Source organism: Nocardia sp. NPDC004340 (genome assembly GCF_053602575.1).
On sequence record NZ_JBSGDW010000012.1, the window covers coordinates 1 to 56,846 of the forward strand.

The 56,846-nt window shown below is 68.6% G+C and carries 53 protein-coding genes and 1 other RNA gene; 23 read left to right on the plus strand and 31 right to left on the minus strand.

All coding sequences use genetic code 11. From position 1 onward, the window contains the following. The first annotated feature begins 203 nt into the window (after positions 1-203). Positions 204-1,667, plus strand: a complete 1,464-nt coding sequence (locus tag ACWEOI_RS31190) for a glyceraldehyde-3-phosphate dehydrogenase (protein WP_433667027.1) — start codon at positions 204-206, stop codon at positions 1,665-1,667. 61 nt (positions 1,668-1,728) lie between these two features. On the opposite strand, the gene ACWEOI_RS31195 is transcribed toward ACWEOI_RS31190, so the two are convergent. The 3 genes from ACWEOI_RS31195 to ACWEOI_RS31205 form a co-directional block, all read right to left on the minus strand. After that, complete coding sequence (locus tag ACWEOI_RS31195; protein ID WP_433667026.1) at positions 1,729-2,466, minus strand: hypothetical protein; 738 nt, start codon at positions 2,464-2,466, stop codon at positions 1,729-1,731. Between the two features lie 155 nt (positions 2,467-2,621). Then, a complete protein-coding gene (locus ACWEOI_RS31200; RefSeq protein ID WP_433667025.1) occupies positions 2,622-3,362 on the minus strand; it encodes a hypothetical protein in 741 nt (246 codons plus the stop codon). A gap of 78 nt (positions 3,363-3,440) precedes the next feature. Then, positions 3,441-4,037, minus strand: coding sequence for a maleylpyruvate isomerase family mycothiol-dependent enzyme (locus ACWEOI_RS31205; RefSeq protein WP_452361909.1), 597 nt, complete (start codon positions 4,035-4,037; stop codon positions 3,441-3,443). A gap of 26 nt (positions 4,038-4,063) precedes the next feature. Here ACWEOI_RS31205 and ACWEOI_RS31210 point away from each other — a divergent pair, with 26 nt between their 5' ends. Continuing rightward, positions 4,064-4,711: a hypothetical protein gene (locus tag ACWEOI_RS31210; RefSeq protein WP_452361910.1), complete on the plus strand. Its 648-nt coding sequence runs from the start codon at positions 4,064-4,066 to the stop codon at positions 4,709-4,711. Positions 4,712-4,740: 29 nt separating this feature from the next. On the opposite strand, the gene ACWEOI_RS31215 is transcribed toward ACWEOI_RS31210, so the two are convergent. After that, positions 4,741-5,670 carry a cutinase family protein gene (locus ACWEOI_RS31215; protein WP_433673436.1) on the minus strand — a complete coding sequence of 310 codons (930 nt, stop codon included), beginning with the start codon at positions 5,668-5,670 and terminating at the stop codon, positions 4,741-4,743. A gap of 405 nt (positions 5,671-6,075) precedes the next feature. Between ACWEOI_RS31215 and ACWEOI_RS31220 the strand changes: the two genes are divergently transcribed. Next, on the plus strand, positions 6,076-6,867 hold the full coding sequence (locus ACWEOI_RS31220) for an MmyB family transcriptional regulator (protein WP_452361911.1): 792 nt from the start codon (positions 6,076-6,078) through the stop codon (positions 6,865-6,867). Between the two features lie 10 nt (positions 6,868-6,877). Here ACWEOI_RS31220 and ACWEOI_RS31225 read toward each other — a convergent pair whose 3' ends face one another. Continuing rightward, complete coding sequence (locus tag ACWEOI_RS31225) at positions 6,878-7,363, minus strand: nitroreductase family deazaflavin-dependent oxidoreductase (protein WP_433667021.1); 486 nt, start codon at positions 7,361-7,363, stop codon at positions 6,878-6,880. Between the two features lie 56 nt (positions 7,364-7,419). On the opposite strand from ACWEOI_RS31225, the gene ACWEOI_RS31230 reads away from it, so the two are divergent. Further along, positions 7,420-8,016 (plus strand): TetR/AcrR family transcriptional regulator, encoded by a 597-nt coding sequence (locus ACWEOI_RS31230; protein WP_452361912.1) that lies wholly within the window; start codon positions 7,420-7,422, stop codon positions 8,014-8,016. A 337-nt stretch (positions 8,017-8,353) separates the two neighbouring features. On the opposite strand, the gene ACWEOI_RS31235 is transcribed toward ACWEOI_RS31230, so the two are convergent. Continuing rightward, positions 8,354-9,085, minus strand: coding sequence for a DUF7873 family protein (locus ACWEOI_RS31235; RefSeq protein ID WP_433667019.1), 732 nt, complete (start codon positions 9,083-9,085; stop codon positions 8,354-8,356). 260 nt (positions 9,086-9,345) lie between these two features. On the opposite strand from ACWEOI_RS31235, the gene gndA reads away from it, so the two are divergent. After that, entirely contained in the window at positions 9,346-10,788 is a 1,443-nt protein-coding gene (gndA, locus tag ACWEOI_RS31240) for an NADP-dependent phosphogluconate dehydrogenase (RefSeq protein ID WP_452361913.1), read from the plus strand. 195 nt (positions 10,789-10,983) lie between these two features. Here gndA and ACWEOI_RS31245 read toward each other — a convergent pair whose 3' ends face one another. From ACWEOI_RS31245 to ACWEOI_RS31270, 6 genes are all read right to left on the minus strand, one after another. Further along, positions 10,984-11,760, minus strand: a complete 777-nt coding sequence (locus ACWEOI_RS31245; protein WP_452361914.1) for a helix-turn-helix domain-containing protein — start codon at positions 11,758-11,760, stop codon at positions 10,984-10,986. Between the two features lie 425 nt (positions 11,761-12,185). Next, the gene (locus tag ACWEOI_RS31250; protein WP_452361915.1) at positions 12,186-12,902 is read right to left on the minus strand and encodes a SanA/YdcF family protein; all 717 of its coding nucleotides are present in this window, start codon (positions 12,900-12,902) and stop codon (positions 12,186-12,188) included. Positions 12,903-12,966: 64 nt separating this feature from the next. Then, the gene (locus tag ACWEOI_RS31255; protein ID WP_379276425.1) at positions 12,967-13,596 is read right to left on the minus strand and encodes a TetR/AcrR family transcriptional regulator; all 630 of its coding nucleotides are present in this window, start codon (positions 13,594-13,596) and stop codon (positions 12,967-12,969) included. Between the two features lie 144 nt (positions 13,597-13,740). Beyond that, positions 13,741-13,914, minus strand: coding sequence for a hypothetical protein (locus tag ACWEOI_RS31260; RefSeq protein ID WP_213560258.1), 174 nt, complete (start codon positions 13,912-13,914; stop codon positions 13,741-13,743). Positions 13,915-14,054: 140 nt separating this feature from the next. Next, positions 14,055-14,570 carry a gamma carbonic anhydrase family protein gene (locus ACWEOI_RS31265; RefSeq protein ID WP_357096816.1) on the minus strand — a complete coding sequence of 172 codons (516 nt, stop codon included), beginning with the start codon at positions 14,568-14,570 and terminating at the stop codon, positions 14,055-14,057. Positions 14,571-14,579: 9 nt separating this feature from the next. Then, positions 14,580-15,536 (minus strand): helix-turn-helix domain-containing protein, encoded by a 957-nt coding sequence (locus ACWEOI_RS31270; RefSeq protein WP_433667015.1) that lies wholly within the window; start codon positions 15,534-15,536, stop codon positions 14,580-14,582. 71 nt (positions 15,537-15,607) lie between these two features. On the opposite strand from ACWEOI_RS31270, the gene ACWEOI_RS31275 reads away from it, so the two are divergent. Together ACWEOI_RS31275 and ald are read left to right on the plus strand one after the other, a co-directional pair. Next, positions 15,608-16,402 carry an MBL fold metallo-hydrolase gene (locus ACWEOI_RS31275; protein ID WP_452361916.1) on the plus strand — a complete coding sequence of 265 codons (795 nt, stop codon included), beginning with the start codon at positions 15,608-15,610 and terminating at the stop codon, positions 16,400-16,402. Positions 16,403-16,469: 67 nt separating this feature from the next. Continuing rightward, on the plus strand, positions 16,470-17,579 hold the full coding sequence (gene ald, locus ACWEOI_RS31280) for an alanine dehydrogenase (RefSeq protein ID WP_433667013.1): 1,110 nt from the start codon (positions 16,470-16,472) through the stop codon (positions 17,577-17,579). Positions 17,580-17,638: 59 nt separating this feature from the next. Here ald and sigJ read toward each other — a convergent pair whose 3' ends face one another. From sigJ to ACWEOI_RS31300, 4 genes are all read right to left on the minus strand, one after another. Then, positions 17,639-18,592 carry an RNA polymerase sigma factor SigJ gene (gene sigJ / locus ACWEOI_RS31285; RefSeq protein WP_433667012.1) on the minus strand — a complete coding sequence of 318 codons (954 nt, stop codon included), beginning with the start codon at positions 18,590-18,592 and terminating at the stop codon, positions 17,639-17,641. Positions 18,593-18,731: 139 nt separating this feature from the next. Continuing rightward, positions 18,732-19,721: a cobalamin biosynthesis protein gene (locus tag ACWEOI_RS31290; RefSeq protein WP_433667011.1), complete on the minus strand. Its 990-nt coding sequence runs from the start codon at positions 19,719-19,721 to the stop codon at positions 18,732-18,734. Next, positions 19,718-20,644, minus strand: a complete 927-nt coding sequence (locus ACWEOI_RS31295; RefSeq protein ID WP_433673435.1) for an SURF1 family cytochrome oxidase biogenesis protein — start codon at positions 20,642-20,644, stop codon at positions 19,718-19,720. The genes ACWEOI_RS31290 and ACWEOI_RS31295 overlap by 4 nt, the downstream gene beginning before the upstream one ends. An 8-nt stretch (positions 20,645-20,652) precedes the next feature. Next, the gene (locus tag ACWEOI_RS31300; RefSeq protein ID WP_452361917.1) at positions 20,653-21,159 is read right to left on the minus strand and encodes a low molecular weight protein-tyrosine-phosphatase; all 507 of its coding nucleotides are present in this window, start codon (positions 21,157-21,159) and stop codon (positions 20,653-20,655) included. 44 nt (positions 21,160-21,203) lie between these two features. On the opposite strand from ACWEOI_RS31300, the gene cobC reads away from it, so the two are divergent. The 4 genes from cobC (at position 21,204) to ACWEOI_RS31320 (ending at position 25,780) form a co-directional block, all read left to right on the plus strand. Continuing rightward, positions 21,204-22,253: an Rv2231c family pyridoxal phosphate-dependent protein CobC gene (gene cobC, locus ACWEOI_RS31305; RefSeq protein WP_452361918.1), complete on the plus strand. Its 1,050-nt coding sequence runs from the start codon at positions 21,204-21,206 to the stop codon at positions 22,251-22,253. A gap of 34 nt (positions 22,254-22,287) precedes the next feature. Next, entirely contained in the window at positions 22,288-23,418 is a 1,131-nt protein-coding gene (locus ACWEOI_RS31310; RefSeq protein WP_433667008.1) for a Nif3-like dinuclear metal center hexameric protein, read from the plus strand. Between the two features lie 194 nt (positions 23,419-23,612). Continuing rightward, the gene (locus tag ACWEOI_RS31315) at positions 23,613-24,350 is read left to right on the plus strand and encodes a zinc ribbon domain-containing protein (protein ID WP_357096844.1); all 738 of its coding nucleotides are present in this window, start codon (positions 23,613-23,615) and stop codon (positions 24,348-24,350) included. A gap of 197 nt (positions 24,351-24,547) precedes the next feature. Then, positions 24,548-25,780: a bifunctional RNase H/acid phosphatase gene (locus tag ACWEOI_RS31320; RefSeq protein WP_452361989.1), complete on the plus strand. Its 1,233-nt coding sequence runs from the start codon at positions 24,548-24,550 to the stop codon at positions 25,778-25,780. Positions 25,781-25,817: 37 nt separating this feature from the next. Here the strand turns inward: ACWEOI_RS31320 and ACWEOI_RS31325 are convergent, their stop codons facing one another. Continuing rightward, the gene (locus ACWEOI_RS31325) at positions 25,818-26,705 is read right to left on the minus strand and encodes an alpha/beta fold hydrolase (protein WP_433667007.1); all 888 of its coding nucleotides are present in this window, start codon (positions 26,703-26,705) and stop codon (positions 25,818-25,820) included. A gap of 30 nt (positions 26,706-26,735) precedes the next feature. Here ACWEOI_RS31325 and rnpB point away from each other — a divergent pair. The 4 genes from rnpB (at position 26,736) to ACWEOI_RS31345 (ending at position 30,296) form a co-directional block, all read left to right on the plus strand. After that, positions 26,736-27,167, plus strand: an RNA gene (rnpB, locus tag ACWEOI_RS31330) — RNase P RNA component class A. A gap of 93 nt (positions 27,168-27,260) precedes the next feature. Further along, on the plus strand, positions 27,261-28,079 hold the full coding sequence (locus ACWEOI_RS31335; protein ID WP_433667006.1) for an SPFH domain-containing protein: 819 nt from the start codon (positions 27,261-27,263) through the stop codon (positions 28,077-28,079). Between the two features lie 388 nt (positions 28,080-28,467). Then, positions 28,468-28,794 (plus strand): hypothetical protein, encoded by a 327-nt coding sequence (locus tag ACWEOI_RS31340; RefSeq protein WP_357096850.1) that lies wholly within the window; start codon positions 28,468-28,470, stop codon positions 28,792-28,794. 14 nt (positions 28,795-28,808) lie between these two features. Continuing rightward, entirely contained in the window at positions 28,809-30,296 is a 1,488-nt protein-coding gene (locus ACWEOI_RS31345; RefSeq protein ID WP_452361919.1) for an RNB domain-containing ribonuclease, read from the plus strand. Positions 30,297-30,329: 33 nt separating this feature from the next. Here ACWEOI_RS31345 and ACWEOI_RS31350 read toward each other — a convergent pair whose 3' ends face one another. From ACWEOI_RS31350 to ACWEOI_RS31370, 5 genes are all read right to left on the minus strand, one after another. After that, complete coding sequence (locus ACWEOI_RS31350) at positions 30,330-31,220, minus strand: CHAD domain-containing protein (RefSeq protein WP_452361920.1); 891 nt, start codon at positions 31,218-31,220, stop codon at positions 30,330-30,332. Beyond that, positions 31,221-32,177 carry a prolyl aminopeptidase gene (gene pip / locus ACWEOI_RS31355; protein WP_452361921.1) on the minus strand — a complete coding sequence of 319 codons (957 nt, stop codon included), beginning with the start codon at positions 32,175-32,177 and terminating at the stop codon, positions 31,221-31,223. Further along, positions 32,177-32,623: a hypothetical protein gene (locus tag ACWEOI_RS31360; protein WP_433666998.1), complete on the minus strand. Its 447-nt coding sequence runs from the start codon at positions 32,621-32,623 to the stop codon at positions 32,177-32,179. Before ACWEOI_RS31360 ends, pip begins: the two co-directional genes overlap by 1 nt. Positions 32,624-32,824: 201 nt before the next feature. After that, a complete protein-coding gene (gene panB / locus ACWEOI_RS31365) occupies positions 32,825-33,676 on the minus strand; it encodes a 3-methyl-2-oxobutanoate hydroxymethyltransferase (RefSeq protein ID WP_452361922.1) in 852 nt (283 codons plus the stop codon). Between the two features lie 109 nt (positions 33,677-33,785). Then, complete coding sequence (locus ACWEOI_RS31370) at positions 33,786-34,916, minus strand: S1C family serine protease (protein WP_452361923.1); 1,131 nt, start codon at positions 34,914-34,916, stop codon at positions 33,786-33,788. Between the two features lie 166 nt (positions 34,917-35,082). Here ACWEOI_RS31370 and ACWEOI_RS31375 point away from each other — a divergent pair, with 166 nt between their 5' ends. The 3 genes from ACWEOI_RS31375 to ACWEOI_RS31385 all read left to right on the plus strand — a co-directional run bounded on the left by ACWEOI_RS31375 (position 35,083) and on the right by ACWEOI_RS31385 (position 41,285). After that, positions 35,083-36,600: an alpha/beta fold hydrolase gene (locus ACWEOI_RS31375; protein ID WP_433673433.1), complete on the plus strand. Its 1,518-nt coding sequence runs from the start codon at positions 35,083-35,085 to the stop codon at positions 36,598-36,600. 128 nt (positions 36,601-36,728) lie between these two features. Continuing rightward, complete coding sequence (locus ACWEOI_RS31380; protein ID WP_213560277.1) at positions 36,729-38,069, plus strand: glutamine synthetase family protein; 1,341 nt, start codon at positions 36,729-36,731, stop codon at positions 38,067-38,069. A gap of 201 nt (positions 38,070-38,270) precedes the next feature. Next, a complete protein-coding gene (locus ACWEOI_RS31385) occupies positions 38,271-41,285 on the plus strand; it encodes a bifunctional [glutamine synthetase] adenylyltransferase/[glutamine synthetase]-adenylyl-L-tyrosine phosphorylase (RefSeq protein ID WP_433666995.1) in 3,015 nt (1,004 codons plus the stop codon). 4 nt (positions 41,286-41,289) lie between these two features. Here the strand turns inward: ACWEOI_RS31385 and ACWEOI_RS31390 are convergent, their stop codons facing one another. Beyond that, entirely contained in the window at positions 41,290-41,421 is a 132-nt protein-coding gene (locus tag ACWEOI_RS31390; protein WP_452361924.1) for a hypothetical protein, read from the minus strand. Positions 41,422-41,897: 476 nt separating this feature from the next. Here ACWEOI_RS31390 and ACWEOI_RS31395 point away from each other — a divergent pair, with 476 nt between their 5' ends. Next, a complete protein-coding gene (locus tag ACWEOI_RS31395; protein WP_452361925.1) occupies positions 41,898-42,845 on the plus strand; it encodes a helix-turn-helix domain-containing protein in 948 nt (315 codons plus the stop codon). After that, positions 42,842-43,033: a DUF397 domain-containing protein gene (locus ACWEOI_RS31400; protein ID WP_452361926.1), complete on the plus strand. Its 192-nt coding sequence runs from the start codon at positions 42,842-42,844 to the stop codon at positions 43,031-43,033. The genes ACWEOI_RS31395 and ACWEOI_RS31400 overlap by 4 nt, the downstream gene beginning before the upstream one ends. 16 nt (positions 43,034-43,049) lie before the next feature. Here ACWEOI_RS31400 and ACWEOI_RS31405 read toward each other — a convergent pair whose 3' ends face one another. From ACWEOI_RS31405 to speB, 6 genes are all read right to left on the minus strand, one after another. Continuing rightward, entirely contained in the window at positions 43,050-43,730 is a 681-nt protein-coding gene (locus ACWEOI_RS31405; RefSeq protein ID WP_452361927.1) for a maleylpyruvate isomerase N-terminal domain-containing protein, read from the minus strand. Between the two features lie 542 nt (positions 43,731-44,272). After that, positions 44,273-44,845, minus strand: a complete 573-nt coding sequence (locus ACWEOI_RS31410) for a hypothetical protein (RefSeq protein WP_452361928.1) — start codon at positions 44,843-44,845, stop codon at positions 44,273-44,275. 122 nt (positions 44,846-44,967) lie between these two features. Further along, positions 44,968-45,348 carry a cupin domain-containing protein gene (locus ACWEOI_RS31415; RefSeq protein WP_452361929.1) on the minus strand — a complete coding sequence of 127 codons (381 nt, stop codon included), beginning with the start codon at positions 45,346-45,348 and terminating at the stop codon, positions 44,968-44,970. Then, entirely contained in the window at positions 45,345-46,973 is a 1,629-nt protein-coding gene (locus ACWEOI_RS31420; RefSeq protein WP_452361930.1) for a N,N-dimethylformamidase beta subunit family domain-containing protein, read from the minus strand. The genes ACWEOI_RS31415 and ACWEOI_RS31420 overlap by 4 nt, the downstream gene beginning before the upstream one ends. Next, a complete protein-coding gene (locus ACWEOI_RS31425; protein ID WP_452361931.1) occupies positions 46,970-48,442 on the minus strand; it encodes an APC family permease in 1,473 nt (490 codons plus the stop codon). Before ACWEOI_RS31425 ends, ACWEOI_RS31420 begins: the two co-directional genes overlap by 4 nt. Continuing rightward, a complete protein-coding gene (speB, locus tag ACWEOI_RS31430) occupies positions 48,439-49,434 on the minus strand; it encodes an agmatinase (RefSeq protein ID WP_452361932.1) in 996 nt (331 codons plus the stop codon). Before speB ends, ACWEOI_RS31425 begins: the two co-directional genes overlap by 4 nt. A gap of 82 nt (positions 49,435-49,516) precedes the next feature. On the opposite strand from speB, the gene ACWEOI_RS31435 reads away from it, so the two are divergent. Then, the gene (locus ACWEOI_RS31435) at positions 49,517-51,031 is read left to right on the plus strand and encodes a PucR family transcriptional regulator (RefSeq protein WP_452361933.1); all 1,515 of its coding nucleotides are present in this window, start codon (positions 49,517-49,519) and stop codon (positions 51,029-51,031) included. On the opposite strand, the gene ACWEOI_RS31440 is transcribed toward ACWEOI_RS31435, so the two are convergent. Further along, positions 51,012-52,442: a gamma-aminobutyraldehyde dehydrogenase gene (locus ACWEOI_RS31440; RefSeq protein WP_452361934.1), complete on the minus strand. Its 1,431-nt coding sequence runs from the start codon at positions 52,440-52,442 to the stop codon at positions 51,012-51,014. The two genes, ACWEOI_RS31435 and ACWEOI_RS31440, sit on opposite strands and share 20 nt — an antisense overlap. Positions 52,443-53,075: 633 nt before the next feature. Here ACWEOI_RS31440 and ACWEOI_RS31445 point away from each other — a divergent pair. Next, positions 53,076-54,482 (plus strand): selenium-binding protein SBP56-related protein, encoded by a 1,407-nt coding sequence (locus ACWEOI_RS31445; RefSeq protein ID WP_452361935.1) that lies wholly within the window; start codon positions 53,076-53,078, stop codon positions 54,480-54,482. A gap of 445 nt (positions 54,483-54,927) precedes the next feature. Then, on the plus strand, positions 54,928-55,581 hold the full coding sequence (locus ACWEOI_RS31450) for a hypothetical protein (RefSeq protein WP_433666990.1): 654 nt from the start codon (positions 54,928-54,930) through the stop codon (positions 55,579-55,581). A 140-nt stretch (positions 55,582-55,721) separates the two neighbouring features. Here the strand turns inward: ACWEOI_RS31450 and ACWEOI_RS31455 are convergent, their stop codons facing one another. Beyond that, complete coding sequence (locus tag ACWEOI_RS31455) at positions 55,722-56,555, minus strand: hypothetical protein (protein WP_452361936.1); 834 nt, start codon at positions 56,553-56,555, stop codon at positions 55,722-55,724. Between the last annotated feature and the right edge of the window lie 291 nt (positions 56,556-56,846).

A 56,846-nucleotide genomic window follows, 5' to 3' on the forward strand; every position in this document is an offset into this window, starting at 1 on the left:
GTCACTCGCCCCGCACTCGCTGGGGTTTGTTGTCGGTCGGCCGGGGGGGGGTTTCGCCCGGCGACCGCCGTCGTGCGTGGTCGCGTTCCTTCCCCTCGCGAACGCGACGTGGATCTCACATGCGGGTAGCCGAGGATTGTGCGACTTCGGGGCTGGTTAGCATCGTCAGCACGTGCAGATCGAGGAAACCCCGAGGACTTGTGTTGACTACCGACCATCTTGACCGCTGGAACGCTCACGAGGCTGCGGCGGAGGCGATGATTCCGATCATCGGCAGCTTGTATCGGGACAAGGGGGTGACGATTCTGCTGCACAGCCGGTCACTGGTGAACAAGTCGGTGATCAGCATCCTGCGGACCCACCGGTTCGCGCGGCAGATCGAGGGCGAGGAACTGTCGATCGACGAGACGCTGCCCTTCCTGGAGGCGCTGCGCTCGCTCGACCTGGGCCCCAGCAAGATCGACCTGGGCCGTCTGGTGATGGCCTACCGCGCCGACGAGCGCGGCCTGTCGGTCCCTGAGTTCGCCGCCGACGTGCTCGCCGAGGTGACCGACGGCAACAAGGCCGAGGCGCAGGGCCCCCGCGATGTCGTGCTGTACGGCTTCGGTCGCATCGGCCGTCTGGTGTCGCGCCTGCTCATCGAGAAGGTCGGCTCCGGCAACGGCCTGGTCCTGCGGGCCGTCGTGGTCCGCAAGGGTGGCGAGGACGACCTGGTCAAGCGCGCGTCTCTGCTGCGCCGCGACTCGGTGCACGGCCAGTTCAACGGCACCATCAAGGTCGATGCCGAGAACAGCACGATCATCGCCAACGGCAACGCGATCAAGTTCATCTACAGCAACGACCCGACCTCGATCGACTACACCGAGTACGGGATCGACAACGCGATCCTGATCGACAACACCGGCAAGTGGCGTGACCGCGCGGGCCTGGAACAGCACCTGCGCCCGGGCATCTCGAAGGTCGTGCTGACCGCGCCCGGCAAGGGCGACGTCCCGAACATCGTGCACGGCGTCAACCACCGTGAGCTGGACCTGTCGCAGACCATCTACTCCTGCGCGTCCTGCACCACCAATGCGATCGTCCCGCCGCTGAAGGCGATGGAGGACGAGTTCGGCATCGTGCGCGGCCACGTGGAGACGGTGCACTCGTTCACCAATGACCAGAACCTGCTGGACAACTACCACAGCTCCGACCGTCGCGGCCGGTCCGCGCCGTTCAACCTGGTGCTGACCGAGACCGGCGCGCAGTCCGCGGTCAAGAAGGCCATGCCGGACTTCCAGGCCAAGATCACCGGCAGCTCGATTCGCGTTCCCACCCCGGATGTCTCGGTGGCGATCCTGAACCTGCAGCTCGAGCGCGCGACCTCCAAGGACGAGGTGCTCGAGTACCTGCGCGAGATGTCGCTGTCGGGTCCGTTGAGCCGCAACCTCGATTTCACCGCGGCCACCGACGTGGTCTCGAGTGACTTCATCGGCTCGCGCGCGGCCTCGATCGTGGACGCCAACGCCACCATCGTGGACGGCGACACCGCGATCCTCTACCTCTGGTACGACAACGAGTTCGGTTACTCGTGCCAGGTCGTGCGGACCGTGCAGTACATCTCGGGTATCGAGTACCCGACCTACCCGCGCGTGGGCGCGGAGAGCGTCGCGGTCGCGGCGGGCTAGTCCCCGGACGTGACGAAGGGCCCCGGCGGTGTGACCGCCGGGGCCCTTCGCTGTGTGTCGACTAGCTGACCGGTGTGACCGGCTGCCAGCACACCACGCGGGCGGGCTGCGGGGTCACGGTCGCGCCGGCGGGGATGGCGCACTGGTTGGTGTCGGTGGTGCCGTCGAAGCGGCCGCCGATCTGGACGGTGATGGCGGTGCCGTTCTTCGTCGCGCAGTCGATGGGCGCGATCTGGTTGACGTCGGGCTGCATGCTGTAGCAGCTGCCCACCTTGACGTTGGGGGCGAAGCACAGCGAGTTGTTGCCGTTGGTGAGCACGAAGTAGCCGGCGTCGCGCAGCTTGCCGTCGGGGCAGGTGGCGCCGTTCTTCACCGAGGCGGCCAGTTCGTAGACCGCGGAGTTGTCCTCGCAGGCGGTCGGCTTGATCTTGCCGATCTGGGCGCCGCGGTAGTCGGTGGCGGTGACGCAGTTGCCCACGGCCAGTTCGGGATCCTTGGCCGAGATGGCACCGGACTTGGTGAGGCCCGCGACGAGGCCGAGCGCCAGGATCAGGATGCCGGCGACGGCGACGATGGTGCCCGTGTGCTTGGGCAGGCCGGATGACGCGGTCTTGGCGGGGATGCCGCCCTCTTCCGCTGCGACGGGGGTCGTCTTCGACCGGTTGCGCAGTACGAGCCCCACGATCAGCAGGACCACACCGGCCGCTGGGATCAGGAGGCTGCCGGCGGAGAAGCCGGAGGAGTCGGCCGAATCTCCGGCCGCAAGGATCGCGGTCGACCCGATTTGCCCAATGAACACTGTGTTTCAACCCTTCCGGTCCGGTGACGGACTCGGCAGGAAAGTACCTCGAGTGGGGTACCGGCCGGGCTGTTTTTAAACGAACTTGTTTCCGATTTTTTCGGAGTGCGCTCAGTGAGGTGCGGGACCACCGAGGCGGTCCCGCACATCCCCGGTCAGTGGCAGTCGTGCTTGAACGACAACCGCTCCGACCAGCGCTGCGAGGTCGGATCGTAGGCCTGGATGTAGGAGTCGTCGCCGCCCGTGCAGGGCGCGTGGAAGCCGGACTTCGGATCCCACATGGTGGTCTGGTAGCCGAAGGAGGCGCCCGCGTAGCCGTTGTGCGGCCCGGCCTTCACCGTGTACGTGGCCAGCCGCGTGCCGTTGTTCCGGTTCACGATGAGCGTGACGGTCCCATTGTTGAAGTGATCGCCATTGATCTTGAACTGCGCTCCGGCATCGGAGACCGCGGTGCACACGTCGCCGTCGCACTTGTTGCCCGCGGTGTAGGTGGTCAGCCAGATGTTCAGCGACGCCTTGCGGGCGGCCGCCGCGGCATTGTCGTCCTTGGCCTGCTGCCGCACGGCCGGGGTGACGCAGACGACGTCACCGTTGTAGGCCTCCCGCCAGACGTAGCCGTTCACACAGGTATTGGGCCCGTACGCGCCGCCGCCCGCCTTGCGGGACGCGGCCGCGGCATTGTCGGCGCGCGCCTGATCCCGGGTGCCGGGGCTGACGCACACGTGGTCGGCCGAGTTGGCCTCCCGCCACACGTAGCCCTCCTGACAGGTGTCGGGCCCGTAGTCGCCGCCCGCGTTGGCGACGGTGAGGCTGCCGAACAGACCGAAACTGGCGGAACCGACGACGGCCGCTGCGAGCGCGGCGCGGGCGGCGGTACGGGCGTGGGTGGCGATCATCGGTGCGGTTCCTTCGTATTCGAGAGGTGGTGTGCACCGAGAATGCGGGCGGCTACCAACGAACGACCAACGAGAAACTCATGGCCGCGAACGGCCGGTGGCCAGCAGCAACAGCTCGCCGATGGGAGCCTGCACCGGGACACCGCTGCCCGCAGTCCATTCGGTGTCGGTCGCGGTGAGCCGTTGCCGGGCCAAGGTGTCGCCTATCCCGAAAGTGCCCGCCGCGCAGATCCGGTCGAGCGACACCCGGGCCGCGTCGATCGGTATGTCGCGCGGGATGCCGAGGGGGACGGCGATGTCCTGGCCGTGCACGAGCAGGTCCATGAGGCGGTCGGCCGGGGTGGAGCCGAGGGCGGTCGCCCGGGTGGGCACGGTGGCTCGCAGTTCGTCGAGCAGTTGCGTGGTGGTCGCGGCCGCCGCGTGGCGGATGGCGGTGTCGCGGATCATGGTGTGCAGGTTGCCGCCCGCGCGGACCAGGCCGATCAGGATGGCGGCGGTGCTCGGCCGGGCGGACAGGATCACGTGGGCGACGACGTCGCGGATTCGCCAATCCGCGCACAGGGATTGGTGATTCCACTGGGCGTCCGACAGCGAGTCGAGCATGTCGTGGAGGCTGACGCGTTCGGCGGCGACCGCCCGCCAGATCTGTTCGGTGGTCAGGGTGGGAGTTGTCATTCCCGTACCGTAGGAATTCCACCGGGGTGGAGGTTCAAGTGGCCGCGCTGACCTGGCGGCAGGCGGCGCTGACGGCGGTGGCGGACGCGCCGGAGGGGGAGCGGGCGAACCGGCTGGAATTGGTTGCGGTGGTGCGGGATCGGGGACACGCCAAGGACACGGTGGTGCGGTTCTGGCGTCGGGTCCTGGAGCCGCTGACACCGGAGATGTTCGACGCGTTCGTCGACATGAACGTCCCGGATCCGATCGATCCCACACCCGTGGAACTGCTGGCCTTCGCGGAACTGGTCACCGCGGTCGGGGATCCCGGCCTGTATCAGGCGGTTTCGCGGCAGCTGTGGCGGGCGGACCGGGAACGCATCACGCATCGGCGGGCGCTGCTGGACGGTGTCGCGTGGGCGTGTGCGGCGGCCGGGCCGCAGGTGGTGGCGAACCGGCCGCCGGGCCCGGGACCGGAACTCGATCGGTTCGTCGACGTCCACGCCCGGGCGCGCGGCGAACACGACAGTCCCGGTTTCCGGCGGCGACTACTGTCCGGCGCAACCGATTCCGACGAACGGATCCTGCGCTACTGGAGCCTGACCGGAGAGGTCACGGGCGCCCTGACGACCGGCGCCGCGCAGCAATGGCTGCACGGCGCGTTGGAACGGTCGGTGTGTGGTGGGCCGGAATAGCGGGTCCGGCCCACCGGAACGGCCAGGGATCAGCGCGTTTCGCCCGCGGTATCGGCCAACCAGTTGCGCAGCCAGACCGTGGCGGTGGTGCCGTTGCTGTCGACGACGTACCGCGGATACGACTGGTGCACGCCCGAGTCCAGGAAGTCCTGGACCTGCTTGATCCACTGCTCACTCGCCGGGTGGTCGCCCGGCGCACTGAGAATGGCGGTGCCGCCCTGGACCAGGGCCTCGGACAGGATGGACTGGAAGGTCAGCGCATAGCTGGGGATCTGCACCGGGTCCTGGGCGGTGAGCTGGGTGAGCAGCCCGGCCGAGCGGCCCGCCAGGTCGTCGGTGGGGACCGAGCAGTACAGGTCGCCCGCCGCGCAGAAGGTGCGGACCCGCGGGCTGAGCCAGCCGAAGCCGCCGGCCCGCGCACCGCCCGCGCCGGTGCCGGCCACCTGCGGGCCGATCAGGGCGTCGGTGGGGGAGCGGCGCGGATCGGAGACCAGTCCGACGGCGGCCACCCGATCGGGCGAGACGACGCCGAGGCCGGTGCCGATCTCGGAGGCCAGGTCGCCCGCGGCGTCCGCGCCCTGGCTGTAGCCGATGAGCGCGAAACGCGTTGCCGCGCATCGGGCGGCCATGGCGGAGATGAGCCCGCGGGCATTGCCCACGGCCTCGTGCTTGGAGCGGCCGTAGACCTCGCCGTCCCAGGGGAAGGCGGTGGCCGGATAGCTGACGTAGTCGGTGCGCACGGTGCCGGGCAGGCCGCGCGTGACCTGGGCGAGCATGCCCTGTTTCGGATCGTCGACCGAGGTTTCCCAGGTGCCGGGGACGGCGATCACATTGAGGTTGGGGCAATCCGCGGGCGCGGCCTGTGCGCCGGGTGCGCCGGTGGCCGTGAGGATTCCGGCCGCGGTCGCCACCGCCGCGAGCGCGCTGCTCGCCGTTCTGAAGGCTCGGGTAACTCGAATGGACAAGGTCCACACCCCTTGATCGAATCGTTCGGACGATTTCTCCACCGCATGGTCGGTGCCGGGGCGGCACGTCGAGCAGAACATACCAAAGGTGGGGGCCGGTCTCGAGACTGATTGCGCGGGAAACGCCGAGAACCGGACGGATGGGATAATTGACACATGTTCCAATTGCCCGGCGTGGCGGCGCGCGGGGCGAAATCCAATTCCATTGTGCCGTGCCGATTTCACCGAGGTTAATTCGCGGGACGATAGCGGATTCCTCATTGCTATCAATCGACGCGCCGCCCGGCGGATGGGACCCCAGGCCGATTATGTGGGAGTATTCCGTGCGGGAGAAGTTCTGGCAGTGGTCGCGGACGCTGAGCCGTCGATTCGCTACAGGGCAGGAGGGAACCGGCGGATATGAGTATCCGGACAACGAATATCGGGGAACACCAGGACATCGCGCTGCCCACATTCGGAGATGTGTTGCGGCGGCTACGAGACCAGCGCGGACTTTCCCGGGAGCGGCTGGCATTCTCGGCCGGGGTCAGCGCCAGTTATGTCACGCGGTTGGAGAAGGGCGGGAAAGCCAAGCCCACCCAGGCCGTGGTCGACGCGCTCGTCAGATGCATCAATCAGCGGAATCCGCTGTCGGACACCGAGCGTCGTTATCTCTACGATTTGGCCGGGCTCACCGGCGCCGGATATCCGACGGTCGCGGAGTTGAAGAGATCGATCAGCGCCGACGCGCTGCGCATGCTCGCCATGCACCGGCCCAAGCTGGCGGCGTTCTACGACACCCGCGGCAATGTGCTGGCCGGGAACATCGAATGGGCGCAGGCGTTTCCGGGGCTGGCCGAGAACGGGAATCTGTATCGGTGGATGTTCGCCGATCCGGCGGCCCGGCGGGTGATGGCCGATTGGGAGGCCGATGTGCGGCAGTCGGTGAGCTGGCTGCGCGGGAGTGTGGGGTCGCTGACCGATCCCACCGTATTCGGTGATCTCATGCGCGAGCTCGGTGAGTTCGCGGAGTTCCGGCGCTTCTGGTCCTCCGGCGATGTCGGGTTCGCTCCGCCCGTGCGGACCATGCGATTGCGTGATCGGGGCACGGGCGAGCTGAAGGTGTACCGGATCCAGGTGGGCATGCTGGATTCCGTGGCGTATCCCGGCCATATCGTCGCCACGGTCGGGTTGTCCACCGGTGTCGTCTAGTTGATGTCGTCTAGTTGATCGGGGTCAGGATCACGACCGGGATCTCGCGCTCGGTCCACGCCTGGTAGGTGTCGAAGTCGGCGTAGGCCTCCACCAGTCGCGGCCACAGCCGGGCGCGCTGCTCGGCGTCGGCGGTGTGGGCGCGCACCGCGAATCGGTCGCGGCCGATCTGGATGTGGGTGTCCGGGTTCGCGCACAGATTGCGGTACCACTGCGGGTGCTTCGGCAGCCCGCCCTGCGAGGCCACCACGATGGTGTCGGCGCCGTCGCCGATGTACAGCAGCGGGACCGTGTAGACGGTGCCGGACTTGCGGCCGCGGTGCTCGAGCAGCAGCGTCGGCACCGGTTTGCGGAAGCCCGCGCCGATGCGCCATTTCCCGCCGATCCGGCCGCCGGTGCGGCGGTAGATCCAGACCTGTGCGCGGCCGGTGTATTTGAAGATCTTGGGCAGGACCGGGGAGTCGAGTTGCGGGGGCCGCGGCGGGGTGGTGGTCATGGGCTTCCTTTCACGCCCCTCGACCATACAGTCAGGACCAGGTGTATGGTCAAGGAGTGCGCACGCATGGATGGTCCGGATCAGCTCCCGCCGACGACGCGGAGGCGATCGACCGCATCGTGGCCGCCGCCCGCCGCGCCATCGACCGCTCCGGCGACGAGTTCAGCATCGCGGAGGTGGCTCGCGACCTCGGCGTCACCCGGCAGACCGTGTACCGCTATTTCCCCAGTGCGGAAACGCTTTTGACCGCGACGGCTATCGCACAGACCGAACATTTCCTGAATGTGCTGGCCGAGCGACTGGTCGAGATTCGCGATCCGGCGACCGCGGTCGTGGAGGGCATCGCCTACACCCTCGAACGCCTGCCGGAGGAGAAATACCTCGGTCTGCTGCTGCGTCCGGGACGGGCCAGCGCCTTCTCGGCGGGCGTAACCTCCGATACCGCACGGTCTTTCGGGCGTTCACTCCTGAAGCGCTACTCGGTGGACTGGGCGGCCGCCGGCATCTCGGACAGCGACCTGGACGAGCTCGTCGAGCACATGCTGCGCATCGTCCAGTCGTTCGTCATCGACCCGGGCCGCCCCCCGCGCCGCGGAACCGAGCTGCGCGAATACTTGTCGAAATGGGTTGCGCCCGCACTGCCTTCGAGCTGATTCCGGGCCGGAACATAAGGGAAACCCCGGGGACTAGCCTGCCCCGGGGTTTCAGTGGCCACCCAATTGCGGCACGCCGACCTGTTTAAGAACGTGCTCAGTCTTACGTTAACGTGACGCTCTGCGATTGAGCTACGGCCCATTGGTGGCTGAGCCGGAGGGAGTTGAACCCTCAACCTTCACGCTGACAATCCGTCCTCTCGGTTCGGCGTTCGGCGGCGAATGCTGAAACTGGAGCGATAGTGTGAGTTTGATGGCGCACAGCGCCGGTCACATTGATCTTCTGTTTCAGCTTGCGCTCCTTGCGCAGTGCCGACTGTAGTCGCCGCCGCGCCGATCAGCCAAACAAATATCCGAAGACTTCCGCGCCCAGTTTACGCTGGGTGATCTCCGCGTTGTTGGCCTCCTCGCGCGCGAACTTGACTGCGTGCTGGAGCTTTTCGACGCGCTCGGTCAGCTCGTTGACGCGCTTGGCGGGCAGCGCGCCGGAGAACCGGATGGTGCGCCAGTAACCGACCACCACATCCTCGTGATACACCTCGACCTGCGCCGGATGCTTTTCCGTCGCTTCGGCTTTCACGTGGTTGCGCGGGATCTTCTTGGTGCGCACCGTCTGTACCGGCTCGGTGGCGTAGCAGTCGGCGGCGGCGTCGTACTCCCAGGTCTCGGCGGCGTCGAGGACCGGCAGTTTGCGCACCAGGGTGTGCAGGTCCACCAGCTGCTTCTCCAGGAACAGCAGGTAGGTGATGGGCGCGTCGGCGACCAGCGTGCGGCCGTCCACGACGACGTCGGCGGTGGCGGTGCAGTTCGCCCAGTCCTTGGTGGCGACGACGTCGAACAGTTTGGTCAGAATGTCGGCCGTGGTCTGCAAGACCTCCTCCGAACGCACCTGGACCCGGGTCGACTCGGGCGGCAGCTGCTCACCCTCCTCGTCCTTGGGCCGGTAGGTGCGTGAGATACCGCTCAGCAGCGGGTTCTTGGCCAGCTTGGCCTGGGCCTCGGCGAGCTCGGAGAAGGTGCGGGACTTGATCCCTTTCTCGACGGCGACAATCTGGTTCAAACGAGTCATTCGGGCACTGTATCGGCGTATCGGTCTTGGCGGCCAAGCATTTTCGGCGCACCGCGACGGCCAGGCCCGGGCGGGCTGTTCGATCGGCTGTCGAGCACGGGTGCCCGGGGGAACAGGGGAGGGGTCTCGCGCCCCGAAGCCGCGCTGCGGCGGAAATCGGGCGTGCGGTAGAAAAGGTATGGCGTCGTGGACGCATCCGCTGATGCCGCCGCCGAGGAGACTTCGTGCGGTCATCGACATCTGAACGGAGAGGCTGTTTCATGGCGACCTCGGAAGCGCGCGCCCAGATCGGCGTGACCGGCCTGGCGGTCATGGGTAGCAATATCGCCCGCAACTTCGCCCGGCACGGCTACACCGTGGCCCTGCACAACCGCAGCATCGGCAAGACCGACGCCCTGCTCGCCGAGCATGGCGGTGACGGCGACTTCGTGCGCACCGAGACCGTCGAGGAGTTCGTGGCCGCGCTGGAGAAGCCGCGCCGCGTGCTGATCATGGTGAAGGCGGGCGACGCCACCGACGCCGTCATCGAGGAGCTGGCCGCGGCCATGGAGCCCGGCGACATCATCATCGACGGCGGCAACGCCCTCTACACCGACACCATTCGCCGTGAGGCGGCCATGAAGGCGCGCGGCCTGAACTTCGTCGGCGCCGGTATCTCCGGTGGTGAGGAGGGCGCGCTGAACGGCCCAGCCATCATGCCGGGCGGCCCGAAGGAGTCCTACGAGTCGCTGGGCCCGCTGCTGGAGTCGATCGCCGCCCAGGTCGACGGCGTCCCCTGCTGCACCCACATCGGCCCCGACGGTTCCGGCCACTTCGTGAAGATGGTGCACAACGGCATCGAGTACGCCGACATGCAGCTCATCGGCGAGGCCTACAACCTGTTCCGCGACGCGCTGGGTTTCGACGCCAAGCAGATCGCCGACGTCTTCACCCAGTGGAACTCCGGTGACCTGGAGAGCTACCTGGTCGAGATCACCGCCGAGGTGCTGAACCAGGTCGACGCCAAGACCGGCAAGCCGCTGGTCGACGTGATCGTCGACGCCGCGGAGCAGAAGGGCACCGGCCGCTGGACGGTCAAGTCCGCCCTCGATCTCGGCATCCCCGTGACCGGTATCGCCGAGGCCGTCTTCGCCCGCGCCCTGTCCGGCTCCCGCGCCCAGCGCGCCGCCGCCAAGGGCCTCGCCTCCGGCGTCCTGGGCGAGAAGCCCACCGACGTCGCCGAATTCACCGAGGCGATCCGCCAGGCCCTCTACGCCTCCAAGATCGTCGCCTACGCCCAGGGCTTCGACCAGATCGCCGCCGGCTCCGCCGAATACGACTGGGACCTGCACCCCGGCGACCTGGCCACCATCTGGCGCGGCGGCTGCATCATTCGCGCCCGCTTCCTCAACCGCATCAAGGAAGCCTACGAAGCCGACCCGTCCCTGCCGTCCCTCATCCTCGCCCCGTACTTCCGCGAGGCCATCGAGACGGCCATCGACAGCTGGCGGCGAGTGGTCGTCGTCGCCACCCAGCTCGGCATCCCGGTCCCGGCCTTCGCCTCCTCGCTGTCCTACTACGACGGCCTCCGCGCCGAGCGCCTCCCGGCCGCCCTCACTCAGGGCCAGCGCGACTTCTTCGGCGCCCACACCTACGAGCGCGTCGACGCCGAAGGCAAGTACCACACGCTGTGGAGCGGCGACCGCAGCGAAGTCCCCGCGTAATTCGCGGCAGGACAACCGGTCTCACCCGAAAGGCGGGGCAGGCGCCGACTCGGCGCCTGCCCCGCCTTCTCGTTCAGCACGCCCCACACCGCGAGGGCGATGAACGGCGCCGCCGTGACCGCGAGCGCGGCCGCGACCATCATGAGGACGAGGAACAGCCCGGAGGAGCGGCGGGGCGGGGCACAGGTGGTGACGTCATAGGGGCAGGCACAGCAACAGGACTATTCGGTCGGGGTGGGTTTCGCACTGGATGGGGCCTACCTGGACGTTGTACTCGCGGATGGTGCCGGAGTTGGGGTTTCGGAGCCGGAGGGTGCGGACGGGCGGGGTGAAGTCGACCGTGCCTTCGGACCAATAGTGGCGGAAGTGGGGGTAGCGGGCCAGCTCGGCGACCAGGGTGGGGAGGGCGGGGTCGTCGGGGAGGCGGCCGACGGTCATGCGGAGCCATTGGACGTAGAGGCGGACCTCGGTCTGCCAGTCGGGTTCGACGAGTTTGGCTATCGGGTTGCCGAAGAGCCAGTGGAAGATATTGCGGTCCTCGCGGAGACCGGGGAGGGCGGCGTACCAGGCCTCGTTGGCGTCGAGGACGTCGCCGCAAGGGGCGATATAGGCGGCCGGGGCGGGTTCGAACAGGGCCAGGGCCTCGTGCTGGTCGGCGGTGAGGGAGTCGTACAGGTCCTCGGAGGTGGGGGCGTCGTCCGCGCGCAGGCCGGCCAGGTCGAAGAGGTGGCGGCGGTCGGTGGGGGTCAGGGGCGCCTTGGTGTCGAGGCAGCGCAGGAGGGCTTCGACCACGGACCGGGTGGGGTTGCCGCGTTCGCCCTTCTCCAGCAGCGTGACGTAGCTGGCGCTGACGCCGGCCGAGTATGCCAGGTGTTCGCGGGAGAAGCCGCGTTCGTCTCGGAGGCGGCGTAAGGCCTGGCCGAAGCTGGGAATCGAGATGTCATCCGCCAGCCGGTCGCCGTCTCCGGTCACCGATGCCCGCCTTCCCACTGCCTGCTCGTCGCCGATTCCCGCTCGCAGTCACCGACGAGCAACCCATAACGGGATGCTGCCACACAACTCGTTTCGCGACGATCATGCGTTGGATCCTGTTTGTGTGTGTTGCAGCGCTTGTGGCGGCGGTGCCACGCGTGCTAATCGCGCTTACCACACCGTGCCGCGATCGGGTACTGGGAAGGTGCTGGGTATCGCCATGGAGTCGGCGCAGAATCCGCGTCCGGCTCTCGCCGGGACATGATGGGCCGCATTACTTTTCGAGGCGTCTTCAATTTCTCGCTCTCGAAAGGTTCAACACATGTGGGCTCTGGTTCTCGCTGCGGTCGGTCTGATGACGGGTAGCGCGGTGGCCGCGGGTGCGGCGGGTAGCGCGGGATCGCTGGCCGGGAATATCTGACCGGTCAGGGCTGCGGGTCCGCGGCCATCGCGTCGCGGACCGAACTCTCCTGTGCGCCACGGAATGTCGGCTCGGGGTGCAGGAGAATGGAATAGACGGCCTTGGTGTCGGCCAATTGTTCGCGCAGCCAATTCTGGCGATAGACCATGGTGTGCGGCATGGTGCCGTCACCGACCGCGACCGTATCGATTCCGGCCGCGCGGCACAGCGCGATGGTGCGGGGCAGACTGAAATCCTGGGTGACCGCGATGGCGGAGGTGACGCCGAAGATGTCGTGGGCGCGCACGCACGATTCGTGGGTGCTGAATCCGGCGTAGTCGAGCGCGATCTTGGCGGCGGGCACGCCCTGTTCGATCAGGTAGGCGCGCATGGCGGTCGGCTCGTCGTAGGTGGAGCGGCCGTTGTCGCCGGTGAGTAGCAGCGCCTTCACCTTCCCGGCCGCCAGCAGCTGCCGGCCCAGGTCCAGGCGGGCCTTCAGATAGTCCGACGGCTTCCCGTTCGCCTTGACCTCCGCGCCGAGCACGATGGCGACATCGGCGGACGGAGCGCTCTCCACGCTGTACTCGTACTTCCGGTGCGCCATCCGGATCCACAGATCCGACGCGACCAATACCGTGAACCCCAGCACCGCGATCACGGCGCAGATCTTCACCACCCGCCGCAACGGCAACCATGTGGCGACCCGGCTGCGGGCGGAGCGGAGAGTGGAACGCAACGGCATGGTTGCCAGTGTGCCGGAACTCCCCGTGCCGATCGAACGACTTTTCGCCCGCGTCGCGACCGGATCAGATCGGCTGCACGCCGATCATCGGCAGCACCGTGCGCCGCGCGAACTCGCGGGCCGCGGTCTCGTCGGTGAGCGGGATCAGCCCGTCCGGCGTCAGTACCAGCGACTGCCCCAGCCGTGCGAACACCTCCGCCACCAGATCCGCGTCGAAGTCCGGGACGTCCCCGGAAGCCTGTAGCGCGCGCAGTTTCTCGGCCAGGTAGGTGCGTCCGACCGCGAGCACCGGCCCGGCCTCGGTGGTCAGCCGCGGCAGGATGGTGTCGGGCTCGGTGCGCAGCAGCCGCCGCAGCAGCTTGTTGTTGGCGAGCTGAATGATGAACGCCGCGAACACCTCGACCAGCTGCGCCTGCCCGGACTTGCCGACCGCGGCGCGGCGCACGCGTTCGTCGATCTCGGCGATGAACAGCTGCGCCTCGCGCACGCCGACCGCGGCGACCAGATCGTTCTTGGATTCGAATCGCCGGTACAGGGTGGCGGGGCTGATCCCGGCGCGACGGGCGATCTCCCCCATGCTGGTTCGCTTGATCCCGAAGTCCAGGAACGCCGACAGCGCGCTTTCCAGTAGCTGTTCGCCTTCGCTCCGCGGCTTCTCGAGAATGCGTTGCAGGATGGTGGGAACGGACGGCATCGAGTCTCCAGTCGATCGGGTGGACGACCCCGCGACAACGCGGTGAACGGCCGAGGCGCGGTAGCGCACAGGCCGATCCGAAAGTATCTCATTGCCTCGGGGTCGCGGTTCGTACCCCGTCCGATCAGTGAACGCCCGGTCCGGTCAGCGGACGTCGAGGGCGGCCATTTCGCTCTCGATGGCATTGGCCGCGAAATCGATGCCGCTGGAACGCAGTTCGTGGACTCGGCGTTGCAGCGCCTCGAATCCCCCTGGCTGCGCGGCGATGTCGGCCACGCTGATGCGCTGTCGGTGCATACCGTCGTGCTTGTACGACACCGTGAAACCTCCTGCTAGCCCCGAGCGCGGACCCGGCCGGCGGCGGCACAGCGCGGGCCGCCGGGAACGCATCCGCCGATGCTAGCAGCGTACTGACTGGTCACTTGTTCAGTGTGGGGCTTCTCACACGCCCCCTTCAGTCACACCTCTTGACCCTGCCGGTGCAGCGCCGAGTTGTGCAGGTATGCGGCCGCATTCAGGCGAATGTGATCGCGCTCGGCCTCGCTCAGCTCCCGGCGCACCTTGCCCGGGACGCCCGCCACCAGCGACCCCGGCGGGATCTGCGCGCCCTCGGGCACCAGTGCGTTGGCCGCGATCAGACTGCCCTCGCCGATCACCGCGCCGTTGAGGACCGTCGCGCCCATCCCGATCAGCACGTCGTCGCCGACCGTGCAGCCGTGCAGAATCGCGTTGTGCCCGACCGAGACACCCTCGCCCACGGTGCACGGGAAGCCCGGATCGGCGTGCAGCACGCAGCCGTCCTGGATATTGCTGCGCGCGCCCACGGTGATCTGGTCCATGTCCCCGCGCAGCACCGCCGAATACCAGACGCTCACTTCGCCTTCCAGCCGCACCCGGCCGGCCACGGTGGCGTTGGGCGCGATCCACGCGGTCTCGTCGATCTGCGGCGCGTGCTCACCCAGCTGAATCCTCATGGGGCGAACTTAGCGGCGGAACAGGGCGCGGTGGGCCGCGGGGGTGGTGCCCAGCAGCCGGTGGAAGTGATGGCGCAGATTGACGCCGGTGCCCAGACCGGAATCGGCGGCGACGCGATCCATCGTGTCGTCGGTCGATTCCAGCAGCAGCCGGGCGTGATCGACGCGCTGCTGCAGCAGCCACTGCTGCGGGCTGGCGCCGGTGCGATCGCGGAATCGCCGGGTGAAGGTGCGCCGCGACATGAGCGCCGTCCGCGCCCAGCCGTCCAGGTCCACCGGCTCGTCGAGATGGGTGCGGGCCCACACCATGGCGTGCTCGATCGGATCCTCGTCCACCGACTCCGGCACCGCGACCGGAATGTACTGCGCCTGTGAGCCACTGCGATGCGGGGCCAGCACGAGACTGCGCGCCAGTTCGGCCGCCATCCGGCTGCCGTGGTCGGTGCGCACCAGATGCAGGCAGCAGTCGAGCGCCGCGGCCGTGCCGGCGGAGGTGATCAGGTCGCCGTCGTCGGTCCACAACCGGTCGGCTCGTACCCGCACCGCCGGATAGGTGCGGGCCAGCTCGGTGGCCGCCGACCAGTGCGTGGTGATCTCGCGTCCGTCGGCCAGGCCGCTGGCCGCCACCGCCCACGCGCCCAGGCACAGGCCCACGATCCGCGCGCCGCGGGCGTGCGCCCGGTGCAGGGCCTCGCGAACCGGTTCGGGCAGTGGGCGATCGCGGTCCCACGCGGGGATCACGAAGGTGTCGGCGGTCTCGGCCGCCTCCAGGCCGTGGCCGACGACGATGTCGAATCCCGCGGGCGTGGCGAAGGTTCCGGGCTGCTCGGCGCACACCACCACGCGGTAGGGGCTGTGGTCGGGGCCGCCCGCGCCGATCCGGCCGAACACCAGGGTGGGGACCGACAGGTGGAAGGGGCTGATCCCGTCGTGCGCCAGAACGGCGACGGTGTGCTCGGCACTCATGGCCCGATCTTATCGATACGAGGCCTTCGGGCCACTGTCGGCGCTCGGCCCCGACGACGAAACTCGAAGCCATGACGAACAAGATCGACACCGCGGCCGCCCTCGAGATCCTCCACATCGGCGGTCCCACCGTGCGTTTCGGCTACGGCGACCTGACCTTCCTGACCGACCCCACCTTCGACGAGCCCGGCAACTACCCCGGCCCGGTCACCCTCTACAAGCTCGCCGGACCCGCCGTCCCGGTCGCGGAGATCGGCCCGATCGACGTGGTGCTGCTCTCGCACGACCAGCACGCCGACAATCTCGACGCCGCCGGTCGCGCGCTGCTGCCGAGCGTCGAACACGTGCTGTCGACCCCCGACGCCGCCGAGCGCATGGAAGGCGTTCGGGGACTCGCGAACTGGGAGTCGACGCGGATCGGCGCGGTGACCGTCACCGGCGTGCCCGCGCTGCACGGACCGGAGGGCTGCGAGCCGCTCACCGGCGTGGTCACCGGGTTCGTCCTGCAGGCCGACGGGCTGCCGACCGTGTACGTCTCCGGCGACAACGCCTCGGTCGAGAACGTGCAGCGGATCGCGGAACGCTTCGGGCGCATCGACATCGCCATCCTCAATGTGGGCGCGGCGAACGTCGACCGCTTCGGCGATCTGGACCTGACCCTCAACGGCCGCACCGCCGCCAAGGCCTCGCTCGCGCTCGGTGACGCGCTGATCGTGCCGGTGCACGCCGAGGGCTGGGCGCACTTCTCCGAGCACCTCGACTACCTGACCCACCGCTTCATGCTCGCGGGACAGACCGACCGCCTGCGCATCCCGAGCCCGGGCGAGACGTTGACCCTGGAACTCCCCGCCGCGGTAGCCCGCTGATAGTGGCCGCCGAATTCGGGCCGTGGCGCTGATGGCGGCGCGGCCCCGGCCGGGGAACTATGGCGGTATGAGAATCGGGGTTCCACGGGAGGTCAAGGAGCAGGAATACCGCGTCGCCCTCACCCCGGCCGGCGCCGGGGAACTGGTGCGGGGCGGCCACGAGGTGCTGATCGAGGCCGGAGCGGGCATCGGGTCCGGCTTCCACGATGCCGACTACCTCGAGGCGGGCGCCCGCACCGCGCCCACCGCCGACGACGTCTGGGACGCGGCCGAACTGGTGCTGAAGGTGAAAGAGCCCATCGCCGAGGAGTATCCGCGCATGCGGGCGGGGCAGGTGCTGTTCACCTTCCTGCACCTGGCCGCCTCCCGCGAATGCACCGACGCCATCCTGCGCTCGGGCATCACCGCCATCGCCTACGAGACCGTGCGTGCCGCGGACGGCACCCTGCCGTTGCTCGCGCCCATGAGCGAGGTGGCGGGCAAGCTCGGCGGCATGGTCGGGGCGTATCACCTGATGGCGCCGCAGGGCGGGTCCGGACTGCTGCTCGGCGGGGTGCCGGGCGTGCGGCCCGCGGACACGGTGGTGCTGGGCGGGGGCGTGGCGGGCGTCAACGCGGCGACCGTCGCGCTCGGCATGGGGGCGCGGGTCACGGTGCTGGACACCAATATCGCGCGCTTGCGGGAACTCGACGCCCGGTTCGGCGGGCGGCTCACCACCATCGGATCGAATACCGCCGAGGTCGAGAAGGCAGTGCTGGCCGCCGATCTGGTGATCGGGTCGGTGCTGGTGCCGGGTGCGCGGGCCCCGAAACTGGTGCCCGACAGTCTGGTCGCGCGGATGCGGTCCGGCGCGGTGCTGGTCGACATCGCCATCGATCAGGGCGGCTGCTTCGAGAGCTCGCATCCGACCACGCACGCGAAACCGACGTTCCACGTGGCGGACACGCTGTTCTACTGCGTCGCGAACATGCCGGGCGCGGTCCCGCACACATCCACGGTGGCGCTCACCAATGTGACGCTGCCGTACGCGCGCGCCATCGCGAACCTGGGCTGGTCGGGCGCGTGCGCCGCGGATCCCGGTCTCGCGCAGGGGCTCACGGCCGACGCCGGTCGGCTCTACTCGCCGGAGGTGGCGGCCGCGCACGGCCTGGGGCCGGCGACGTACACCTCGTCCTGACAACGGTGGCGGGCCCGCGACCGGGGTGAATCCGGTTGCGGGCCCGCGGTGTCCGTCGCTCAGGACTCGGACGAGCCCAGCGCCCAATCGGGTCCCGCGCCGTCGGCCGGGAGGTCGCGGAGCTTGTCGGGGTTGCGCACCACGTCGATCTTGGTGATCCGGCCCTCGTCGATGGTGAACGAGAAGACGCCGGTGTTCTTGCCGTCGAACACCACCAGGCCGGGACGGCCGTTGACCAGCACCGGGCGACCCCACGCGCCGCCGATCTTCGACGCGAACTCCAGGAACCCGAGCAGCGTCGCGGCGACCTTGTCCGCGCCGTGCATCGGGTGCAGGAACGCCTGCACCTTGCCGCCGCCGTCGGAGGTGAAGGTGACATTGGTGTCGAGCACGCCCAGCAGTGCGCTCAGGTCGCCGGAACGCCACGCCACCGCGAACGCCGACACCACCTTCTCGTGCTCGTCGGCGCTGGCGGGGAAGCGGGGGGTGCCGTTCTCCACGTGTTTGCGGGCGCGCGAAGCCAATTGGCGCACCGCGGCGGGGGTGCGGCCCACGACTTCGGCCACCTCGGGGCCGGTCATGCCGAAGACGTCCTGCAGCACGAACGCGGTCCGCTCGGCGGGCGACAGCGATTCCAGCACCACCAGCAGCGCGGTGGTGACCCGCTCGTCCTGCGAGACGCGGTCGGCCGGGTCGTCCCAGGTGGTGACCTCGGGCTCCGGAAGCCATTCGCCCACATACTGTTCGCGCCGCGCCCGCGCCGACCCCAGATAGTCGAGGGCGAGCCGGCCGGTGACCGTGGTCAGCCAGGCGCGCAGGTTCTCGATCTGCGCGTCCTCCGGGCTGGTCTCGTAGTACCGGACCAGCCGCAGCCACGCCTCCTGCACCACGTCGTCGGCGTCGCTGAGACTGCCGAGCGTGCTGTACGCGACCCGCCGCAGGTAGCCGCGATGCTCCTCGAACTGCCGTGCCAGCTCGGCCTGATCGGGCCCGTTCCGTCCGTCACCACTCATCGCAACCCTCGCCTTCGCTCACGCCCGCCCGATGGGGCGGACCGTTCACAGGACCGACGAGGCAGCTCGCCGGGCTGTGACATTCCCCTGGAAAATCTAGCGAAGGCGACCGGACGGTTCGCGAATTCGCGGTGACGGGTCAGCGTCGCCGCAGACAGACGGCCGTGGCGGCGAGGACCGCCGTCGCGACCTGAACGGCCTCGGACAGCCGGACCGCGCGCCGCAGATCGGGAACGCGGGGGACCGGACCGTCACCGAGGGTGGGTCGCATCTCGATCCCGTGCCGGTACTCGGTGCGGCCGCCGAGCGTCACGCCCAGCGCGCCCGCCATGGAGGCTTCCGCAACACCGGCATTCGGGCTCGGATGCTTGCCCGCATCGCGCCGCCAGGCCCGCCAGGCGGCGGCGGGACGGCCGCCGATCACCGGTGCGAGGGCGGTGGTGAGCAGGCCGCTCACCCGGGCGGGCGCGAGATTGGCGACGTCATCGGTCCGCGCGGCGGCCCAACCGAACCGCCCGTAGCGTTCGTTTCGATAGCCGACCATCGCGTCGAGGGTATTGACGGCGCGGTAGGCCAGCAGTCCGGGAACGCCCGCCACCGCGCCCCAGAACAGTGGCGCGACAGTCGCGTCCGAGGTGTTCTCCGCGATCGATTCGAGCGCCGCGCGCGCCAGCCCGTCCGCGTCGAGCACCTCGGGATCGCGGCCGCACAACGACGGCAGCAAGGCCCGCGCGCCCTCGATATCGCCGGACTCGAGGCGATCGGCCATGTCGCGCCCGGTCTTGGCGAGGGTCGTCCCGCCCAGCACGGTCCAGGTCGCGGCGGCGGTGAGCGCCACCTCGCCGAGCGTCCGAACGATCTCGTTCGAACGCGGCCGCGAGGTGCGGTGTTTCGCCCGGGTCCGTCCGGAGACGGCGCGTCCCAACCCGATTCCGAGTCCCGTGACGGTCCCGACCAGCACGACTTCGTGCACGACTCCCGCGGCCCGGTCGTCTCGATAGGTGACCTGCTCGACCTGGATTGCCGCCGAACCGAACCCGGCCACCGGATGTCCGCGCCGGGGATCGCCCAGCATCCGGTCCAGGCCGAACCCGAGGAGCAGTCCGGCCGCGGTAGCGGTCGCCCTCAACGCCGGTTGCCGTAGCGGTCGGCGAGGCGGGCCTCGTTCGTGGCGGGCGCGGGTTTGGGGGCCGGGTCGTTGGGCTTCGACTTGGTTGCCGGAGCGGGTGATTCGGCCGCCTGCGTCGTGGCTTCGGTCGCCGGGGTCTCGGCGCCCGTCGACTTGGCGGCCTCGGACTTCTCGCGGCGGCGAGCGCGGATCTCGGCCCACACGAAGTAGCCGAGACCCAGCGGCGCCATGACGCCGAAGGCCAGCCATTGCAGGCCGTAGGACAGGTACGGGCCGGCGTCGAGCTGGGGGAGGGCGTCGGGGGTGAACGCTCCGGGCTGGCCCGCGTCGAGTTGCAGATACCCGCCGAGGCCGTCGGTCGGGATGGGCGTCAGCGGCAGACCGAGAACGGTCGCCTCCTGCTGGGTGTCGGTCGTGTACACCTGCCGGTAGCCGTCCTCGGTGGTCGGCGGCTTCTTCTCGATGACGCCCTCGGAGGCGCGGATGCGGGCCTCGAGGTGTTGCGGCCCGGTGGGCGGGTCGGCGATGGCGGGCGGGCGGGTGCCGCCCTGCGCGGCCGCGATCTGGCCGCGGTCGACCAGCAGGGTGCGGCCGTCGTCGAGCCGGAACCCGGCGAGCACGGTGTAGGCGGGCTGCCCGTCGAGGTGGCGCAGGCGCACCAGGACCGTCGAGTCCGGGACGTAGCTGCCATCGGCGGTGACCCGCCGCCATTCGGTGTTCTTGCCGTCGCCCGACAGCAGCCCGGCGATGTCCACCGGGTCGGCGTGCACCGAGGCGGCGATGCGGTCGTTGCGTTCGGAGGTGCGGGTGTTCTTGCCCAGCTGCCAGGGCGCGAGCACGGTGAAGCACAGGTAGGCGAAACCGGCCACCACCACGGCCAGGATCAGCCAGCTCGGGCGCAGCAGGAAGGTGAGGCGACGCAGCAGTGAACTCATGCGTCCCGGCCTCCGGCCCGCGGTTCCTCGCCGAGCTGTTCGCGCACCCAGTCCAGCATCCCCGGCACGGCCGCCTCGATCTGTTCGCGCACCAACGCGAAATCGGACTGGTCGCCGTAGTACGGGTCCGGCACCGAGCGACCGTCCGCGTCCGGGTCGAAACTGCGCAGCAGCCGCCGCCGATCCGACGGCACCCCCATCCGGGCCAGGTCCCGCTCGTGCCCGGTGTCGAGCGCCACCACCAGATCGGCGTCGCGGTGGTCGTCCCCGATCACCGCCGCACTGTGCCCGGTCGGATACCCGTGCGCGCTGAGCTCCCGATCGGTCCGGTAGTCGGCCTCGTCCCCGACATGCCAGCTGCCGGTCCCGGCACTGCTCACCCGCACCCGATCCGCCAATCCCGCGCGCTCGAGATGCGCGGCGAAGATCTTCTCGGCCATCGGGGACCGGCAGATATTGCCGGTGCAGATAAACGTCACATGCAGGTCGCCCACGACAGCCATTCTGGCCGGTAGGCGCGGACGGCGGCCACGTAGGGTGGACGGCTGTGCCGGACGACACCGAGTTCCAGGATTTCGACCATGCCAGGCTGCGGCACCACGGGGACGTGGACGCGCGGCCGGGCATGGTGGATTTCGCGGTGAACGTTCAGGGCAGCGCGCCGCCGGAATGGCTGCGGGAGCGGCTGGCGGGACGGCTGGGGGAGCTGGGCCGGTATCCGGGGGAGGCGGACGAGCGGGCGGCGCGGGCGGCGGTGGCCGCGCGGCACGGGCGCTCGGCCGACGAGGTGCTGTTGCTGGCCGGGGTGGCCGAGGGGTTCGCGATGCTGCCGCGGCTGGTGTCACGGCTGGCCGCGGTGATCCATCCGTCGTTCACCGAGCCGGAGCTGGCGCTGCGCGAGGCCGGGGCGCCGGTGGCGCGGGTGCTGCTGGAGCCGCCGTACTCGCTCGACGGTGTCGTGGTGCCCGAGGACGCGGATCTGGTGGTGGTGGGCAATCCCACGAACCCGACCTCCGTCCTGCACTCGGCGGACAGCATTCGGGCGCTGCGGCGGCCGGGGCGCATCGTGGTGGTCGACGAGGCGTTCGCCGACGCCGTGCCGGGCGAGTTGGAATCCCTTGCCGGAGAGAGTCATCCGGATGTGCTGGTGTTCCGGAGCCTCACCAAGACCTGGGCGCTGGCCGGACTGCGCTGCGGGTACGCGCTCGGCGCGCCGGAGGTGCTGGCGCGGTTGAATCACGGCCGCGCGCACTGGCCGCTGGGCACCCTGCAGCTGGAAGCCATCGCGGCGGTGAGCGAACCGGCCGCGGTCGCGCAGGCGCAGCGGATGGCCGAGCGCATCGCCGTTGATCGGGCCGCCATGATCCCGCGGCTGCGGGAACTGGGCGTCGAGGTGCTCGAGCCCGCGGCCGGGCCGTTCCTGCTGATCCGGGTGCCGGACGCGGAACTGTTGCGAAAGCAGCTCGCGGACAAGGGGATCGCGGTGCGCCGCGGTGATACGTTCCCCGGGCTGGAAACGGGTTTCCTGCGGGTCGCGGTGCGGCCGGCGGAGGCGGTGGACCGGCTCGTCGCGGCCATTCGCGACGTGGGTGTGTGATCGTGGCAGGCAGGATCGAGCAGGAGGTTCGGTTGTGACGACGGTGCGGCTGTCGGATCTCATCGCGGCGCTGGAAGCGGCGTACCCGCCCGGACTGGCCGAGTCCTGGGATTCGGTGGGCTTGGTGTGCGGTGACCCGCGGGACTCGGTCTCGCGGGTGTTGTTCGCCGTCGACGCCACGGCCGGGGTCGTGGACGAGGCCATCGAGTGGGGCGCGCAGGCGCTGGTCGTGCACCACCCGCTGTTGCTGCGCGGGGTGGATACGGTCGCGGCCGACACCCCGAAAGGCGCGCTGCTGCACCGGCTCATCCGCTCCGGCTGCGCGCTGTTCAGCGCCCACACCAATGCCGACTCCGCCGATCCGGGCGTCTCGGACGCGCTCGCGGCGGCGATCGGGCTCACCGTCACCGGGCCGCTCGATCCCAAACCGCTGACCGCCCTGGACAAGTGGGTGGTGCAGGTGCCGGTCACGCACCGCGACGCCGTGCTGGACGCCCTGTTCGCGGCGGGCGCGGGCCGGATCGGCGCCTACTCCGACGCCGCCTGGACGGTCGCTGGCACCGGCCAGTTCCGGCCCCTCGAGGGCGCCAACCCGGCCCTCGGCGTGGTCGGCGAGCTGCACGAAGTGTCCGAAGATCGCCTCGAGGTGGTGGCCCCGCCGTCGCGCCGGACCGCGATCCTGGCCGCCCTGCGCGAGGCCCACCCGTACGAGGAACCCGCCTATCACGTCACCGAACGCGCCGACCTGCCGTCCGGCCTGGGCATCGGCCGCGTCGGCGAGCTGCCCGCCCCGGAAACCCTGCGCGAGTTCACCGCTCGCGTCCGTGCCGCCCTGCCCGCCACCACCTGGGGCGTGCGCGCCGCCGGGGACCCGGACCGGATCATCCGCACCGTCGCCGTCTGCGGCGGCGCGGGAGATTCCTTCCTGGGCAAGGTCTCCCGCCTCGGCGTGGACGCCTACGTCACCTCCGACCTGCGCCACCACCCCGCCGACGAACACCTGCGCGCGGGCGGCCCGGCCCTGATCGACGCCGCCCACTGGGCCACCGAGTTCCCCTGGTGCGGCCAGGCCGAAGGTGTGGTCCGCCACGCCCTGCCCGGGCTCGAGACCCGCGTCTCCACCCTCCGCACCGACCCGTGGACCCTGGGCGCCAACGCCTGCTGACCTGGGCACCACCCTGGTGGTTCGCGGCCGTCTCGATTCTGGACTGACGGAGCGGGGGAGCGAAGCGGAGGAGCGGAGGAGGGAAGAATCGAGACTTCGGGGCCGCGAACCGGCCCGGAGCGGAGCGGAGGGCAAATTTCACACGGTACGGTGGGTGTCTTGAATTCGTCCATAGCGTCCAGGAGACCTTCGCGTTGAATGCCGAACCATCGATCCAGGCCAAGCTGCTCGACCTCGCCGCCGTCGACGTCGAGCTGACGCGGATCGAGCATCGCCGCAAGGTGCTGCCCGAGCAGCAGGACGTGGATCGGCTGGCGGCGGAGCGCTCCACTCGTAAGGACGAGGCGGTGAAGGCCGAGATCCTGATCGACGACCTCGATCGCGACATCCGGAAGCTGGAAGGCGAGATCGAGGCCGTCCGCAAGCGCGAGGAGCGCGACCGCGGCATGCTCACCGCCGGTTCGGTCGGGGCCAAGCAGCTCTCCGAACTGCAGCACGAGCTGACCAGCCTGGAACGCCGCCGCAAGGTCCTCGAGGACGACGAGATCGAGGTGATGGAGCGCCGCGAGGCCGCGGCCGCCGCGCACGCGCACGCCGGGGCCAACCTGGACCAGGCCGAGGCCGAACTGGTCGACGCCGAGCGCCTGCGCGACAGCGCGCTCGCCGACCTGGCCGTGGCCCAGCAGCGCTGCGACTCCGACCGCGAAGCCCTGACCCGGTCCGTCCCCGCCGACCTGCTCGCCGCCTACGACAAGCAGCGCACCACCTACGGTGTCGGCGCGGCCCTGCTCCAGGCTCGCCGCTGCGGCGCCTGCCGCATCGAACTGGACCGCGGCGAGATCTCCCGCATCACCCAGACCGCCCCCGATGTCGTGGTCCGCTGTCCCGAATGCGGCGCGATCCTGGTGCGCACCAAGCACTCCGGGCTCTGACCCGCCCGCCGCGCGCCCCTCGGCGCGCGGCACCCGTGCCGCCCCGCGTGGGTCGGCACACGACACGACAGCCCGAATACCGCGAAACCAGCACGGCGACGCGACAGTATCGACGCCTGGCCCGCGCGGACCTCGACGCCACGGCGGCGTGACCCGCCGGCGGATTCTCGGACCTGCACGGAAGGTGAACAGCGTTGGTGGACATGGTGATCGTGGAGGCGGACGGCGGCTCGCGCGGCAATCCGGGCCCCGCCGGGTACGGCGCGGTGGTCTGGGACGCCGATCGTGCGCGCGTCCTGGCCGAGCGCAAGGAATTCCTCGGGGTCGTCACCAACAATGTCGCCGAATACCGCGGGCTCATCGCGGGTCTGGAGGCCGCCGCCGAGCTGGGTGCGCGGGAGGTGTCCGTGCGCATGGACTCCAAGCTGGTCGTCGAGCAGATGTCCGGCCGCTGGAAGGTCAAGCACGAGTCCATGATTCCGCTCGCCGATCGGGCGCGGCGGCTGGTGGCCGGGTTCGATCGGGTGAGCTTCGCGTGGATTCCGCGCAAGGAGAACTCGCACGCGGACCGGCTCGCCAACGAGGCCATGGACGACGCCGACACCGTCGCCGAGGTCCGCACGGCGCTGCGGGAGTCGGGTCAGGCGCTCGGCCGACCGGCCGAACTCGGATCCGGCGCATCGAATTCGACAGCGGCCGAACGCGATTCCGGGAGCGGACAGGGCACGCTGGGGCAGATCGCCGCCGCGGTGGCGGGCGGCGTCGTGGACAGTCCCGCGTCCGCTGCCACGCCCGCACCCGGCTGGACCGGGGCGATCGGGCGGCCGACGCGGCTGCTGCTGCTCCGGCACGGGCAGACGGAATTGTCGGTGGAGCGCCGGTATTCGGGCCGCGGCAATCCGCCGCTGACCGAGCTCGGCCGGCAGCAGGCCGAGAACGCGGCGGCCATGCTCGCCCGCAAGGGCGGGATCGAGGCCATCGTGTGCTCCCCGCTGGGCCGGGCGCGGGAGACCGCGGAGGCGGCCGGGAAGGCGCTCGGGCTGCCGGTGCGGGTGCTGGAAGGCTTGACCGAGACCGACTTCGGGGCCTGGGAGGGAATGACGTTCCTGGAAGCCCGGGACCAGGATCCGGAGCTGCACGGGCAGTGGCTGGGCGATCCCTCGATCCCCGCGCCCGGCGGCGAGAGCTTCGATCAGGTGCGGGAGCGCGTCGAGTCGGTGCGGCGGGATCTGGTGGCCTTGTATCCGGGTGCGAATGTGCTTGTGGTCAGCCATGTCACGCCGATCAAGACGCTGCTGCAGCTGGCGCTCGGGGTGGGTCCGTCGCTGCTGTACCGGCTGCACCTGGATCTGGCGTCGCTGTCGATCGCGGAGTTCTATCCGGACGGCGGCTCGTCGGTGCGCCTGGTCAACGACACGTCGTATCTCTGAGGGGACTGGTAACCCCTTGCGCCGCAGGGGGTTCGGTTCACGGACGTAGGGTCGCCATCAGGAATTCGGTCTGGTCGTAGACGGCCTTCTCGAACCAGTCGTCGAAGTAGATGTCGAAATGGCCGATCGGATAGCGCTTCACGGTGGCGTGCTTGGTCCGCTCGGCCGCCTTCACGGTGGGGCCTGCCGGGGCCACCGAGTCGTTGTCGCAGATCGCGTACAGCACAGGCGCTTTGATGTCCTTGACGTGCCGCGTCGGATTGTCGAACAGCGTCGACAGCCCGATCCGCGCCGCCACCTTCGGCCGGTACTGCGCGCTCTCCTCGGCGAGCCGCCCGAATCCGGCGGGCACGTCGGCAGCGCTCATCAACGCAGCGGAGTGCTTCTTGCCCGCCAGCCGCGCGGTGATCGGACGCCGAATGATCGTCCCCACCACCTGATCCGTCACCGCCAGCGTGCCGGTCTTGATCAGACTGAACGGTCCCTTCGCCAGTGCCGAGGACCAGCCGCTGGTGAACGGGCACTGCGCCACCACCGCCGCGATGTAATGGTCGTCGGGAGCGACGGCGAGTACATGCCCGCCGCCGAAAGAACTACCCCACAAAGCGATTCGCGTCGCATCGATCCCGCGAATCGTGCGCGCGAACGCGATCGCCGCGTGCCAGTCCTCACGCTGCCGCGCGATATTGATCACCTGCCGGGGCTCGCCCCCACTGGCCCCGAAATGCCGATAGTCGAAGGCCAGAGCCGCGATTCCCACCGACGCGAAACGGCGCGCGTACCGATCCAACCCCATTTCCCGGTCCGCCCCCAGGCCGTGCCCCATGACCACCAGCGGGCGCGGACGCGGCGGTCCATCCGGGAGATACAGCCAGCCGGCGCACTGTTCGACACCCGAAGGGAACCCCACCTCGACACGCTCCATGACGCCCTACCGTACCCTGGTGGCCGCGGACGAGTCGGTCGGGCGGCCGCGGCGAGAGGAACGGGCAACACGTGTGCCACAGCCTGTCGCCGAGGAAAGTCCGGACTCCGGAGAGCAGGGCGGTTGTTAACGGCAACCCGGGGCAACCCGCGGGACAGTGCCACAGAAAACAAACCGCCGGCGGGCCGCACTTCGCGAGAAGTGCACCGCCGGTAAGGGTGAAACGGTGCGGTAAGAGCGCACCAGCGTGCCGGGTGACCGGCGCGGCTAGGTAAACCCCGCCCGGAGCAAGGTCGAAGGCCGCACTCGCGAGAGTGCGGCTGCGCAGGTGTTCGAGGGCTGCTCGCCCGAGCCTGCGGGTGGACCGCTCGAGGCACCCGGCAACGGTGTGTCCAGATGGATGGTCGCCACCCGGCGTTTCGACGTCGGGGACAGGATCCGGCTTACAGACCGACTCGTCCGCCTTTCCCCGTCGCGGGGTTCACCGTCCGGTGCCATCATGGAGGCACACCGTCGGATTTCCGATGGCGCGGAGATATTTTCGCGGAGCTCGCCATGGATGTTCTGTATCTGTTGATCGGATGGCTCGCCGCCATCGTCGTGATCGCCGGAATCGGCCTGGCGGCCGGGGTACGGGTGGTCACGCAATACGAGCGGGGCGTGGTGTTCCGGCTCGGGCGGGTGCGGGCCGTGCGGGATCCCGGATTGCGGCTGCTGATTCCCGGCGTGGACAAGATGTCGAAGATCTCCCTGCAGGTGGTCACGATGCCGGTGCCCGCGCAGGAGGGCATCACGCGGGACAATGTGACGGTCCGGGTGGACGCGGTCGTGTATTTCCGGGTCGTGGATCCGATCCGCGCCCTCATCGAGGTGCAGGACTATCTGTTCGCGGTCGCGCAGGTGGCGCAGACATCCCTGCGTTCGATCATCGGCAAGAGCGAACTCGACGATCTGCTGTCGAATCGGGAGCAGCTCAACAAGGGCCTCGAATTGCTCATCGACTCGCCCGCCCTGAACTGGGGCGTGCACATCGACCGCGTCGAGATCAAGGACGTCGCCCTGCCGGACGCGCTGAAGCGTTCCATGTCCCGCCAGGCCGAGGCCGAACGCGAACGCCGCGCCCGCATCATCTCCGCCGAGGGCGAATTGCAGGCCTCGCGGAAGCTGGCGCAGGCCGCCGCCAATATGTCCGACGCCCCCGCCGCATTGCAGCTGCGATTCCTGGAGACCGTGGTTCAGGTTGCGGCGGAGAAGAATTCGACCCTGGTGTTGCCGTTCCCGGTGGAGCTGCTGCGTTTCCTCGAGCGCAGCGGGCGGATGCCGGCCGAGACCGCGCCGGAGGAGCCCGGCGCGTCGCAAGAGATGAGGGAGTAAGTCATGGCTGGTGTCGTTCAACCGGCGGCCATCGTGGTGCTGTTCGCCATCGCGTATGGATTCAAACTCTTCAGTGCCAAGTTCCCGGGCGGACTGCGCGGTAGGTAGGCGCACCGCGCGGCGAGCAGTGCGGCCGCGGGAAAACAGGCGGGCGGGCGGCGTGATCGACACCGCTCGCCCGCTTCCCTGCGCGAACCATCCGGTTGGATAAGAATTGCGGCGCGCCACACGGTGTGTACCGGCGCGGCTCGGCGTGTCGGGCGGGTTATCCGCCTTGAACTGGCACCGAACGTGATCGACGTCATAAAGTGTTGCGCGTTGGAAAGTCCCGTAGCGGTCCGCGACGGGACAAGGGCTCGACAATCGTCGGAAAGCAGGTCTCGTCTCAATGCGAATTGCTCGCAAACTGGCAGTGGGGGCGCTTCTCGCCGCTGCCGCCTCCGCTGTGCTGGGTGCCGGTTCTGCCTCCGCGGTGGCCGTGACGCCGCTGCCGGGCGGAATTCAGGTGGATCTCACCGCGGCGGACACTCAGTGGGTGGCGCAGAACCACTTCGGACAGGTCATCGCCGGCCTGCCGCATCCGTCGGCCGCGTCGTTCGGGGAAGCCCTGGACTCGGCCGCGTTGCTGTCGTCGCAGTACCCGGGCGGCCGCGTGGTGTTCACCGTGTACGGTCCGTTCAACGAGCTGAACGGCACGATGCTGGCCCTGCAGTAGGGCCAGTCTCCGCAGTGGAACTGCATCAACGGATCGTGTCGGCGCCGGTGGACTTCGGCGCCGTCCGAACCGAGTTCGGACTGGCCTCGGACTACCCGTCCGAGGCCGTCTCGGAAGCCCGCGACGCGGTCGACGCGTTCGCGGGCGCCCGAGCCGACCGGCGGGAGATTCCGCTGGTCACCATCGATCCCCCGGGTGCCATGGATCTGGACCAGGCCGTCTGCCTGGAGCGCACCCCGAGCGGCGGATTCCTCCTCCACTACGCCATCGCCGACGTCGCCGCGGTGGTCGTCCCCGGCGGGCCACTGGCCCGCGCGTCCCTGGCCCGCGGCCAGACCTTCTACTTCCCCGACGGCACCGTCCCGCTGCACCCGCCGGTGCTGAGCGAGGGCCTCGCCAGCCTGCTGCCCGACGTCGACCGCCCGGCCGCGCTGTGGACCATCGAATGCGACGCGCACGCCGAACCGGTGCGGTTCTCGGTGACCCGCGCCCTGGTCCGCTCCCGCGCCCGCCTCGACTATCAGGGCGTGCAGGCCGACGCCGACAACGGCCGCCTGCACCCGTCGATCGCCGCGCTGCCCGACTTCGGGCGGCTGCGCATCGCGGCCGGCATCGAGCGCGGCGCGATCACGCTGCGACTGCCCGCCCAGACCGTGGTGCGCGACGGTGCGCAATCCGGAGTCGATCACTGGCAACTCGCTATCGAGCCGCGCACCGCCGCGGACGATTGGAACGAACAGGTCTCCCTGCTGACCGGTATGTGTGCGGCCAGAATCATGCTCGATGGACATAACTCGAACGGCTCCGGCAAACCCGCGCTTCCGGGTTTGCTGCGGACCATGCCCCCGGCTCCGCCCGCCGCTATCGAGTCCATGCGGCGCACCGCCGCGGCGGTCGGGGTGGCCTGGCCGCCGGACGAGTCGGTGGGTCGCATGCTGGCTGGTCTGGACTGCAATACCCCCGCCGCCCTGGTGCTCATGTCGGAGGCCGTCAGCCTGCTGCGCGGCGCGTCCTACACGATTCTGAACGGTCAGGACCCGGAAACCCTGCGGCACAGCGCGATCGCCGGGACCTATGCCCACGTGACCGCTCCGCTGCGGCGCCTGGCCGACCGCTACGCCACCGAGATCTGCCTGGCCTACTGCGCGAAAACCGAAGTCCCGCACTGGGTCCTCGACGAGCTCGCCGCCGCTGTCGACACCATGCGCCGTACCGACGCCCTGGCCGGGAAGGTCGACCGCGCCTGCCTGGACCTCACCGAGGCCACCGTCCTGTCCCCGCGCCTGCACACCGACTTCGACGCCGTCGTGCTCCGCGAGGCCAACGGCACCCGCCCGGCCGAGATCTTCATCGCCGACCCACCCGTCCTCGCCAAATGCACCGGCCGCCCACCCGAAGGCGAGAACGTCCAGGTCCGTCTCGCCGAAGCCGACCCGGTCACCCGCACCGTCACCTTCGCCTACGCGCCCGGAGCCGAACCCGAACCCACCCCGACACCCTGACCCGTCGCGGAGGGGCGGACCGCTGCCGACCGGTCAGCTCAGTGGGTGGTGGTGGACGAATTCCACCGCGTCCGGATACTGCTCGAGCGCCGTGGCTGCCGCTGCCGCCTCGGCGTCACAGAGGTGCTGGTAGCTGGCGTCGGCGTCGACGGCGTGGGTGCGGATCGTGTTCAGGGCTTCCACGGCGTCGCGGTGATCGCCCAGTACCCCCTGTAAGTGCTTGGCCTTCTTGCCGAGGTCTTCGGCGGGTTTGCCGAGGACGGCGGTGGCGGCTTCGGCGGAGTAGCGCAATCGCTTGGCGGCCTTGCGGATATCGTGCAGGCGCTCGATGCGCTCGTCGCCGGACAGGCCGTGCTCGGCGTGCACGAGGTGGCGCAGCTTGCGGAGGTCGCGGCGCAGGACCTTGGTGAAGACCGGTTCCGCGGGTTTGCCGGCCCGGGACTCCTTCAACGGCGGGTCGGTGATCAGGTCGTGCAGATTGCCGATCAGTGTGGTGTAGCGGCGGTCTCCGAATGCGGTGACTACGGCGCGGTGGGCTCCGGCATAGGTGTCGCGCTCCTCTGCGATGAGTCGCTGGGCGAAACCTTGGTGGTGGGTGGGTTTCTCGTCCGTCGGCACCGCATCCTCCGGTGACCCCCCGGTGGCGACGAGCAACTCGGTGAAGCGTTCCGCGCGGACCTCCGCGTCTCGGGCCACCCCGAGCAGTCCGGCCATCCAGCGCAATTCGTCGGTGATCTCGCCGACGGCCTTGCGGCGCAGCACCCGGCGGTAGGACTTCAGTACGCTGCGCAGCCGCCGGGTGGCCACCCGCATCTTGTGTACCGAGTCCGGAAGGTCCTGGCGCACATCGGGTTCGGCCGTACACAGCCGGTCCACATCGGCGGCTACTGCGTCGACCAAGGCGGGACCGGCTGTGGTGCTCATCTACGTCCTGTACTTGTCCGTGGCTTCCACCAGATGGTGGGTGATGCCGGGTTCGAGGGCCGCGTGGCCGGCGTCGGCCACCACGTGCAGTTCCGAGCCGGGCCAGGCCCGATGCAGATCCCAGGCGCTGGTGGCCGGGCACACGACGTCGTAGCGGCCCTGCACGATGACGCCGGGAATGTCGGCGATGCGGTCGATGTCACGCAGCAGCTGTCCCTCGTCGAGGAAGCCGCCGTGGACGAAGTAGTGGTTCTCGATGCGCGCGAAGGCCAGCGCGAAGCGCGGATCGGCGGTCTCGGCGACCCGATCCGGCTGGGGCAGCAGGGAACTCGTGGCACCCTCCCAGGTGGACCACGCGACGGCCGCGTCGGTGGCGAGAGCGGCATCGGGGGAGTGCAGCAGGCGGTGATAGACCTCGACGAGGTCACGCCCGCGGTCGGCTTCCGGCACCGGCGCCAGGAACTTCTCCCACTCGTCGGGGTACACGTACCCCGCGGAGCCATTGTAGTACCAATCGATTTCCTTGCGCCGCAACAGGAATATGCCGCGCAGCACCAGCTCGGTGACCCGGTCCGGGTGGGTCTGCGCGTAGCTCAGCGCCAGCGTCGAACCCCACGATCCGCCGAACACCAGCCACCGCTCGATGCCCAGATGCGTTCGCAGCCTTTCGATATCGGCGACCAGATCCCAGGTGGTGTTGTGCTCGAGGCTCGCCCCGTCGGCGATGTGCGGCGTCGACTGCCCGCACCCGCGCTGATCGAACAGCACGATCCGGTACGCCTCGGGATCGAAGAACTGCCGGTGATAGGGCGCGGTGCCGCCACCAGGTCCGCCGTGCAGGAAGACGGCGGGCTTGCCGTCCGGATTGCCGCTCACCTCGTAGTAGAGCGACTGACCGTCACCGACCTCCAGCTTGCCCTGCTCGTAGGGCTCGATCGCCGGGTACGGGGTGCGCATCAGCCCGCCACCAGGCCCGCGGCCATGTTCGGGATCTCCAGCGCCGACAGCGTCTGATCACGGACGTCGGAACAGCTCTTGGTGGTGACCCGGTCGACCACGCCCCGATCGCCCGGCAGTTGCAGCAGGAAGCCGTTCTGGGTGGCCCACTGCAGCACGGTCGCGTTGAACGCGATCTTGCCCAGCGTCGGCCCCTGCACCCGCCAGTCCGACAGCTGCGGGCGCAGCATGTCACAGATCTGCTTGGCCTGATCCTCGGAAATGTTCAAGGCCGCACCGGTGCTCGGGGCGGTCGTCGGCGCCGAGGTGAGCGGCGAGCCGGAGCCCTTGGGCTGCGACGACCCGGTGGAGGTGTTGTCCCCGCACGCCGCGGTCAGCGCGACGGCGGCCAACGCCGCGCCCAGCAGCGAGGTACGGCGGATCCAGCGACTCGTTCCACGATCCATGAATTCCCTTTGGTCGTTCCAGCTCGTTGGCTTTCGAGTCTGCCACCAAATTCGCGCTGTGGACCGAGTCGACGGGCCCGAAGGCTGAGAGATAGCCGGAAGCTATGGAACGCGGGCGGGTGGGGCGTCGGCGGGTGGCCTCAGCGAAACGCCCCCGCGATCATCGCGGGGGCGTTCTCGTTCGGTACGCGGCCGGACGGCTCAGTAGCTGTGCTCCGGGCCGGGGAACACCCCGCGCCGCACCTCGTCGGCGTAAGTGGCTGCGGCGGTGCGCAATTGCCCGCCCACATCCGCGAACTGCTTGACGAACTTGGCGGTCTTGCCGCCGGTGTAGCCCACCATGTCCTGCCAGACCAGCACCTGCGCATCGCATTCCGCGCCCGCGCCGATGCCGACGGTCGGAATGGTCAGCTTGCGGGTGACCTGCCCGGCCAGCTCCGCGGGCACCATTTCCATCACGACGGAGAAGGCCCCGGCCTCCTGCACCGCGATGGCGTCGGCGACGAGCTGCTCGGCCCCGTCGCCGCGGCCCTGCACCCGGAATCCGCCCAGCGTGTTGACGCTCTGCGGGGTGAACCCGATGTGCGCCATCACCGGGATGCCGGCGGCGGTCAGCTTGTGGATGGTGTCGGCGACGCGCTCGCCGCCCTCCAGCTTCACCGCGTGCGCTCCGGTCTCCTTCATGAACCGCACGGCCGTGGCCAGCGCCTGCTCGGGGGAGGACTCGTAGCTGCCGAACGGCAGGTCGGCCACGACCAGCGCGTGCGGAGCGCCCTTCACCACGCCGCGGACCAGCGGAATCAGCTCGTCGACGGTGATCGCCACGGTGGTGTCGTAGCCGTACACCACATTGGCGGCCGAGTCGCCGACCAGGAGGACCGGAATCCCGGCCTCCTCGAAGAGCCGAGCGGTGGAGTAGTCGTAGGCGGTGAGCATGGACCAGCGTTCGCCCGCCTGCTTCATCTGCTGCAGGTGCTGCACTCGCGTCTTCCGCTTTGCGGGAGTTTTCGGCGCCGAACCGTACACAGGGGTTTCCGCATCGGATACGGACATCATCGTCCCTTTCGTCGTTCCTCGAGGCCCGTGCCGGGTCCCCGGGTTGTTCTGACGTCCTCAGTCTGCCATCGCGGCCGCTCACCCCAGGAATGCAATTCCTCACATCTCAGCCGACCGGTCCCTTCGCCAGTTGGACCCGCGCGGACCGGTTCTGCCCGGTCGCGTCGGTCCACTTCAAGGTGACCGTGTCGCCAGGGTGGTGCAGGTCCATGGTGGCGGTGAGGTCGGTGGCCGTGGTGATGGTGTGGTCGTCGAGGCCGGTGATGACGTCGCGGGCGGCCAGTCCGAGCTGGTCGGCGGGCCCGCCCTGCACCACGCCCCGGATCTGCGCGCCGCCCCCGGCGGAGGTCACCGAGACGCCGATGAAGGCGGTGTCGCCGATGTGGATGCGGTCCGAGCCCTGGCCCGCCTGGATCTGCTTGGCCACCCCGACGGCCTTGTTGATCGGGATGGCGAAGCCCTGACCGCCGCCGATGCTGAACCGGAAGCCCTTTGACGCGGCCGTGTCCATGCCGATCACCTTGCCGGTCGCGTCGACCAGCGGGCCGCCGGAATCGCCGGGTTCGATATTCGCGGCCACCTGGATGAGACCGGTCAGCTGCTCGGAGCTGCCGGTGGCGTCGTCGCTGGCGGTGATGGACCGGTTCAGCGCGGTCACCGTGCCCTGGGCGGGAGTGGGCTCGCCGCGGCCGCCGGCATTGCCGACACCGACCACGGGGTCGCCGACCGTCACCTTGTCGGAGTCGCCGAGCGGCGCGGTCTGCAACCCGGACGCCCCGCTCAGTTTGATGACGGCCATGTCCTCGCTGCGATCGAACCCGACCACGGTGGCCTCGTAGGTCTGCCCGTTCCCGAGGTCGGTGGCCGAGATCTTGGTCGCGCCCTCCACCACGTGATTGTTGGTGAGCACGAGGCCGTCCGAACCGAGCACGATGCCGGTGCCCGCGCCCTCGCCGTTCTGCAGCCCCAGCTCGGTGTCGATATCCACGATGCCCGGCACCGCATTTCGCGCGGCCGCGTCGAGATCGGCTGGCGCGGTGGTGAAGTCGATGGGCCGGCTCTTCGTCACCCCGCCCGGCGATTCCGCGATCGGCGCACCCGGCATGGTCGAGGGCCCGCACGCGACCAGTCCCAGCGTGGCGGTCAGCGCGACCACCGCCGCCGCGGCGATACGCAGCGCGCGGAGGCGGGACGAGCGGGTGGTGGACCGATTCGGCGAAAGTGGTTGCACGGACATGGCATCCCCTCGTACGTAGAGCCCCCCGGTTCTCTCCCATTAAGCATGCGGTTTCTGAGAGCGGCCTGGGGACTTTCCGTGCGAACACCCACGTACCGGACAGGACCGGCACCGAACCTCCACCATCGCCGAAACCGTGACATGGCACGATCGTGGGATGGCGTTGATGCGAACCGGCCGGGTCGTGCTCATGGCGACGGCGTTGGCGATGACCGCGGCTGCGTGCACCAGCGTGGTGGACGGCAATCCCACCGCGTCGGCACCGGTGGGGATGGAATCCTTCTACAACCAGACCCTGAACTGGGGCAGCTGCCGCGAGTACAGCGAAGACCAGATGCCGCGCGACGCCGAGTGCACCCGGGTCACCGTGCCGGTCGACTACGCCAATCCCGGCGGGGCCACCGCCAAGATCGCCATCTCGCGGGTCAAGGCGAACGGCGACAAGATCGGTTCGCTGCTGTTCAACCCCGGCGGCCCGGGCGTGACCGGCCTGAGCATGGTCACCCTCGGTGACAGCACCGCGCTCGCCGACCGCTTCGACCGGGTCGGCTTCGATCCGCGCGGTATCGGCGCGTCGCAGCCCGCGATCAAATGCCGCACCGACGCCGAGAACGACGCCCAGCGCGCCGAGCCGAACCGGGACAACTCGCCCGCCGGCATCGCCGCGCTCGAGGCGGAGAACAAGGACTTCGCCAACAAGTGCGTGGAGCGCACCGGCAAGGAGTTCCTCGGCCACGTCGGTACCCGCGAGGTCGTACAGGACATGGACGTGATCCGGGCCGCGCTCGGCGACCCCAAGCTCACCTACGTGGGCTACTCCTACGGCACCCGCCTGGGCTACGCCTACGCCGAGAAGTTCCCCGACAAGGTCCGCGCCCTGGTCCTCGACGGCGCGCTGGATCCGGAACAGGATCCGGTCAAGGAGTCGGTGGCGCAGGCGGCCAGCTTCCAGAAGGCGTTCGACGCCTACGCCGCGGACTGCGCGGCCAAGGAGAAGACCAACTGCCCGCTCGGCGACGACCCGGGTCAGGCCACCAAGAAGTTCCGCGCTCTCGTCGACCCGCTGTGGGACAAGCCGGTGCCCACCCAGGACGGTCGCGGCCTGCACTACGGCGACGCCATCACCGGCGTCCAGCAGACCCTGTACTCCAACCGCCTGTGGCCCGCCCTCACCAAGGGCCTGCGCGAACTGGCCCAGGGCAGCGGCGACACGCTGCTCGCGCTGGCGGATATGTACGACGGCCGCCACGACGACGGCACCTACGACAACAGCGCCGACGCCTTCAACTCCATCCGCTGCGTGGACGACCCGGCCGTCACCGATCGCGCCGTCGCCGCCAAGCAGGACGCCGACTACCGCCGTGTCGCGCCCTTCCTCGACGACGGGCACGGCAGCGATGCCGCGCCGCTGGAACTGTGCGCCATCTGGCCGGTCCCCAGTACCAGCACTCCGCACAAGATCTCGATCCCGAACCTGCCCAAGGTCGTGGTGATCTCCACGACCGAGGACCCGGCCACCCCCTACCAGGCGGGCGTGAACCTGGCCCAGCAGCTGGGCGCCTCGCTCATCACCTTCAACGGGACACGCCACACGGTGTCGCTGTCCGGTGTGAAATGCGTCGACGACCCGGTCATCGACTATCTCGTGGACCTGAAGCAGCCCGCCCAGGGCCTCACCTGCTGATCGGCGACGCCCGGGCCGCGCGCCGGAATCTCCGCGCGGTTCGGGGTCGTCACTGCTGACAGTTCCGAGAGTTGAATCTGTCGGCGTATGTAACACGGATTTAACTCCGGGACCCTACGCTCGCGGTCATGGACCGTCAGAAGGAATTCGTGCTCCGGACGCTCGAAGAGCGGGACATCCGTTTCGTGCGTCTCTGGTTCACCGATGTCCTGGGATATCTCAAGTCCGTGGCGATCGCGCCCGCCGAGCTCGAGGGTGCGTTCGAGGAGGGTATCGGCTTCGACGGTTCGGCCATCGAGGGGTTTGCCCGGGTCTCCGAGGCGGACATGGTGGCCAAGCCGGATCCGTCCACCTTCCAGGTGCTGCCGTGGTCCACCTCGAAGGGCCACCAGCACTCGGCGCGCATGTTCTGCGATATCGCCATGCCCGACGGCTCGCCGTCCTGGGCCGATCCCCGCCACGTGCTGCGCCGCCAGCTCAACAAGGCCGCTGACCTCGGCTTCAGCTGCTACGTGCACCCCGAGATCGAGTTCTTCCTGCTCAAGCCGGGCCCGCACGACGGCACCGCGCCCATCCCCGCCGACAATGGCGGATTCTTCGACCAGGCCGTGCACGACGAGGCCCCCAACTTCCGTCGCCACGCCATCGACTCGCTCGAGTCCATGGGCATCTCGGTGGAGTTCAGCCACCACGAGGGCGCGCCGGGCCAGCAGGAGATCGACCTGCGCTACGCCGACGCGCTGTCCATGGCCGACAACGTGATGACCTTCCGCTACCTGATCAAGGAAGTGGCCATCGACGAGGGCGTGCGCGCGAGCTTCATGCCCAAGCCGTTCGCCGACCACCCGGGTTCGGCCATGCACACCCACATGTCGCTGTTCGAGGGCGAGCAGAACGCCTTCGCCGACCCGGACGACCCGGACAACCTGTCCGAGACCGCGCGCGCCTTCATCGCGGGCATCCTCGAGCACGCGCACGAGATCTCCGCGATCACCAACCAGTGGGTGAACTCCTACAAGCGCCTGATCCACGGCGGCGAGGCCCCGACCGCCGCCTCCTGGGGTCGCTCGAATCGTTCTGCGCTGGTGCGCGTCCCGATGTACACCCCGAACAAGTCGGCCTCGCGTCGTGTCGAGATCCGCAGCCCTGACAGCGCCTGCAACCCGTACCTGGCGTTCGCGGTGCTGCTGGCCGCGGGTCTGCGTGGTATCGAGAAGGGCTACACGCTGCCGCCGGAGGCCGAGGACGACGTGTGGTCGCTGACCTCCGCCGAGCGTCGCGCCATGGGCTTCCGCGAGCTGCCCGCGTCCCTGGACGAGGCGCTCAAGGCGATGGAGAAGTCCGAGCTGGTCGCCGAGACCCTGGGCGAGCACGTCTTCGACTTCTTCCTGCGCAACAAGCGTCGCGAATGGGCGGGCTACCGCGCTCAGGTGACGCCGTACGAGCTGAAGGAATACCTGGGTCTCTGAACCCGGCAAAGCACCCGAATCGGGCCGCAATCCTCGCGATTGCGGCCCGATTCGCGTCTCACGCCGGCACTCCCGGGACCCGATCGGCTCGTCACCGCGGCCACTCGGTGGCGTCGCGGACCGGAAGCGGATTGGACACAGTGTCTGGTTTGGGTGGGATGGGTGGCATGTCTGGTGGTCGCGGCCTGTAATTTGGTGGGCATGGTTCGGCCACCGACTGCTCGTTCCGCTGTGCCCGGTGTCGGGCGGCTCGGTCTGCTCGAGCCGTCGGCCGCCGCCTCTCTGCGAGAGTTGGCGTGGGACAACGTGGACAGCGTTCCCCTGCTGTGGGCGCTGTCGCGTTCCCCCGACGCCGATCTGGCGCTGCTGACGCTGATCCGGCTGCGCGAGCAGCTCGGGAGCGATTGGGCCGCCGTGGATTCCGAACTGCGCCGCGACTCCGCGCTGCGCGGGCGGCTGTTCGCGCTGATCGGCTCCTCCAGTGCCTTCGCCGACCACCTGGTGGCCGATCCGGGCGCGTGGCGGCTGCTGCGGCGGCCCACGCTGCCCAGCCGCGCGGAAGTGCTGGCGGATCTGCTGGACGCCGTGCAGGCCGTCCCGGAGAACGGGGCCGCGGCCGGGCCCATGATGTACCGGGCGGGGATCTCCGGGCCCGAGGCGATCGCCTTGCTGCGCAAGCGGTATCGCGATCAGCTCATGCTGCTGGCCGCCATCGACCTGGCCGCCACCGTCGAGAACGAACCGGTGCTGCCGTACGAGCAGGTGGGTCAGCACCTCACCGATCTGGCCGACGCCGCGCTCACCGCGGCGTTGTCGGTCGCGGTCGCGCGGGTGTGCCAGGACCGTGAGGTGCCGGTGCACCTTGCTGTCATCGCCATGGGCAAATGCGGTGCGCGGGAACTGAACTACGTCTCCGACGTGGACGTCATCTTCGTCGCCGAACCGGCCGACACCACCGCCACCCGGCTCGCCGCCGAGATGATGAGCGTCGGCAGCGCCGCGTTCTTCGAGATCGACGCCGCGCTGCGGCCCGAGGGCAAGGCGGGCGCGCTGGTCCGCACCCTGGACTCGCACGTCGCCTACTACAAGCGCTGGGCGCGCACCTGGGAATTCCAGGCGCTGCTCAAGATGCGGCCCGCCACCGGTGATCTCGACCTCGGTCGCGAATACCAGAAGGCCCTCATGCCCATGGTGTGGGCGGCCAACGAACGGCCCGACTTCGTGGCCGATGTGCAGGCCATGCGCCGCCGCGTCGAGGACCTGGTGCCCGCCGATCTGCGCGAACGCGAGCTCAAACTCGGGCACGGCAGTCTGCGCGATGTCGAATTCGCCGTCCAGCTGCTGCAATTGGTGCACGGCAAGGCCGACGAGTCGCTGCACGTGCAGAGCACCGTGGAGGCACTGGGCGCGCTGGCCGCGGGCGGCTACGTGGGCCGCGACGACGCCGCCAACCTCACCGCCTCCTACGAATTCCTGCGCCTGCTCGAACACCGGCTGCAGTTGCAGAAGCTCAAGCGCACCCACACCCTGCCCGCCCCCGAGGACGAGGAGGGCATGCGCTGGCTGGCCCGCGCCGCGCACATGCGCCCCGACGGCCGCCAGGACGCGGTCGGCGTGCTCACCAGCGAGATCAAACGCAATGCGGTGCGGGTGCGGCGGCTGCACGCCAAGCTCTTCTACCGGCCGCTGCTGGACTCGGTGGCGCGCATGGACGCCGCCGCCCTGCGGCTGAGCCCCGCGGCGGCCGTGCGGCAGCTGGCCGCGCTGGGCTACGTGTCCCCGGAGAACGCGCTCGGCCACCTCAAGGCGCTGACCGGTGAGGTCGGGCGCAAGGGCCGCATCCAGGCGCTGCTGCTGCCCACCCTGCTCGAATGGCTCGGCGAGACACCGAATCCCGACGCGGGCCTGCTCGCCTACCGGCGGGTCTCCGAGGGTCTCGACAACGAGATCTGGTTCCTGCGCGAACTGCGCGACGAAGGGGCCATCGCGCAACGGCTGATGATCGTGCTCGGCTCCTCGGCCTACCTGCCGGACCTGCTGATCAACGCGCCCGAGACCATCCGCATGTACGCCGACGGCCCCAACGGGCCGCTGCTGCTGGCCACCAAGCCCTCGGATGTGGCGCGCGGAATCCTGTCCGGGGCACGGCGTTACGACGATCCCAAGCGCGCGGTCGCCACGGCCCGCTCGCTGCGCCGGCACGAACTGGCCCGCGTCGCCTCCGCCGATGTGCTCGGCATGCTCGACGTCCAGCAGGTGTGCGAGGCGCTGTCCTCGGTGTGGATCGCCACCCTGGAAGCCGCGCTACAGGCCGTGATCCGGGCCAGTGAGGCCGAACTCGGCCGGCCCGCGCCCGCGGATTTCGCCGTCATCGGCATGGGACGGCTGGGCGGCATGGAACTGGGCTACGGTTCCGACGCCGATGTGCTGTTCGTCTGCGACCCGCGCCCCGGCGAGGACGAGACGGTCGCCGTGAAATGGGCTGTCAGTGTGGCCGAACAGGTGCAGCGCCTGCTCGGCGCGCCCAGCGTCGACCCGCCGCTGCAGGTCGACGCCGGACTGCGCCCCGAAGGCCGCAACGGCGCGTTGGTCCGCACCCTGGCCGCGTATGCCGCCTACTACCAGCAGTGGGCGCAGCCGTGGGAAGTCCAGGCGCTGCTGCGCGCGCATCAGGTGGCGGGCGACCCCGAACTCGGAGTCCGCTTCCTGCGCACCATCGATCCGGTCCGCTACCCCGAGGGCGGCATGTCGCCCGAGGGCGTCCGCGAGATCCGCCGTATCAAGGCCCGCGTCGACTCCGAACGCCTCCCGCGCGGAGCCAACCCCGCCACCCACACCAAACTGGGCCGCGGCGGCCTGGCCGACATCGAATGGACCGTCCAGCTCCTCCAACTGCTGCACGCCCACGAGGTCCCCGACCTCCACAACACCTCGACCCTGCAATCCCTCGACGCCATCGAACGCGCCGAACTCATCGACACCGCCGACGCCGAACTCCTCCGCGACGCCTGGCTCACCGCCACCAAGGCCCGCAACGCCCTGGTCCTGGTCCGCGGCAAACCAGCCGACCAACTCCCCGGCCCCGGCACCCTCCTGTCGGCGGTAGCCCGGGTCGCGGGCTGGCCCAACGATGACGGCAGCGAGTTCCTCGACCACTACATGCGCGTCACCCGCCGCGCGAAAACGGTGGTGGAAAGGGTCTTCGGCGGCGAGTAGCAACTCACACGCCCTCGACCCAGGACCATCCGGCCTCACGGGCGATGGCGAGTAGCTGCTTGCGCGCGCTGCACGAACCGGGCCGGTGGCCATCGCCTTCGGCGCACAGCCGATGTGGCCACAACAGGATCTTCACGCTGTCGGAAGTCTGCGTCGACGGCGTCAGCGGCAGTCGATGATGGCTTACGCGAGATGTGGTCCGGGACAACGTCGTCACCGCCCGGACCGATGCCGACCGCGGTGCCGACGCCCCGCTCGCCCGCTCGCCGGCGCCTCCACATACCTCGAACCGTCGAGACACAGTCGGAGAAACCGGGCCTCACCACCCGGATGCTCATCCCGGTAGAAACCCCACAAGCTCCAGCCGATCACGGCCAGGCAGAGAGCGAGAATCGACAGCAGCGCCCAAGTGTCCCAAAGCATTACGGAATCCCTTCGAATTACGTACCGCTGGTGATGGTTTGAATGCCCGAGCGGCTGCGCGCTGTCACCGCTCGGTGCATGTCCCAGTAGACACCCGAGAGGTCGCGGAAATTGGGTTCATGGTGACCTGTCCACGGATTAGGCTGAAGTGTCCACGGTGAGCGTTATCGCCCGTGGACACCGGTGATCGTGGACGTAGCCATCGTGGACATCTATCCAGATAGCGAGGCTGATCGAATGACTGGTTTGGCTGCTTCTCGTATTGCGTTCGGTTCGTATCTCCGGGGTCTCAGAACTCGAAGTGGCAAGAAGCCCTTGGCCGCTGGGCTCGAGATCGACAAGTCGCGTCAGACGGTGGTGCGCATGGAAAATGGATATCCGACGAATGCCAGCACGAACGACATCGAACGGCTGCTCGGGTTCTACGGGGCATCGGCGCTGGACCGCGAGGAGGCGCTGCGTCTCTGGGGCGAGGTCCGGTCCGAGGAGAAGATCGCTCAGCAGCAGGGTGATTCGCGAGGGTACTGGCAGCCGTACGCCGACCAGGTCGCCGCCCACCTGCCCCGCTACCTGCGTCTCGAAGCCGCCGCCCATCGGGTTGTCAGCTATCAGCACGTGCTGGTTCACGGGCTTTTGCAGACTCCCGACTATCGGCGCGCGATGGCTCGAATCGATGACCCCGATTTGTCCATTGTCGACACCGAGCGCCGCGTCGAGCTCGCCGTCCATCGGCAAAAGAGGTTGAACGATACCGACTTCCGCCTGGAGTTGCTCATGTCGGAATCAGTCCTGCGGCATCAGCCGGGTGGCCCAGCAGTGATGGCTGGACAGCTGCGGTGGCTCGCCGATGCGGGTCGGCGCGACAACATCAGCGTCAGGCTCATTCCGTTCGCGGCCGGCTCCCACAAGGGATTGGCTATCCAGCCATTCACCCTGGTTCAGTTCCCGGCACTGAGCAGCAATGTCGTGGACGCGCCGGTGGTCTACCTCGAAAGCGGTTCCGCGGGCGTCTATCACTCCAAACCGGATGTCGTCGAGGAATATCGAGAGGCGGCGGACCGGATCAGGGCGGTAGCGTTGAGCGAAAGCGACACAGCGGACATGATTGTGCGGATCGCGAAGGAGTGCGAGGCGTGAGCAGCCAGTCATCCGGGCCTAGATGGTTCAAATCGACCCGGTCGAAGGCCTCCGAAACCTGCGTGGAGGTTTGCTTCGCTGACGGCGAGGTCGGCGTTCGCGATTCGAAGAACCCCGGTGGCCCGGAGTTGTTCTTCGCCGGCTCCGAGTGGGACGCCTTCCTCGGCAGTCGCATCTGGGATCGCTGACGCGGGGACGCGCGGCTCAGCCGAGTGGAATCCATTCCACGCCAACCTGTTCGATGTGCGCTGCCTCGTCGGCGGTCAGTGGTGCGCGGCCACTGGCCTTGGCGAGGTAGGTCATGGGGTCCCAGCCCAGGGGCGTGAGGTCGTCGGGGTTGCCGGAGACCAGTAGCAGGCTGGTGACGATGTCGGCGGCTTCCGGGGTGGTCCAGGGCGCGCGGTCGAGGGCGGTGGCGAGGTCCAGGCCGTGGAGGGCGAGTTCGGCCACGCGGGTGATGAGGAAGTCGGTGAGGCCCATGCCGATGTTCCAGCGGGTCATTACTCGGCGGTCGTCGGGTTCGCGGCGGGCGGAGTCGTGGGCGAGCGGCCAGGCGGCGTCGAGTGCCGCGACGACGGCTCGGCCGGAGGGGTAGGCGGTGGCGCCGCGCTGGGCGAGGGCCACGCGTTCGATATTGGCCTGCGCGTCGAAGATTCGCGGGTTGTAGTAGTTGGCGGCGTTCAGTGGAGCCGTGGCCGGTTCGGGGACGGTCAGGCCGTCGGTGACACGCTCGATCCCGGCGACCACGTGGGCGAGCAACTCGGTGACCGTCCACGGCGCGCAGGGTGTCGGCTTGGCGAATTCGGTTTCGGAGAGCCCTGATGCCACGTGGACCAGTGCCTTCGCCTCCTGGCGGAACCCGGTAAGGATGTCATCTCTCCCCATGCGGACACCCTAGGGCGGCGACGGGAGGATCGGCGTACCCGTCGGATGAGGATCACACCTGCGCGCCTACAGCCAGGCCGACCTCGACACCATCGGGGCGGCGAACTCAACGGACTCGACAAACCCTCGGATTCCGCACACCATCAGAAGCACTCGAACAAGTGTCGCGATGACCGCCTGAAACCGCACCGCATACCGCGCTGACCGAACCGGCCGGCGCGGGACGCCGACAGGCCAGGACCCGGTGCGGTGCTGAGGGTCCGCTTCTGCCGAACGAAGGGCGTTCTTGCGCATCTGCTGACTTGGCTCGACCTCTACCGAGGTACACCTGACGACACCATCACGGCTAGCGCAATCGCGAGTCCAGTCCGAGGTTGTCCCGGACATCGGGAGGATGTGGTCACGGCATCGTTGAAGTGAATGTGGACGGGATACTCGGGGCGGGACAACAACCGGCCCGTATCGACGAGCCGGTTGTTTCGCTTGCGTGATTCTTATTTCAGGCAGAGCCGCGGGTGGAGCGTTCGCTCGTTCCTCCGATGTCAGCCGACCTGAGCTGCGAGCGGGGCGCTGATATCACCGACGGCGTGCAACGTGTTGTACGCCTGTGCCAATGCCGCGAGTCCGGCCGGGACGCCGGCTACCACGCCACCGATGATGGGGCCCACGGCCGCCCCGATCCCCAGCCCGGGGAGGCAGCCGCCGATCGCACCGACGATCGCGCCGATGACGCATCCGCCCACGAGCCCTACAACACCGCCGGCCATGGTGCCCATGGTCGCGGCCAGCATGAACTCATTGCCTGCCTGACTCAGCGCATAGTCGATATCGGCCTGTGGATCGGAGCCGTCGATCGCCGCAACTGGAGTCGCAACCGCGGCGAACGGTGAAACAAGCTGTGCCGCGGTGGCATCAGCTTGATTTGCGGTCATCTCAGTCGCCGACGGCGTCGACGGTGCGGGACTGTTCCGGGAATCGGCGCTCAGGAGGGTTGGCTCGGCTTCTCCGGCCGTCAGAGTGGTCGGTGCGGGTGCGGCCGTGGCCGCCTCTGCCGTGAGGGTCATCAAAGTCGTGGCCACCGCTGAGGCGACGATGATACGGGTGCGGCGATTCACTGGATCTCCTTGGTTGTTACTTCGTTGCTGTGCCGCTAGTCGAAATAAACTGTGCGGCAAGGAAATCGGAGACAATCCGGTTGCGTGACGGTCTGCCTCGATCTCGTTCTAGGACCGCGGGTTTACGCGGATTCAGGGGCGGGTTCCAGGACGACGAAGATCTTCGAGGAGGGTTCGAGAGTCTCCCATTGCCCGGTGAATCCGCGCGGGAACAGGAATGCCTCACCGGCCCGGAACACTCGCCGCTCGCCGGAGTCGTCGGTCACCGCGACACTGCCGGTGAGCAGTACGCAGATTTCGTCGACCGGGTAGTCGACCACGTGCAAGATGCCCGTCTGACCTTCCCAGGCGCTGCCGATCATGCGGCCGGTGGCGTCGGAGCAGCCGCGCCATTCGACTTCCTCCCAGTCCGGGGAGGCGGTCCACCCTTCGGGCCACTCGGGCACTACCCGCGTGCCGATGCCCAAACCGATGGCGCGCACATCCTTGACACCGATGGTCATGAGTTTTCCTTTTCCGCTTGCGGGGCCGCGCCGAGCCGGCGCAGTACGTTGTGTGTGATCTGTTCGGTGAAGAAGTCGCGTTCGATGAGGCCGTTGACCCATTCGCACGACCCGGCGTTGACGACAGTGCCCGCGCCGCGGGTGAAGACGCCGACCATGCCCGCGCCGTAACGTCGATCGCGCTGGTATTCGGGTACGTCGTCGCCATAGATGAACGGGAGCATCATTTCCGCCTCGAACTCCGGTGCGCCGAGCGGGACCTCCGCGTTCCACCGGTCCTCCGCGCCCACCACCGCCGGGGCCAGCGCCAGGATCTCGAGGGTCTCCGGGGCGCCGTCTTCGAAGGTCGGGTAGGGCAGCCCCTTCCGGAAGGTGTAGTCGACGCCGTCGAGCTCGAACGCCGCCGTGCAGACCGGGGCGCCACCGATCACGTCGCCGTAGTACAGGTCGGTTCCTTCGAAAAGCCAATGCTCGGGCCGATATACGGTGAATCCGCCGCTGGAGCGCGGCACCGCGTTGCCGTACCGGCTGTACACACCGCCGAAACCGGTCAAACCCATGGTCTGCGCGCCGGGCCGGCCGACGATCGGAGCGTCCCATACGGTGGTGACCCGGCTCGGATCGGTTTCGTAGAGCGGGTCGAAGGCGGGGAGCTTGTAGCAGGTCTGGGTGGCACCGGTGTCGTCGAGGCGGACCTGCCAGAGGAAGTTTCCGGCGAAACGAGCGATATTGCCCCCGCTGTCGACGAAATCGTCTACGGTGTCCCGCATTTCGGCCGTCCAGTACTCGTCGTGACCGACAATCACCAGACATTGGTAGTCACTGAGTGATTCCGGGCGGAAGTGCAGATCGTGCTGGGTCAGGTAGTCGAAGTCGTAGCCGTGGTTCTCGGCCCACACCACGAACGGCCGTTCGTAGGTCGCCCAGAACGCGTCGGCGTGATGGCGGGAGTAGCCGTTGGCGAACGCCCACTCATAGGCTTCGTGGTGCGGCTGCCAGAACGGTGGCGGGGTGTATTCGTGTCGGCTGCGCGGTGCGCCGACGGGTTTGCGCAGCATCCCCCGGGCGATGGGGCGTTGGGTGGACACCACCGGCGCGGGGACGTCGATCTCCGGGTCGTCACCGAGACCGCGGTAGTGGTTGGCGCCGCCCCAGTCGTTGTAGGCGGTCATCGTCGCGGTGGTGAGCAACAGCGCGTGCCGGGTGCGTCCGGTGACGGCCGCCCGCAGGACGAAGAAGTGTTCGCGCTCGTAGCTCCGGCCTTCGACCTCGATACGCACGATCACCAGGTACAGGCCCGAGCGCCATTGCGGGTCGACGGGGATGCGCGCGGCGACGGGCCAGCCGCAGCCGACGGTATAGCTGTCGGCCGGGGTTGGATGGGACTCGCCTGGCAGATCTTCGAGCCGGTACACGGTCTCCGGGTGCGCGCCGTCGCGCACCACTTCGAGACGGTAGCGGTCCGCGGTGGTGTGCACGTGCACCGCGACCGTGTCCCCGGCGGTATAGGAGAATTGGTCTGTGTAGCACCAGATCTCGGGTGACGATGGATCGCCACCGGGGACTTCGCACTGCCAGCCCGGTACGGTCCAGGCGTGTCGCGGAAACCGCTGTTGTTCAGTCATCGAGCCACCTCTGCTGTGAGTAGGACTTCGGTACCGCCGGACAGCTGCCGGTATCGATCAGGCGCCGCGGCGCGCAGCCACAACGCTCGTCCGGCTCCGAGGAGGAATCCCACCGCCAAGGGGGAGAGCATGATCGCGTTGCCCATCGGTCCGAGCCCGGTCAGCATCGGCATGTTCTGCATGAGCAGCACCAGTACGACGGCGAGGAACACTGCGGCCAACCCGGGTGCGATCAGCCTCTGCCACAGAGTTTCTCCGCCCGGGGCAGGCCGCAGATAGCGAATCACCGCTGCGCAGACAGCGATTTCGAGCACCATGACGCCGACCAGTGTCGGAGTGTTGGTCCACAGCACGATCTGGCTGTACGGGTCCAGCGACGTCAGGCCGAAGCCGATCAGGGTACCGGTCACCACGAGGGTATGTGCGAGCCCCGCCGAACTCGGGGTCTTGGTGCGTGCCCCGGCACGGCTGAACCACGCCGGCAGCACACCGTCCCGGCCGAGCGCGAACAGGTACCGCGCTCCAGCGTTCTGCAGTGCGAGCGCGCCCGCGAAAAAGCTGGTGATGATCAGCACCTGCATGACCGAAGTCATTGTCGCGCCGACATATTCGGTATTGAGGTCGAAAACCAGCTGGGACGGTTCACCGGCCAACAGCGCGGCCAGCCGACTCGGGCCCGCGGCCATGAGGATGACCCAGGAGATGAAGGTGTAGACCACCGCCAGCACGCCGATCGCGATATAGGTGGCACGCGGGACGGTGCGGTGTGGGTCTCGGACCTCCTCGCTGTAGATGGCGGTCTGCTCGAATCCGATGTACACCACGAAGGTGATCGCGAACAGCGCGCCGATCGATCCAGTCATCAGGTGCGCGGGGTTGAAGCTGCCCGCCGAAAGCCCTTCATGGCCACCGCGGATCAACACGGCGACGGCCAGTACGAACAGAATCGCCACCTCGGTCACCAACAAAACCGCGAGCACCTTCGCGCCGATGTCGACCTTCAGATACGACAGCAGCGCGACGATCAGCCCGAGTGCGACCGCCGTCACCTGCCACGGCACGGAGACCCCGGTGATCATCGAAATCGCCGCCGATCCGAAAACTCCTGTGGCAGCGAGGAATCCAATTTGACCGAGGGCGTAGGAAAGATAGGCGACCATGGCCGCGCCGGCCCCCACAGTTGGTCCGACACCCCGGCTGATATAGGCATAGAACGCGCCGCTGTTGCGCACGTGCTTGCTCATGGCCGTGAAGCCGACCGCGAACACCGCGTAGACAATTCCCGCGATCAGGTATCCAGCGGGCGCGACTTGGCCTGCGACCATGAATCCGAGCGCGGCGAAACCGGCCATGACCGTCAGCGGTGCGGCGGCGGACAAAACGAAGAACACAAGATGGGTGGAGCCGATGACACCTGACCCGAGTTCGGTGGAAGACTCTTGCGACGCACCAGATTCAGGGGCATTCACGGGCGCACCCTCTCCGCGCGCGGCGAGGCATGCTCGGCGGCGGCTGCTCGGTTACATGCCAGCACCGAGAGCAGTTCATAGGCTGTGTGCGCGGCGGCGATTCCGGTGATCTCGGCGTGGTCGTAGGCCGGGCTGACCTCCACGATGTCCGCGCCCACGATGTCGAGCCCGACCAGCCCGCGCAGGGTGGCCAGCAGCTCACGGCTGGACAGACCTCCTGCTTCCGGAGTGCCCGTGCCGGGGGCGAAGGCGGGGTCGAGCACGTCGATGTCCACCGACACGTACACCGGACCCGTGCCGAGTCGTCGGCGCATGCGCTCCACGACCCGCACCACGCCCTCGTACTGATAGTCGTCGGCGTGCACCACCTGAAAACCCAGGCACTCGTCGGATCGCAGATCGTCGGAGCTGTACAGCGGGCCGCGCACGCCGACGTGCAGGCAACGCCGCGGATCCAGCAGGCCCTCCTCCGCGGCGCGCCGAAACGGGGTGCCGTGGGTGAAGCGCGCACCGAAGTAGGTGTCCCAGGTGTCGAGGTGCGCGTCGAAATGCACGACGGCGACGGGACCGTGCTGGGCGGCGACCGCACGCAACAGCGGTAGCGCGATGGTGTGATCACCGCCGATGGTCAGCAGGCGGGTCCCCTTCGCCAGCCAGCCCCGCGCCTCGCTCTCGATGGTCGCCACCGCCTCGTCGATGTCGAACGGGTTGACCGCGATGTCCCCTGCGTCGGCGACCTGATGGACCGCGAACGGATGGACATCCAGCGCGGGGTTGTACGGCCGCAGCAGCTTGCTGGCCGCGCGGACATGTCCCGGGCCGAAGCGCGCTCCGGGACGGTAGCTGACCCCGGTGTCGAAGGGAACTCCAACGATCGCGACGTCGGCCTTGCCGACCTCGTCGATACCTGGCAGCCGGGCGAAAGTGGCCGGCCCGCAGTACCGGGGAACTCGGCTCGCATCGATCGAGCCGAGGGGTTGCTGGGAAGACATGGCAAGAGGCTAGTTGTGCACCGAGCCCACTACCCATCGACGCGATGTAGAAATACCGGAGGATTTGTTGGACACTGCGTCTATGCCTTTGACCGTCGCGGACCTGCTCGAACAGCCACAATTGCGACTCGAGCTGATCGCCGGACGAGAAGCGATCCACCGCGTGATCGATGCCGCTCACGTCACCGAGTTGTTGCGGCCCGGCAATTGGCTCCAGGGCGGCGAACTGCTGATGACCGCCGGACTCCAGCTGTCCATGGACGAGACACAATGTCGCGACTTCGTGCGTGACGTCGTCGGCAGCGGGGCGAGCGCGCTGGCGCTGGGACTGGGTCACGGCCTGCCCTATCGCCAAGCGCCGGCCGCCCTGATCGAAGCCGCTGAGGCGGAGGGGATTCCGTTGTTGCTGGTGCCGGACGAGACTCCGTTCATCGCCGTCACCAAGGCGGTTTTCGCGGCGCATGCCGCCGAAGACCGGCAGCAACTCGAACGCACGCTGACCGTGCAGCGAAAATTGACGGTCGCGGCCGCATCGGGCAGCGGCCTGGATGGATTGATCGGGGTGTGGTTCGACTCGACCGAACTGCCCGCGCTGATCACCGATCCGCTGGGCCGGGCGATCGCCACCGTGGGCCCCGGGACGAACCGGCTGCTGGATGCCGCGCGCGAGCTCATCGACGAGGTGGCACCCCACGGGCTGCGCGGCAGCTCGGTGACCGATGTCGACGGACGGACACTCAGCGTGCAACCGGTCGGCGCGCGGCGGGTGCGAGGGTACGCCCTGCTGGTCGAATCGGATGCCCGCGAAATCCGGCTCATGAAGTCGGCGTTGACCTCATTGGTCACGCTCGAACTCGAGCAACGGTACCTGGCGGGTGACGCCGAGCGGCGCGCCCGGGCACAGACGCTCGATCGGGTCCTCGCCCCCGGCGCGAGCGCATCCGCTGTTCGAGACATGTTCGACCAGTTCGGCATTCGCACCGGCTCGGTCGTGGGGCTGGCCATTCAGCCCTCGCCGGGGCGCATCGAAGAACTCGCAGCTGACCTGGCGTACGCACTACCCGGCGGTCTGGTTCGCACCGTGGGCGATGGCGTGGAGGCGATAGTGATCGACGGAACGGATCTGCCGCTGCTACTGCGTCGCTTCGCCGCCGGTAACCCGGTGGGTATCGGCGACACTGTCGCACCCGAAATGGCGGCGTTGTCTGTACAGCAGGCGCGTTCGCTGATTCCCGTGAGCGCTCGGCTCGGGCGCCCGGCAACCTCACGGCAAGACAGCACCAGCAGCCTGCTGCTGTCGATCGCCTCTCCCGATGTGCTCACCGCGTTCGCCGACAACACTCTTGCGTCGATCGATCTCGCCGATCAGACCGGTGAGCTGGTCAGCACACTCCGAGCCTGGCTCGACACCAACGGAACCTGGGATGTCACAGCCGAGCGGCTCGGCGTGCACCGTCACACGGTCCGCAACCGGATCTCCAAGATCGAAAAACTACTGGCGCGGTCATTGGATCCCGCAGCCACGCGGCATGAGTTGTGGCTCGCCTTGCAAGTTCGGGACACCCTCGCCGCACCGATCAGTGGTGAGCGCTCATGACGTGCTTGATACGGGTGTATTCCTCCACGCTGTAGATCGACAGGTCCTTTCCGTAGCCGGACTGCTTGAATCCGCCGTGCGGCATCTCCGCGGTCAGCACCATGTGGCAATTCACCCATACCGCACCGAAATTCAGCGCGCGCGCCATTCGCTCGACAGTGCCGTGGTCGCGGGTCCAGACACTTGACGCCAGTGCATAGGGCACATCGTTGGCGAAAGCGACGGCCTGAGCCTCGTCGGTGAACGACTGCACCGTCAGCACGGGACCGAAGGTCTCCTCCTGCACGATCGGATCACTCTGACGGACCCCCGTGATGATCGTCGGCTCGACGAAGAAACCCTTCTCGCCCAACCTCTTTCCACCAGTCACGACGGTCGCGTGGGAAGGCAGTGCGGCCAGCTTGCCCAATACGGAGTCGAAGTGGCGGCCATTGTTGAGCGGTCCGCAGAAGCTGTCCGGATGCTCGGGCGGCCCCGGCCGCAGACGCTGGGCACTCCTCACCAGTGCTTCCACCAGATCCGCGTAGATGGATTCGTGCACGAGCACGCGAGTGACAGCGGTGCAATCCTGGCCGGCATTGAAGAATGCCGTCTGCGCGATGCCGGCTGCCGTGGACTCGGGATCGGCGTCAGCGAACACTACTGCCGGAGCCTTGCCGCCCAGTTCGAGATGAGAGCGTTTGAGCCCGCGCGCAGCCGATTCCGCGACCGCGATGCCGGCCCGCACCGATCCGGTGATCGAGGCCAAACCCGGCGCCGGATGCGCCACCAGTGCCGCGCCTGTCCTCGCGTCGCCGAGAATCACGTTGAAAACCCCGTCCGGCAACAGACTTCGGGTCAGTCCCGCCAGCACCAGCGTGCTCTCCGGCGTCGTGTCGCTCGGCTTGAGTACCACGGTGTTCCCGGCGGCGAGCGCCGGACCGATCTTCCATATGGCCATGAGAAACGGGTAGTTCCACGGTGTTATCTGCGCGACCACGCCGATCGGCTCGCGACGCACGTACGAGGTGAATCCGTCGACATATTCTCCGGCGGACCTACCCTCCAGCAGACGGGCCGCGCCGGCGAAGAACCTCAGCTGGTCGGCCCCCGCCGCGATCTCCTCAGCGGCGATCACGGCCTTCGGCTGACCGGTGTTGCGGCACTGCGCCTCGACCAGTTCGGTGCTGTGCGCCTCGATGGAATCGGCCAGCTTCAGCAGAACGGTCTGGCGGTCCCCCGGCGTAGTTCTGCCCCAGGCTTGGAAAGCCCGTGCGGCGGCCATGACTGCTGAATCGACCTCGGCCTCGGTCGACACCGGCACGCGACCGGTGACGGTCTCGTCAACCGGATTCACCAGCTCGAGTGTGTCCGTCGATTCCGAGGCCACGAACTTGCCGTCGATGAAGTTCTCGAGCACACGACTCGCCATGCTTCTGTCCATCCTTGTAGGGAGTGATCAAATCGAGTCTGCCGGTGGTAGCCCACATCGCGCTACGACGTCATGTACAACCGTCAGGCGGTCGATTCGACACCACGTCAGCCCCGTCCTGGACCGTGCCGATGCGAGTGATCTGCGAGCGTGAGGGCGACGATCTGGCCCGGCTCCCCGCTCGGCGGCTTCGGCTCCAGGATGTTCGGAGGTTGTCCGTTTCGGTGGCGGAATACCCCCTCCCGCTGACCGAACCGGCCAGCGTGGTCCTGCGGAAGATCGACGGCCCCCGAGGCGACTCGGGCTGTCCCATTCTGGTGTGTCGACAAGGGTTCTCCGGGTCGCAGAAACAGACCGATACGCCGGTCGCGAAGGGTGAACGTGGCGTGTTCGGCCATCTCGTAGCCTTGGCCCCGGTCAGAGTGCGGCACACCTGGATACCAGTGCGGAGCGCTACCGAGTCAGTCGACGACCGCGGTTGCAGCACTGACCAGCTGGTGGATCTACGTCGAAAGGCCGAGACTGGTTAATGCCTGTCCGCGCCATTGCGACTACACGGGTCGCCCCACCTCGGATACGCCAGATCGGGCGACGTGCGTGAGTCTCCGCTTATCGATGCGAAGGAGGCTGGAAATGGATCATTCAGACTTGGACCCGACCTTCTATCGGAGTGCAGCGGAGGCGGCTGCCGCGCCACCGGAGCGGCTCGCCTACGTTGTTGCGTTCGACCGGGCGGCACAGCAGCCGGATGCGCTGTCGGTAGTCGATGTGGATCCGGGCTCGGCCACCTACGGCAGGGTGGTGGGCTGGACCGAGGTGCCCCACCTGGGCAACGAGCTGCACCATTTCGGCTGGAACGTCTGCAGCAGCGCGCTCAAGCACGAGGGCCACCACATCGACGGGCTGGCTCGGCGCTACCTGATCGTGCCGGGTCTGCGCTCGTCGCACCTGTACGTGTTCGACACCCAGCCCGACCCACGTCGGCCCACCCTTTCCAAGATCGTGGACAGCTCCGAGCTCGCGGCGAAGGCCGGCTACTCCCGCCCGCACACGCTGCACTGCGGGCCGGACGGTGTTTTCCTGACCTGCCTCGGTGGGGCAGACGGATCGGACGGGCCGGGCGGGATCGCGCTGCTCGATCACGGCACGTTCGATGTGTTGCGGCAGTGGGAGAACGACCGCGGGCCGCAATACCTCGCGTACGACGCCTGGTGGCATCTCAACCAGAACACCCTGATCAGCAGTGAGTGGGGCACTCCGTCCATGATCGAGGACGGGTTGCAGCCGGAGTTGCTGCTGGCCAACAAGTACGGCCACGCGATCCACTTCTGGGACCTCACCGCCGGTCGGCACCAGCAGCGGGTCGATCTCGGGGAACAGAACCAGATGGCACTCGAGCTGCGCCCTTCGCACGATCCGGATGCCACCTGGGGTTTCGTCGGCGTGGTGATCTCGACCGAGGATTTGTCGGCCTCCGTGTGGCGTTGGCACCACGACGGCGATGTGTGGGCGGTCGACAAGGCGATCACCATCCCGGCCGAGCCGGCTGATCCCGACCTGCTGCCACCGGCACTGAAACCGTTCGGTGCGGTGCCGCCGCTGGTCACCGACATCGACCTGTCGGTTGATGACGCGTACCTCTACGTCTCGTGCTGGGGCACCGGGGAGCTCAAGCAGTTCGACGTGCGCGATCCGGCCAGCCCGAAACAGACCGGGTCCGTCCGGCTGGGCGGGATCGTGGGCCGCGCCGCCCACCCGGCGGCGCCGAACCAGCCGCTTGCGGGTGGCCCCCAGATGGTCGAGATCAGCCGTAACGGTCAGCGGGTCTACCTCACCAACTCGCTCTACGGCACGTGGGACGACCAGTTCTACCCGGATGGGGTCGGCGCCTGGATGGCCGTGCTGCACACCGATCCCGACGGCGGAATGACCATCGACGAGTCGTTCTTCCCACACGACGAGGACTTCAGAGGTCTGCGGGTGCACCAGGTGCGCCTCCAGGGCGGTGACGCCTCCTCCGATTCCTACTGCTACCGCTAGCTGGACCGCCCCGCCGACGACGCAACCCGATGCGGGCACGGCTCACTCGCCGCAGAGGTTTCCAGCGCGGGCCGCATCCAAGCTGGATGGAGCGAGCAAGAGTGCGCGCTCGATTACCGTGCTCGCCGGTCGGAAGTTGTTGTGATGCGGATTCAGGTCGACTACACGGTACGAACGCTCGCCTTCCGGGTCGGGCGGCGAAAACCCGTTGGTCGGAGAATTTCGCGGCAGGCCATCCTCGGCCCGCGGATCAGAGGTCGTCCGCGGGTGCGAGGTCGATTCGGGCGGAGGGGAATTCGGCTCCGAGAGTGGGTTGGACATGGGGAAATCGGTTCGACCCCTGACCCCCGCTGGCATGGCGAAGTGTGTGAAACGATCGTACGTAAGATCGGTGATGGATTTCCTGCCGGAGCAGTCGCGGCGGGTTGTGGACGAAAGGACCCCGATGACCACCGAGACCACCGAAGACACCCGCCAGGCGGAGACCCCGCAGGCGCCGATGACACGGGCCGATCAGTTGCGCGCGGTGGTGACGCTGGTCAAATCGGGTGGATTGAAGCCGCTGGCGATCTACGTGTACGGCGAGCGGAAGAAGGCCGCCAAGAACTCCATGTACCAGTACCTCGGCAAGGGGGTCATGGCGGGAACAGCCGCGCTGCACCGCGCCCTGGTGCCTGTGGCGACCGCACCCGGCGCGGGGCCGGTGCGCGACCGGCTGATCGAGCTGCTCGACCGCCAGGCCGAGGTCATCCATGCCGCGCCGGTGCGCAAGGTGGCCCTGACCTGGCTCGCCGCCGGCACCCCGGTCGATTTGAGCGCGCAGCTGAGCAAAGCTGACATGTTCCGGCTGGCGTTGAACTACCACTACCGCCAGCCGTTCGAAGAGTTGTTCGCGACCGAGGACGGCCGTGCGGCGATCGGTACGGACAACGTGGCCGCGGTGGTCGCGCAACTGGTCGGCCCGATCGCCTACGGTCGGCTGGTCGGAGCCGCCCGCACCACCCACAACGACCACGTTCGCATCGTCGACGAGTTCCTGGCCGCGCACCGGCAGCCGGAGACCGAGGCCGAGCCGGCCGACGACGCCGCGGAGTCCTGACACACGGCCGGTGTCTCCGATATCTCGGCCCCTTCGACTTGTCACAAATCGACAGGCCAAAGGGGCCGCGTGCGGCAGCCGATATATCTGCCGGTGCATTTCAGGCGGTATCGCGACCGGTTCGACAAAGTGGAACTCTGTCAATCGGTCGCGGGTGCGTCGGTGGCGGCCTCAGCTGGGCCGAGGGCTCGCGGGGGTGCGGTGAGGGCCTGCGTCGCGCCGAGAGTCGCGCCGATTCCCGCGCCGATGGCGGCGAGCGGTGCCGCCATGAGGGCCGCGCCGTACGCGGCGCCGATGGGCGCCGCGGCGAGACCGATCGGTGCGAACGGCAAGCCGATCGCCAGACCGAGTGCACCGCCGAAACCTGCGCCGATCAGTGCGAACGGGCTCGCCATCACTGCGCCTGCGGCAGCACCGAGCGCCGCGGAGCCGACGGTCTGACTCGCAACACGATCGGAGCGAGTGCGTTCCATACCGACCGAGTCGAGGAACGTTGCGAGATCGGCCTCGGTGACCGCCGCGGCGTCGTTGAGTTGGATGGCGGGCTCCCGTGGCAGCCAATCCGGCGCCTCGACCTGCACGTTGCCGAAACGCAACATGCCCGGCGGCGGCGCGATCGGCGGCACCGGCGCGACCGGGACCGGGGCGTGCAGGAACTCGACCGGCGACAGATACTCGCTTTTCGGTACCGGCCGTGCCCACTGCAGCGAACTGCGCGTGTCGTCCGGGATTCGCGTTCCCAGGTACGGGCGCACATTCGGCACTTGCGCGGCGGGCCAGGTCGGGGGCTGCTTCGTCTGCTCTGCCTGCACGGCGGGGGTCGCCTCGCCTGAATCCGGGTCGTCGGCCACGAAGGCAACGTGGCTGCCGTGCTCGGTCGGGCTCCCCGGAACGTAGCGGCCGGGCTCGGCGTTCGCGGTACCGCTGCTACCCACCAGAGTGAGAACAACGGGAACCGCTCCCGCCACTACCATCGACCCCACCTTCTGTTGACGCGGACTGATCTTTCTGTGCTTGCCTGTGTCCATGTATCACCCTTCACAATCCAGAGATCTTGTCGATTCGCATTCGGATCACAGGGGCGTCTCGGATGGTCGAGCGTGCCGTGAAAGGTTCGAACCAGCCCGTCACCAGGGCTTTCCGGGCTGTTCAGCACCCTGGATCGTGGGTGAACATGTCCACCATCAACCCCCGGGATCCAGTTCCGAACCCATGCGGTACGAATGCACGCCTTCCGGGTCGGGCGGCGAAAACCCGTTGGGCGG

Coding starts and splice junctions, on each gene's coding strand:
- ACWEOI_RS31405 (WP_452361927.1), bottom strand. CDS start 43,730: ATGGGGAGAGATGACATCCTTACCGGGTTCCGCCAGGAGGCGAAGGCA.
- ACWEOI_RS31220 (WP_452361911.1), top strand. CDS start 6,076: ATGAGTATCCGGACAACGAATATCGGGGAACACCAGGACATCGCGCTG.
- ACWEOI_RS31450 (WP_433666990.1), top strand. CDS start 54,928: ATGACCACCGAGACCACCGAAGACACCCGCCAGGCGGAGACCCCGCAG.
- ACWEOI_RS31420 (WP_452361930.1), bottom strand. CDS start 46,973: ATGACTGAACAACAGCGGTTTCCGCGACACGCCTGGACCGTACCGGGC.
- pip (WP_452361921.1), bottom strand. CDS start 32,177: ATGCGCACCCCGTACCCGGCGATCGAGCCCTACGAGCAGGGCAAGCTG.
- ACWEOI_RS31385 (WP_433666995.1), top strand. CDS start 38,271: ATGGTTCGGCCACCGACTGCTCGTTCCGCTGTGCCCGGTGTCGGGCGG.
- ACWEOI_RS31250 (WP_452361915.1), bottom strand. CDS start 12,902: ATGCCGTTGCGTTCCACTCTCCGCTCCGCCCGCAGCCGGGTCGCCACA.
- ACWEOI_RS31325 (WP_433667007.1), bottom strand. CDS start 26,705: ATGGAGCGTGTCGAGGTGGGGTTCCCTTCGGGTGTCGAACAGTGCGCC.
- panB (WP_452361922.1), bottom strand. CDS start 33,676: ATGTCCGTATCCGATGCGGAAACCCCTGTGTACGGTTCGGCGCCGAAA.
- ACWEOI_RS31275 (WP_452361916.1), top strand. CDS start 15,608: ATGACGAACAAGATCGACACCGCGGCCGCCCTCGAGATCCTCCACATC.
- ACWEOI_RS31255 (WP_379276425.1), bottom strand. CDS start 13,596: ATGCCGTCCGTTCCCACCATCCTGCAACGCATTCTCGAGAAGCCGCGG.
- ACWEOI_RS31360 (WP_433666998.1), bottom strand. CDS start 32,623: ATGGATCGTGGAACGAGTCGCTGGATCCGCCGTACCTCGCTGCTGGGC.
- ACWEOI_RS31205 (WP_452361909.1), bottom strand. CDS start 4,037: ATGACAACTCCCACCCTGACCACCGAACAGATCTGGCGGGCGGTCGCC.
- ACWEOI_RS31335 (WP_433667006.1), top strand. CDS start 27,261: ATGGATGTTCTGTATCTGTTGATCGGATGGCTCGCCGCCATCGTCGTG.
- ACWEOI_RS31435 (WP_452361933.1), top strand. CDS start 49,517: ATGCCTTTGACCGTCGCGGACCTGCTCGAACAGCCACAATTGCGACTC.
- sigJ (WP_433667012.1), bottom strand. CDS start 18,592: ATGAGTGGTGACGGACGGAACGGGCCCGATCAGGCCGAGCTGGCACGG.
- gndA (WP_452361913.1), top strand. CDS start 9,346: ATGGCGACCTCGGAAGCGCGCGCCCAGATCGGCGTGACCGGCCTGGCG.
- ACWEOI_RS31200 (WP_433667025.1), bottom strand. CDS start 3,362: ATGATCGCCACCCACGCCCGTACCGCCGCCCGCGCCGCGCTCGCAGCG.
- ACWEOI_RS31455 (WP_452361936.1), bottom strand. CDS start 56,555: ATGGTAGTGGCGGGAGCGGTTCCCGTTGTTCTCACTCTGGTGGGTAGC.
- ACWEOI_RS31350 (WP_452361920.1), bottom strand. CDS start 31,220: ATGAGCACCACAGCCGGTCCCGCCTTGGTCGACGCAGTAGCCGCCGAT.
- ACWEOI_RS31225 (WP_433667021.1), bottom strand. CDS start 7,363: ATGACCACCACCCCGCCGCGGCCCCCGCAACTCGACTCCCCGGTCCTG.
- ACWEOI_RS31370 (WP_452361923.1), bottom strand. CDS start 34,916: ATGTCCGTGCAACCACTTTCGCCGAATCGGTCCACCACCCGCTCGTCC.
- ald (WP_433667013.1), top strand. CDS start 16,470: ATGAGAATCGGGGTTCCACGGGAGGTCAAGGAGCAGGAATACCGCGTC.
- ACWEOI_RS31235 (WP_433667019.1), bottom strand. CDS start 9,085: ATGACTCGTTTGAACCAGATTGTCGCCGTCGAGAAAGGGATCAAGTCC.
- speB (WP_452361932.1), bottom strand. CDS start 49,434: ATGTCTTCCCAGCAACCCCTCGGCTCGATCGATGCGAGCCGAGTTCCC.
- ACWEOI_RS31380 (WP_213560277.1), top strand. CDS start 36,729: ATGGACCGTCAGAAGGAATTCGTGCTCCGGACGCTCGAAGAGCGGGAC.
- ACWEOI_RS31300 (WP_452361917.1), bottom strand. CDS start 21,159: ATGGCTGTCGTGGGCGACCTGCATGTGACGTTTATCTGCACCGGCAAT.
- ACWEOI_RS31375 (WP_433673433.1), top strand. CDS start 35,083: ATGCGAACCGGCCGGGTCGTGCTCATGGCGACGGCGTTGGCGATGACC.
- ACWEOI_RS31265 (WP_357096816.1), bottom strand. CDS start 14,570: ATGAGGATTCAGCTGGGTGAGCACGCGCCGCAGATCGACGAGACCGCG.
- ACWEOI_RS31270 (WP_433667015.1), bottom strand. CDS start 15,536: ATGAGTGCCGAGCACACCGTCGCCGTTCTGGCGCACGACGGGATCAGC.
- ACWEOI_RS31440 (WP_452361934.1), bottom strand. CDS start 52,442: ATGGCGAGTCGTGTGCTCGAGAACTTCATCGACGGCAAGTTCGTGGCC.
- ACWEOI_RS31340 (WP_357096850.1), top strand. CDS start 28,468: ATGCGAATTGCTCGCAAACTGGCAGTGGGGGCGCTTCTCGCCGCTGCC.
- ACWEOI_RS31445 (WP_452361935.1), top strand. CDS start 53,076: ATGGATCATTCAGACTTGGACCCGACCTTCTATCGGAGTGCAGCGGAG.
- ACWEOI_RS31415 (WP_452361929.1), bottom strand. CDS start 45,348: ATGACCATCGGTGTCAAGGATGTGCGCGCCATCGGTTTGGGCATCGGC.